We start from the raw sequence: 56,680 nt of genomic DNA on the forward strand, positions 1-56,680 counted from the left end.
CGCCAGGAGCGCGCGGGCCGCAGGGCGGCGCTGCGCCAGATGCCGCACCCCGGCCACCAGGTCCCGCGCCGTCCCGGCAAGCGCCTCGCCGAGCTGTGGCCGCATCAGCTCCGGGTCCGGACCGAGGAGTTCGCGCGCCATCCGCAGTGAGGCGAGCGCCGCGCACAGATACAGGGCCGCCCCGAGAAGCACCACCACCGCGTCGGAGTCGGAGCCCGCCAGGCGCACGACGAAGGCGAGGCCGCCGCCCACGGTGGCGGCCAGCGTCCCCGCGGTCGGTGACAGGGAGTTGGCGATCACCAGGCGCTCGGTGTCGACGACACGCGGCAGCGCCGCCGAGAGTCCGGCGAGGACGAAACGGTTGACGGCGGTGACGCAGAGCGCAGAGGCGAAGAAGAGCCAGTCGGGCACGCCGCTCAGCATCAGCACCGCGGTCACCGAGGCAAGCGCGGCCCGCAGCAGATTGCCGTACAGAAAAACCTGTCGGCGTGGCCAGCGGTCGAGGAGTACGCCGGCGAAGGGGCCGATCAGCGAGTACGGCAGGAGCAGCACCGCCATCGCGGAGGCGATCGCGGCCGGTGAGGTCTGCTTCTCCGGCGAGAAGACGACGTACGTGGCGAGAGCCACCTGATAGACGCCGTCCGCGCCCTGGGAGATCAGCCGCACGGCGAGCAGACGCCGGAAGTCCCGCAGGCGCAGCAGTACGCGCAGGTCACCGACGACAGCCATGGGGCACAGCCTCACATACGAGGAAGGTCCCCGGGCGTATTGCCCGGGGACCCTCAACAGCCGTTCAAGGGATGAGCTTTAGCGCTCGACCTCGCCCTTGATGAACTTCTCGACGTTCTCGTAGGCCTCGTCGTCGAAGTACTGCACCGGCGGGGACTTCATGAAGTACGAGGACGCGGAGAGGATCGGGCCGCCGATGCCGCGGTCCTTGGCGATCTTCGCGGCGCGCAGGGCGTCGATGATGACACCGGCTGAGTTCGGCGAGTCCCAGACCTCGAGCTTGTACTCGAGGTTCAGCGGGACGTCACCGAAGGCGCGGCCCTCGAGGCGGACGTACGCCCACTTGCGGTCGTCGAGCCACGCGACGTAGTCGGACGGGCCGATGTGGACGTTGTTCTCGCCCAGCTCGCGGTCGCGGATCTGCGAGGTGACGGCCTGCGTCTTCGAGATCTTCTTGGACTCGAGGCGGTCGCGCTCCAACATGTTCTTGAAGTCCATGTTGCCGCCGACGTTGAGCTGCATCGTGCGCTCGAGACGGACACCGCGGTCCTCGAACAGCTTCGCCATCACGCGGTGCGTGATGGTGGCGCCGACCTGGGACTTGATGTCGTCGCCGACGATCGGGACGCCCGCCTCGGTGAACTTGTCGGCCCACTCCTTGGTGCCGGCGATGAAGACCGGAAGGGCGTTGACGAAGGCGACCTTGGCGTCGATGGCGCACTGCGCGTAGAACTTCGCGGCGTCCTCGGAACCGACGGGCAGGTAGCAGACGAGGACGTCGACCTGCTTGTCCTTGAGGATCTGGACGACGTCGACCGGGGTCTCGTCGGACTCCTCGATGGTCTGGCGGTAGTACTTGCCCAGGCCGTCGAGGGTGTGGCCGCGCTGGACGGTGACGCCCTTGCTCGGCACGTCGCAGATCTTGATGGTGTTGTTCTCGCTGGCGCCGATGGCGTCCGTGAGGTCGAGGCCGACCTTCTTGGCGTCCACGTCGAAGGCGGCGACGAACTCGACATCACCGACGTGGTACTCGCCGAACTGGACGTGCATCAGGCCCGGGACCTTGGCGTCCGGGTCTGCGTCCTTGTAGTACTCGACGCCCTGGACCAGCGAGGCGGCGCAGTTGCCCACGCCGACGATGGCTACGCGAACCGAACCCATTCCGGTTGCTCCCTGTGTGATTCGTGTATTCCGGATGAGACCCTGCGGACCGCGGGGCCTCACTTGGCGGTGTCATCGGACGGATCCGGCGGCGGGTTGGTCTCCCGCCGCCGGGGCAGGCCGCCCGACTCCCCAGATGTGCTGTCGTGCTGAGCGGAGCTGTCCGGGGCGGACCGTTGCTGGTCCCGTCCCGCTCGCTCGCTCTCGATGAGCTCGTTCAGCCAGCGCACTTCGCGCTCCACGGACTCCATTCCGTGCCGCTGCAGCTCAAGCGTGTAGTCGTCCAGGCGCTCCCGGGTACGGGCCAGGGAGGCGCTCATCTTCTCCAGACGCTCCTCGAGGCGGCTGCGACGCCCCTCGAGCACCCGCATGCGTACGTCCCGCGATGTCTGGCCGAAAAAGGCGAAGCGGGCGGCGAAGTGTTCGTCCTCGTACGCGTCGGGGCCGGTCTGCGAGAGCAGGTCCTCGAAGTGCTCCTTACCTTCCGCCGTCAACCGATAGACGATCTTGGCGCGGCGCCCGGAGAGGGGGGCCGCGAGGGCCTCCTCGGGGGTGCCACCCGATTCCTCGATCAACCAGCCGCTCGCGACCAGCGTCTTGAGGCAGGGGTAGAGCGTCCCGTAGCTGAAGGCGCGGAACACTCCCAGCGATGTATTGAGCCGTTTACGCAGCTCATAGCCGTGCATCGGGGACTCGCGCAGCAGGCCGAGCACGGCGAACTCGAGGATGCCGGAGCGTCTGCTCATCTTCGCCTCCCGTCTGCCAGCGTCTGTCGACACGGTCTTTATGCCGAGCTGATGTATCGACTCGATACATCGAGACGATAGAACGGCCCACCAGCTGAGACAAGAGGGGAAACGGTGAACGGCGTCACATCACCGATTCGTAGGAAGCAACTTGCCTGATTTGGGGTGAACTTCTGCCCTAAGAGGGTTTTGACGGTGCGTAGTCTGTGCGCCATGCAGACCGCCGGGAACCAAGTGACACCTGAGGGCGTCGTTGACCCTGGTGTAGTGCGGATGAGCGCCGGGACGGGCGCATCCGTACTTCGGGGGGACCGGAAACCAGCCGCCGTTTCCAGGCGTGGATACCTGCGCCTGCCCGAGGAGTAATCGTTCGATGAGCGAGCACCGTCGCAAACCGCCGCAGCCGCAGGGCGGCGGACGCGCCGCGGCCAGACGCGGCGTCCCCGGCGCGTCGTCGGGCCGCCGCGCGGCACCGCGTGGCGCCACTGGATCGCCCACTTCCTCAACCGGCTCGCACGGGACAGGGGCCCCTGACGACGGGGACCGTTCCTATGGCGGCCGCGCCGAGGCCCGCCGTGCCGCGCAGCGCAGCGGCGCCGTCGGTGCCGGCGGAGGCCGACGCCGAGCGGCCGACGGATCCGGCTCCGGTCGCTCAGGCGCCGGTGGCGGAGGTCGGCGCGGTGGCGGAGGCCCGAACGGGCCGGGCCGCGGCCGCGGCCGTGGCGGTCATGAGCCCCGCAAGAAGCGTCTGATCGACTACCCGCGTGCGGAGAAGGACGGTCTGCGGCGCTGGGTTCCGTCCTGGCGTCTGGTCACCGGCCTCTTCGTCGGGTTCCTCGGCAGCCTGATGGCGGTAACGGGAATCGCGTACGCCTTGGTCCAGGTGCCGAAGGTCGACGAAGCGGCCACGGCGCAGAACAACGTCTATTACTGGGCCGACGGCAAGCAGATGGTCGCGACCGGCGGTGAGACGAACCGCCAGATCATCGACTACGACAAGATCCCCAAGGAGATGCGGACCGCCGTCATCTCGGCCGAGAACAAGACGTTCGAGGACGACAAGGGCGTCGACCCGATGGGCATCACCCGCGCTCTGGTCAACATGGCCAAGGGCGGCGAGACCCAGGGTGGCTCGACCATCACCCAGCAGTACGTGAAGAACGCGCGCCTCGGTGACCAGTCCCAGACGTTCACGCGTAAGTTCAAAGAGCTCTTCATCTCCATAAAGGTCGGCCGGACGGTCTCCAAGGAACAGATCATGGCGGGGTATCTCAACACCGCCTACTACGGCCGTGGGGCCTATGGCATCCAGGCCGCCGCCCGCGCCTACTTCGGCGAGGACGCCAGCGAGCTGGACCCCAGCGAGTGCGCGCTCCTGGCGACGGTGCTCAAGGGCGCCACGTACTACGACCCCGCGGGGTCCGCCGCGGTCGACCCCGCGGCCACGCAGCAGGCCAACACCGAGCGGGCCATGAAGCGCTGGGAGTGGATCCTCGACGAAGAGGTCAAGGACGGCCACCTGACCGCCGAGGTCCGGAACAAGTACAGGAAGTTCCCGAAGCTGGAGAACCCGCGCTCCAACGCTCTGCTGGGCGGGCAGGTCGGCTATCTGGTCGACCTGGCCAAGGCGTACGTGATCAACAACAGCGACGGCCAGATCACGGCCAACGACCTCCAGCAGGGTGGCTACGAGATCCACACGACCTTCGACAGAACGAAGGTCAAGGAACTCGAGAAGTCCGTGGAGAAGGTCCGCAAGGCGAAGATCAAACCCAAGCAGCGCCCGACCAAGGACACTCACGTCCAGTTCGGTGGCGCCTCCGTGAACCCGGAGGACGGCGCGATCGAGGCCATCTACGGCGGTGAGGACGCGACCAAGCACTTCACCAACAACGCGGACCAGACCGGTGCGCAGGTCGGCTCGACGTTCAAGCCCTTCGTGCTGGCAGCGGCCTTCAAGGACGGAACGCGCGACCCGGACGGGGTGGCGGAGCAGGGCGAGGAGCAGCGCACCATCGTCAACCCCAAGAGCTTGTACAGCGGCAAGAACAAGCTCAAGATCCAGAACTACGACGGCAGCGTCTGGACGGACAAGGAAGGCAAGGAGTGGCTGCAGACCAACGACGGTGACGCCTCCTACAACGCGCCGACCTACCAGATCGACCTCCGTGAGGCGATGCGGGAGTCCGTCAACTCGGCTTACGTACAGCTCGGCATGGATGTCGGCCTGGACAAGGTGAAGGCTGCGGCTGTCGACTCCGGTCTCAAGGCGAACAGCCTGGCCAGCGCCAATTACCCGTCCTTCTCACTCGGTACGTCCTCTCCGAGCGCGATCCGGATGGCTGGCGCCTACTCAACCTTCGCGTCCAGCGGCCAGCAGAATGACCCGTACTCGGTCAAGAAGGTCGAGCACAAGGGCAACACCGTCTTCCAGCACGATGTGCAGACCAAGCGGGCCTTCGACGAGTCGGTCGCCGACAACGTCACCGACGTGCTCAGGACCGTCGTCGAGAAGGGCACGGGCACCTCGGCCCAGCTCAGCGGCCGCCAGGTCGCGGGCAAGACCGGTACGACCGACGGCAACAAGTCGGCCTGGTTCGTCGGGTACACCCCGCAGCTCTCGACCGCGATCAGCATGTACCGGCTCGACGACAACGAAGGGAACAAGAAGCGCGAGTTCCTGGAGATGTTCGGCACGGGTGGCGAAGAGAAGATCCACGGTGCCTCGTTCCCCGCGCAGATCTGGAAGGACTACATGGAGCAGGCCCTCAAGGGTGCTCCTGTGAAGAACTTCCCGGTCCCGGAGCCGATCGGCCAGGTTGTCGGTGAAACGCCGCCGCCGTCCCCGACTCCGACCCCGTCGGAGACCGAGGAGCCGGAGAAGTCCCCCTCGCCGACCCCATCGGACACCGGGCCGTCCCCGACCCCCTCAGGAAGCCCCGATCCCGGTGAGACCTGTGCCGACTGGGACTTGGAGTGCAACAACAACGGCGGTACGTCGGACGGAGGAACCACCGACGGCAGCACCGGCGGGGAGTCGCCACCGGCCACGGAAGATCCAACAGGCGGTGGAGGCAACAACGGGAACGGCAACGGAGGCTGGTTCGGCGGACCAACAGGCTGACCGAGGTCCCCGTGCGTGTGTTTCACGTGAAACGCACGGTTTCACGTGAAACATGCGTCGCCAAGCGCTGACGAGGGCCGCCACACCGCATCGGTGTGGCGGCCCTCTCCGTGTTCTCAGGTGCGTACGGCAGGATGTGCGGCATGCCCAGTGCAGAGACGACGCGCACGAGCGTGCACAAGACCACTAGTGCACAACAGCCGGAGCCCGTACGGCCGACCAAGGAGGATGAGGTCGCCGCGGCCGGCAGCGAGCTGATCGGTGGACCCATCGGCCGCAGAGTGCTCTACGCGGCGACGTGGTGGACCCCCGTACGCGTCATTGCGCTCATCGCGATCGGGATGTTCGCGCTCGGCATGGTGCAGAAGATGCCGTGCTACGACGGCGCCTGGTTCCAGGGCGCGAGCTCGCAGTACACGCATGCCTGCTACTCCGACATCCCGCACCTCTACCAAGGGCGCGGCTTCGCCGACGGGCTCGTGCCCTACTTCGACAAGCTGCCCGGCGACATGGAGTACCTCGAATACCCGGTGCTGACCGGTGTGTTCATGGAGGTCGCCTCCTGGCTGACACCGGGCAGCGGCAGCATCCAGCACCAGGAGAAGTTCTACTGGATGGTCAACGCCGGGATGCTGATGGCCTGTACGGCGGTCATCGCCGTCTGTGTCGCCCGCACCCACCGGCGGCGCCCCTGGGACGGCCTGATGGTCGCCCTGGCGCCTGCCTTCGCGTTGACGGCCACCATCAACTGGGACCTGTTCGCGGTCGCTCTCACGGCCGCCGCGATGCTGATGTGGGCACGCGGGGGGACGCTCTCCGCGGGCATCCTGCTCGGCCTGGCGACCGCCGCGAAGCTCTACCCGGCGCTGCTCCTGGGCCCGCTGCTCATCCTGTGCTGGCGGGCGGGGCGCTGGCGGGCCTTCTGCATGACGGCCGGGGCCGCGGTGGGCGCCTGGCTCGTAGTGAACCTGCCCGTGATGATCACGCACGACGCGACGGGCTTCCACATCCGCGAGGGCTGGGCGAAGTTCTACACCTTCAGTCAGGAACGGGGCGTCGACTTCGGCTCGTTCTGGCTGATCCTCTCGCAGCGCATGGACGACCCGCTGTCCACGGACACGGTCAACACCCTGGCGACGGCACTGATGCTGCTTGCCTGCCTCGGGGTCGGCGCGCTGGGTCTGACCGCGCCGCGCCGCCCGCGCTTCGCACAGCTCGCCTTCCTGGTGGTCGCCGCGTTCATCCTCACCAACAAGGTCTACTCGCCGCAGTACGTACTGTGGCTCATCCCCCTCGCCGCGCTGGCCCGGCCGCGCTGGCGTGACTTCCTGATCTGGCAGGCGTGCGAGGTCGCGTACTTCCTGGGGATCTGGCTGTACCTCGCGTACACGACCAGCGGAGACGCCCACAAGGGTCTGCCGACCGAGGGCTATCAACTCGCCATCGTGGTCCATCTGCTGGGGACGCTGTACCTGTGCGCCGTGGTCGTACGCGACATCCTGATGCCGGAGAGAGACCCGGTCCGTCGGTCCGGCGACGACGACCCCTCCGGGGGTGTCCTGGACGGTGCGCAGGACGTCTTCGTCCTCGGGCAGGCGGCCCACCCACCGCGGCACGCGGCGCACTCCACCGAGGGGACCTACGTGCGGTGGGGATCGACGCCGACGGATATTTCACCCTGAGCGAACAGGCCGCCGAGATGGCCGGGAACGACTGAAGGGCCGGGAGCGACAACCGTCGCTCCCGGCCCTTCAGTCTCTGATCTGTCCCGCGGTGATCAGCGGTCGACGATGCGGTCGAACTGCGTGGTGGTGTGCCGCAGATGGGCCACCAGCTCCTCGCCCACCTTCGGCTCGGGCGCGTCCGAGGGTACGAAGAGGATGGAGACCTGCATGTGCGGCGGCTCCGCGAACCAGCGCTGCTTGCCGCCCCAGACGAACGGCGACAGGTTGCGGTTGACGGTCGCGAGCCCCGCGCGGGCCACGCCCTTCGCGCGCGGCACCATGCCGTGCAGCGCCTTCGGGGCCTCAAGGCCGACGCCGTGCGACGTGCCGCCCGCGACGACGACCAGCCAGCCGTCGGAGGCGACCTTCTGCTGGCGGTAGCCGAAGCGGTCGCCCTTGGCCACCTGCGTGACGTCCAGGACGGCGCCGCGGTACTCGGTGGCCTCGTGGTCACCCAGCCACAGATGCGTGCCGATGCGCGCGCGGAAGCGCGTCTGCGGGAACTGCTGCTGCAGGCGGGCGAGTTCGCCCGCCTTGAGGTGGCTGACGAACATCGTGTGGAGCGGAAGACGGGCGGCACGCAGCCGGTCCATCCAGCCGATGACCTCCTCGACGGCGTCCGAGCCGTCGGTGCGGTCCAGCGGCAGGTGGATCGCGAAGCCCTCGAGCCGTACGTCCTCGATGGCCGCGTGCAGCTGTGAGAGCTCCTGCTCGCTCACGCCGTGCCGCTTCATCGAGGACATGACCTCGATGACGACGCGGGCGCCCACGAGGCCGTGTACGCCGTCCAGGGACGACACGGAGCGGATGACGCGGTCGGGCAGCGGCACGGGCTCCTCGCCCCGCCGGAACGGGGTCAGGACCAGCAGATCGCCGCTGAACCAGTCCTTGATCCGGGCGGCTTCGTACGTGGTGCCGACGGCGAGGACGTCGGAGCCGAAGCGGGTCGCTTCTTCCGCGAGGCGCTCATGACCGAAGCCGTAGCCGTTGCCCTTGCAGACCGGGACGATGCCCGGGAACTGCTCCAGCACGTGCTTGTGGTGTGCCCGCCAGCGCGCGGTGTCGACATAGAGCGTGAGCGCCATGGCCGGATCCCGGAACCTTTCTCGTGGCTGCGGTGTATCAGAGGTATGAAGAGTATTTGTGGCTGTGTGAATTGTGCCGGGTCGGTGCGGTCAGCGGCGCGACATGTACATGTCGAGCGCCTTGTGGAGCAGCTTGTTGAGCGGGAAGTCCCACTCGCCGATGTACTCGACAGCCTCTCCACCCGTGCCCACCTTGAACTGAATCAGGCCGAACAGGTGGTCCGTCTCGTCCAGAGAGTCGGAGATTCCCCGCAAGTCATAGACGGTGGCGCCGAGCGCGTAGGCGTCCCGGAGCATCCGCCACTGCATCGCGTTCGAGGGCCTGACCTCGCGGCCGATGTTGTCCGAGGCGCCGTAGGAGTACCAGACGTGCCCGCCGACGACGAGCATCGTCGCCGCGGACAGGTTCACGCCGTTGTGCCGCGCGAAGTACAGCCGCATGCGGTTGGGGTCCTCGGAGTTGAGGGTCCGCCACATCTGCTGGAAGTAACCGAGCGGCCGCGGCCGGAACTTGTCGCGGATCGCCGTGATCTCGTAAAGACGCTGCCATTCGGCCAGGTCCTCGTAACCACCCTGGACGACCTCGACGCCGGCCTTCTCGGCCTTCTTGATGTTGCGTCGCCACAGCTGGTTGAAGCCCTTGAGGACCTCGTCCAAGGAGCGGTTGGCCAGCGGCACTTGGAAGACGTAGCGCGGCTGGACGTCACCGAAACCGGCGCCGCCGTCCTCGCCCTGCTGCCAGCCCATCTTGCGCAGCCGGTCGGAGACCTCGAAGGCACGCGGCTCGATGTGCGAGGCCTCGACGTCCCGCAGTCGCTTCACATCCGGGTTCTGGATGCCCGACTTGATCGCGGGAGCGTCCCAGCGCCGGATGACGACCGGCGGGCCCATCTTCACGGAGAAGGCGCCCTGCCGCTTCAGATGCGCGAGCATCGGCTGCAGCCAGTCGTCCAGGTTCGGGGCGTACCAGTTGATGACCGGGCCCTCGGGAAGGTAGGCGAGATAGCGCTTGACCTTCGGCAGTTGCCGGTAGAGCACCAGGCCCGCACCGACGAGTTCGCCGGTCCGGTCGTCGAACCAGCCCAGGTTCTCCGAACGCCATTCACTCTTCACATCCGCCCATGCCGGGACCTGGCAATGACTTGCCGACGGCAGACTCTGGATATATGCCAGATGCTGCTCGCGACTGATGGTCCTCAGGGTCAGACTCATGCGGGGCGCTCCTCGGCTGGTGTGTCCCCATGGGTACAGGGGCTCCGGCTCTCGCGCCGAAGCCTACTGTGCCCCGAGAGCGCCCCGTCTGGGCGTACGGAACTGTGGCCCCTGGCCTCTGCGCGGCAGGGGCGCCGAGGGACGGTGGCCAGGCGGCTACCAGAGCCCGCCGAAGAGGCCGCCATGTGCCATGCCCAGGAAGAATCCGACCGCCGAGGCACCGAGGCCGAGGATCAGACCGAAGCGTTCGCGGGTCGTCTCGGAGATGAACTGTCCCCACGCACCCGTGGCGATCCCCACCAGGCCGGCCCATGAGCTGAGCAGGTGGAGGTTGTGGAACATCGCCGTGACGAAGGCGATGGCCCCCAGGATCAGGGTCACGCCGAGCAGCGTGTCCTGCATGGGATGGGCCTTGCCGTCCGTGGCGAAGAGGGAGCCGGCGGTATTCGGTCGCAATGTCTGTGCCATGAGGCACCTCCTGCGTGAGGCGGCGCACTGTAGCGCCATACACACCCGATGTGTACAGATTCTGCCCGTCGGTCGCCGGATTTCAACCGGAAGCCCAGGTGCGGGTACTCTGTACCGTCTGCACCGGTGTCTGCCCATGCCATGGCAGGGACTCCCGATCGGCTCACTGATCGGGGAGCCCGATTGTCAGTGGCTGCCGATACCGTTGCGTACGCATCACGACCCTCCTGCCACGGAACGACCGTGGCCGCTGAGTCCAAAGGAGGTGGGTTCCACATGCGTCACTACGAAGTGATGGTCATCCTCGACCCCGATCTCGAGGAGCGCGCTGTCTCCCCGTTGATCGAGAACTTCCTCTCCGTCGTCCGTGAGGGCAACGGAAAGGTTGAGAAGGTCGACACCTGGGGCCGTCGTCGTCTCTCGTACGAGATCAAGAAGAAGCCCGAGGGCATCTACTCGGTCATCGACCTGCAGGCCGAGCCTGCGGTCGTCAAGGAGCTCGACCGCCAGATGAACCTGAACGAGTCGGTCCTCCGGACCAAGGTCCTCCGTCCCGAGACCCACTGAGCTTCCTAGCTCAGCGGTACTCGGGATCCGAGTAGCAGCAGCAAAAGCAGCCAGCAGCAAACCCGCCGAGAGGTTCCCCCATGGCAGGCGAGACCGTCATCACGGTCGTCGGCAATCTTGTCGACGACCCCGAGCTGCGCTTCACCCCGTCCGGTGCGGCGGTCGCGAAGTTCCGTGTCGCGTCCACTCCCCGCACCTTCGACCGTCAGACCAATGAGTGGAAGGACGGCGAAAGCCTCTTCCTCACCTGCTCGGTCTGGCGTCAGGCGGCGGAGAACGTCGCGGAGTCGCTTCAGCGTGGCATGCGCGTCGTCGTGCAGGGCCGGTTGAAGCAGCGGTCCTACGAGGACCGTGAGGGCGTCAAGCGCACGGTCTACGAGCTCGACGTCGAGGAAGTCGGCGCCAGCTTGAAGAACGCCACGGCCAAGGTCACCAAGACCACCGGTCGAGGCGGCCAGGGCGGCGGATTCGGCGGCGGTGGCGGCGGCCAGCAGGGCGGCGGCAACTGGGGCGGCGGCTCCGGTGGCGGTCAGCAGCAGGGCGGCGGCGGTGCTCCCGCCGACGACCCCTGGGCGACCGGTGCGCCGGCCGGCGGCGGCCAGCAGCAGGGCGGCGGCGGTGGCTGGGGCGGAAGCTCCGGCGGCTCCGGCGGCTCTGGCGGCGGCTACTCGGACGAGCCCCCCTTCTAGGCCTCAGGGCCAAGGGTGGGCCGTTCCCACACTTCTTGATCAAACAGGAGAGAACACATGGCGAAGCCGCCTGTGCGCAAGCCTAAGAAGAAGGTCTGCGCATTCTGCAAGGACAAGGTCACGTACGTGGACTACAAGGACACGAACATGCTGCGGAAGTTCATTTCCGACCGCGGCAAGATCCGTGCCCGCCGCGTGACCGGCAACTGCACGCAGCACCAGCGTGACGTCGCCACGGCCGTGAAGAACAGCCGTGAGATGGCGCTGCTGCCCTACACGTCCACCGCGCGATAAGGGAAGGGTGACCGACTAATGAAGATCATCCTCACCCACGAGGTCTCCGGCCTCGGTGCCGCCGGCGAGGTCGTAGACGTCAAGGACGGCTACGCCCGCAACTACCTGATCCCGCGGAACTTTGCGATCCGCTGGACCAAGGGTGGCGAAAAGGACGTCGAGCAGATCCGTCGTGCTCGCAAGATCCACGAGATCGCGACCATCGAGCAGGCCAACGAGGTCAAGGCCCAGCTCGAGGGCGTCAAGGTCCGTCTGGCCGTTCGCTCCGGCGACGCCGGTCGTCTCTTCGGTTCCGTCACTCCGGCTGACGTCGCTTCGGCGATCGAGGCCGCTGGTGGTCCGAAGATCGACAAGCGTCGTGTCGAGCTGGGCGCGCCGATCAAGACGCTGGGCGCCCACGCGACGTCCGTGCGTCTGCACCCCGAGGTTGCCGCCAAGGTCAACATCGAGGTCGTCTCCGCCTAAGCACTGCGCTTGGCAGAGCTGAAGCAACCGTTGGGCCGCACCCTCAGGGGCGCGGCCCAACGTGTTTCACGCACCCGTTGCCCTACGGGCGTGTTTCACGGGATGCGCTGTTTCACGTGAAACAGCGCATCGGCGATCAGCAGTCGTGATCCCTGGATCAGCGCGTGGCGCCGGTGACGATCCAGTGTCCGGAGCGCGTGCGCAGCCACAGGGTCACCATGCGAACCGTCATCATCAGCGTCATCGCTGCCCAGACGGCAGTCAGTCCGCCGCCGAAGACCGGTACGAGAAGCGCCACCGGAGCGAAGGCCGCCAGCGTGGCCAGCATCGCCCAGGCCAGATACGGGCCGTCCCCCGCTCCCATCAGTACGCCGTCGAGCACGTAGACGATGCCGCAGATCGGCTGGGAGACAGCCACCACCACGAGTGCGGGCAGGGCGGCGTCCTGGACGACGGAGTCGCTGGAGAAGAGCGGGATGAACAGTGGCCGGGCGAGGACGACAAGGCCGCCGAGCACGACTCCCGAGGCGATGCCCCACTGCACCATGCGGCGGCAGACGTCGCGTGCGCCCTGGGCATCGTTCGCCCCCAGATAGCGGCCGATGATGGCCTGCCCGGCGATGGCGATGGCGTCGAGCGCGAAGGACAGCAGGCTCCACAGGGACAGGATGATCTGGTGGGCGGCCACATCGGCGTCGCCGAGGCGGGCGGCCACCGCGGTCGCGATCATCAGGATCGCGCGCAGTGAGAGCGTACGGACGAGGAGCGGTGCGCCCGCCTGGGCGCAGGCCCTGATGCCGGCGGCGTCGGGGCGCAGGGAGGCTCCATGGCGTCTGGCTCCGCGTACGACGACGAAGAGGTACACGGCGGCCATCGCGCACTGGGCGATGACGGTGCCCCAGGCGGAGCCGGCGATGCCCAGGCCGGCGCCGTAGACGAGAGCCACGTTGAGGACGCCGTTGGCGATGAAGCCGCCGAGCGCCACGTACAGCGGGGTCTTTGTGTCCTGCAGTCCGCGCAGGACACCGGTGGAGGCGAGCACGACGAGCATGGCCGGGATGCCGAGCGAGGAGATGCGGAGATACGTGATCGCGTACGGAGCCGCGGTGTCCGATGCGCCGAAGAGTTCCACGAGCGCAGGTGCGGTGGGAAGCACGACGGCGATGACGGCGGTGCCGAGCAGGAGAGCGAGCCAGATGCCGTCCATGCCCTGGCGGATGGCGGACTGGAGATCTCCGGCGCCCACCCGGCGGGCGACGGCGGCCGTGGTCGCGTAGGCGAGGAAGACGAAGACACTCACTGCGGTGGTGAGGAGCGCCGAGGCGATGCCGAGGCCGGCCAGTTGCGCGGTGCCGAGGTGGCCCACGATGGCGCTGTCGGCCATCACGAAGAGGGGCTCGGCGACGAGTGCGCCGAAGGCGGGAACGGCGAGGGCGATGATCTCTCGGTCGTGCTGTCGCCGAACAGTCTTGGTCGCCACGGGAGCCTGTGTCATGGACACCAATCTAATCTTCCACAGGTAAGAGATGCAATGTGAGAATGACCCTTACCTGGTCACGAGTTGGATGCTCTTCGAAGCGCTGTTTGGCACGATCTTGGCCCGACTGGGGAAGTTTTTCTTCTGCACAGCCGGTGGACGGGAAAGCAGCAGCTCAGAGCTTGTTTGTCAGGAAGGCTGAGTGCTTGTTCACAGGCCTGTCCACCGAGCCGTGCACAGGTTTGGCGAGGTTCTCCACAGCAACGCGCCCGTCATCCACACCGCCTGTGGATAACCAGATTGGCTGACGGTGGCCACGGGCCTACCGTGGTGCGGCGCCCCCCTCGTGATCCGGCCTCGGAAAGCCCGAAAAACCGACGCGTCAGAACCGGAGTTGGGCCGCCCATTTGTCAGTGTCGTGCCGTAAGAAAGAAGGGCACGGCGAGGTCCGCGCGGCGGACGTGAGGGAGGTGGCCCGGTGAGTATTTCCGAGCCCTTGGACGACCCCTGGGCCGACAGCGGTCCCAGTGACCGTCTGCCCGCCTCCCGGCAGCGCCGTGACGGAGGCAGGGGCCGCGACGAGCAGCACGACCGAGGCCGCGAAGGCGGCGGCTGGGACGGCGGAGGCACCGCCTTCGAGCGCGTACCGCCGCAGGACCTGGACGCCGAGCAGTCCGTGCTCGGCGGCATGCTGCTCTCCAAGGACGCCATCGCCGATGTCGTCGAGGTGCTCAAGGGCCACGATTTCTACCGTCCCGCACACGAGACGATCTACACGGCGATCCTCGACCTGTACGCCAAGGGCGAGCCGGCCGACCCGATCACCGCGGCCGCCGAGCTCACCAAGCGCGGCGAGATCACCAAGGTCGGCGGGGCCTCGTATCTGCACACGCTGGTGCAGACGGTGCCGACGGCGGCGAACGCCGAGTACTACGCCGAGATCGTCCACGAGCGGGCGGTCCTGCGTCGCCTCGTCGAGGCGGGCACGCGCATCACGCAGATGGGATATGCGGCCGACGGGGACGTCGACGAGATCGTCAACAGCGCCCAGGCCGAGATCTACGCGGTCACCGAGCAGCGCACCAGCGAGGACTATCTGCCGCTCGGCGACATCATGGAAGGCGCGCTCGACGAGATCGAGGCGATCGGTTCGCGCAGCGGCGAGATGACGGGTGTGCCGACGGGCTTCACCGACTTCGACTCGCTGACGAACGGCCTGCACCCCGGCCAGATGATCGTCATCGCGGCCCGTCCCGCCATGGGTAAGTCCACGCTCGCGCTCGACTTCGCCCGCGCCGCGTCCATCAAGCACAACCTGCCCAGCGTCATCTTCTCCCTGGAAATGGGGCGCAACGAGATCGCGATGCGTCTGCTGTCCGCGGAGGCACGGGTGGCGCTGCACCATATGCGCTCGGGCACGATGACGGACGAGGACTGGACGCGGCTCGCGCGCCGGATGCCCGAGGTCTCGGCCGCTCCGCTCTACATCGACGACTCCCCGAACCTGTCGATGATGGAGATCCGCGCGAAGTGCCGCCGCCTCAAGCAGCGCGCGGACATCAAGATGGTGATCATCGACTATCTGCAGCTGATGCAGTCGGGTGGTTCCAAGCGTGCCGAGAGCCGCCAGCAGGAAGTCTCGGACATGTCGCGAAACCTGAAGCTGCTCGCCAAGGAGCTGGAGGTCCCGGTCATCGCGCTCTCGCAGCTGAACCGTGGCCCGGAGCAGCGCACGGACAAGAAGCCCCAGGTGTCCGACCTGCGTGAATCCGGCTCGATCGAGCAGGACGCCGACATGGTGATCCTGCTGCACCGCGAGGACGCGTACGAGAAGGAATCACCGCGCGCGGGCGAGGCGGACATCATCGTGGGCAAGCACCGTAACGGTCCGACGGCGACGATCACGGTCGCCTTCCAGGGCCACTACTCGCGCTTCGTGGACATGGCGCAGACGTAGCAGGGGGACGGCGGCACGTCAGGACAGGTGCCGCAAGGCATCGCCGAGCGTGGCCATGCCCTCGGCGATGCCGGTGGTGGTGGGGGCGGCGTAGCCGAGCACCAGGCCGGGGCGGTGCGGTCGTTGGCTGTGCCAGGACAGGGGATGCACCTTCACACCGCGGGCCAAGGCCTCCGCCGCGAGGTCGGTGTCGCGGAAGCCTGCGTCGAAGGTGATCGTCAGGTGCAGTCCCGCTGCTGCGCCGTGCACGACGGCGGTCGGCAGATGGGTTCCGACAGCGGCGATCATCGCGTCACGCCGGCGGCGGTGGCGTCCGCGCTGGAGGCGCAACTGGCGTTCCAGGGCGCCCGATTCCATCAGTTGGGCCAGGACCAGCTGCGGCAGTACGGCGTTGCCGAGGTCGGCGAAGCGCTTGGCGGCGACCAGGGCGTCCCGGTACTTCGGCGGCGCGAGGACCCAGCCGATGCGCAGTGCCGGAGCGAGCAGCTTGGACACGCTCCCGGCGTAGCAGACGTGTTCGGTGAGCAGGGAGCGCAGTGCGGGGACCGGGGCGCGGTCGTAGCGGTGCTCGGCGTCGTAGTCGTCCTCGATGATCAGCCCGTCGCGCTCGGCGGCCCAGCTCATCAGGTCACGCCGCCGTTCGCCGCCGAGCACCACTCCGGTCGGGAACTGGTGTGCCGGAGTCAGCAGGACCGCGGAGGCGTCCGTGGCACGCAGCTCGTCGACGCGGATGCCCTCGGCGTCCACCGGGACAGGCGGGGTGCCGAGGCCGCAGTTGCGCAGATGCTGGCGGGCGCCGAGCGAGCCGGGGTCCTCCACGGCCACCGCGCGGATGCCGTCGCCGTGCAGCACCTGGCCGAGCAGGCTGAGGGTCTGGGCGGTGCCCGCAGCGATGACGACGTGGCCGGGGTCGGCGCGGATGCCTCGGTTGCGGGCCAGCCAGTCGGTGACGGCCATGCGCAGTGCCGGGGCCCCGCGTGGGTCTCCGTATCCGAGGGCGGACGCCGAAAGCTCTCTGAGCACGGCGCGTTCGGCGCGCAGCCACGCGGTGCGGGGGAACGCGGCGAGATCGGGCACTCCGGGCGAGAGATCGATCCGGGCCGGGGCGGCCCGGATCGCGTCGAAGATGTCCGTGCCGGGCGGGGCGTCGAACAGGGCACTCGGGGTCGGCACAGGCGGGTCCGTAGGCACGGTGGGCGGGGCTTTCGCGGGTGCGGCGACCACCACGGTGCCGTTCCGGCCGCGCCCTGCGACATGCCCGTCCTCGCCAAGGCGCTGGTAGGCCTCGGTGACCACGCCACGGGATACGCGGAGTTCGCTGGCCAGGACCCGGGTCGCCGGGAGCCTGCTGCCCACCGGAAGGCGGCCGTCGGCTATCGCGAGGCGAAGGTGCCGGGCCAGCCAGTCGGCTCGTCCGCCCGCCGGGGCGTCGTCGATCTTCAGCTGGAGGAAGTCTGCGCCGGCCACGTCTGTACCGGCCACGCCTGCGCCGGTCACCTCTGCGCCGGCCGGTTCCGCGTACGTTCCGGAACTCGTCCCGTGTCCTGCCCCGTTCCTTGCCTCGCCCCCTGCGGCTCCCGTCCCGTGCGGCGTCGACCGTCCGGCGGCCAGGTCATTGGACTGGTCAGCGGCGCCGTCATTGGACCTGTTCACCAGGCCATAGTCGCAGCAGGGTGAAGCCATGGAGACAGCAGCAGCCACCACCGCCGACACCGCTCTTCCGACACCGGATCCCGCCGCCCGCCTGGCAGTTGACTACGTCCACGGATACTCGCACCGCGAGGCCCGCAGGCTGGGGGACCAGGCGGACACCCTCGCCGCGCTGTTGCACGACGGCACGGCGTATCCGGCGGGTAGCCGGGTCCTGGAGGTCGGCTGCGGGGTCGGCGCCCAGACCGTCCACCTGGTCGACTCCAGCCCCGGGGCGCACTTCGTGGCGGTCGACCGGTCGGCGGACTCACTGGCGAAGGCCCGCGCCCGTGTCACGGCTCACGCGCCCGACGCACACGTGCGGTGGTGCTGCGCCGATCTCTTCGCTCTCCCCTTCCCGGACGCCGAGTTCGACCACATCTTCGTGTGCTTCGTCCTGGAGCATCTGACGGCGGCCCAGCATGCGCTCGCCGGGCTGCGGAGGCTGCTGCGGCCCGGCGGGACCATCACCGTCATCGAGGGGGATCACGGGTCCGCGTTCTTCCACCCCGACAGCGCCTACGCCCGTGCGGCGATCGACTGCCTGGTTCGGCTCCAGGCCGATGGCGGTGGAAACGCCCTGGTCGGGAGGCAGTTGCAACCGCTCATCGCACAGGCGGGATACGAAGGCGTCAGGGTGCGGCCGCGCACCGTCTACGCGGACCGGACCCGGCCCGAGCTGGTAGAAGGCTTCACGCGCAGCACGTTCATCGCCATGATCGAGTCGGTCAGGGACGACGCGGTGGCCGCCGCGCTCATCACCGAGGCCGACTGGGACCGCGGGATCGCCGATCTGCGCAGGACCGCGGACGACGGCGGGACTTTCCACTACACGTTCTTCGAGGCCACGGGCACGCGCTCCGCATAGCGCGGTCAGCGGAATTCACTCGACGCACGGCTTCTCTGCGGGTGGACTAGGGCCATGACATCACCCCGTGAAGAGCTGTTGCCCACCACCCGTCGAGCCCTTGTGCACCGCGTCGCCACCGCCCAGGCGGAGGGACGGGCGCCCTCGCTCGTCGCCTCGGTGTTCAGGGACGGTGAGTTGGTGTGGACCGAGGGGCGTACCTGCGTCGAGGGGCACGCGCCGGACGAGAACGTTCAGTACCGCATCGGCTCGATCACCAAGTCCTTCACCGCAGTGCTCGTGATGCGGCTGCGCGACGAGGGTGCCCTTGACCTCTCCGACCCTCTGGAGAAGCATCTTCCGGGCACGGCCGCAGGCGACGTCACCATCGCGGAACTGCTCGCGCACACCAGTGGGTTGGCGGCCGAGACCCCCGGTGAGTGGTGGGAGCGTACGCCCGCGTCGCAGCGTCCCGAGCTTGAGGACGTACTTGGCGAGAAGCCCTTCAAGCACCCCACGGGTCGCCGGTTCCACTACTCGAACCCCGGCTACACGTTGCTCGGTTCGCTGATCGAGGCGCTGCGCGGCGACTCCTGGGAAGCCGTGCTGCGGCGCGAGATCCTGGAGCCGCTGGGCCTTGACCGCACGAGCGCGCAGCCGCAGGCACCGCACGCGGGTGGCTGGGCCGTCCATCCGTGGGCGGATGTGATGATGCCCGAACCGTCCGAGGACCTGGGCCTCATGGCCCCGGCCGGACAGCTGTGGTCCACGACGGCCGATCTGGCGCGCTTCGGCGCCTTCCTCCTGGAGGGCGACGACCGGGTCCTGTCCGCCGATTCGGTACGGGAGATGAGGGCGCCGGCGTCGCCCGCGCTGCCGGGGGACTGGAACGTGACGTACGGCCTGGGCACGCAGCTGATCGGCGGGGACGGGCACACCCTGGTCGGGCACGGGGGCTCGCTGCCTGGCTTCATGGCGGGGCTGTGGGCGAGCGAGGCGGACGGCCTGGTGGCGGTCACGCTGACCAACTGCACCTCAGGCCCTGCCGTGACCGCGCTGGCCGTTGACCTGCTGAGGATCGTGGCCGAGGCCGAGCCGCGCATTCCGGAGGCGTGGCGGCCGCTGCCCGAGCTGGACGAGGCTCTGCTGGAACTCGCGGGGCCTTGGTACTGGGGGACCAACACCTTCGTGCTGCGGCCGCAGGCCGGCGGAGCGGTCGACCTGTCGCCCCTCGCGGGCGGTGGCCGCGGCTCGCGGTTCCGTCCGAGCGGTGACGGCTCCTGGACCGGCCTGGACGGCTACTTCGCCGGGGAGGTTCTGCGGGCGGTGCGGCGGGCCGACGGGTCGGTGAGCCATCTTGACCTGGGGTCGTTCTTCTTCACGCGGGAGGCGTACGACGCGGGGACTCCCGTGCCGGGCGGGGTGGACCCGGAGGGTTGGCGCGGGCTTCCCCAGTAGAAGCTGGCGACCGCTAGTAGCTGGTGACCACTAGAAGTTGGTGACCAGGAGAAGTTGGAGAGAGGCCGGTGGGGGCGTCGTGTTTCACGTGAAACACGACGCCCCCACCGCTTGACGTCAACGGCAGCTCCCCACCGCGTCACGTCAACGGCAGCTTCAGAGCTCCAGCTTGAAGCCCACATGCGAGGCCGTGAACCCGAGCCGCTCGTAGAAGCGGCGGGCATCGGTACGGGTGGCATCCGAGGTCAGCTGCACCAACTGGCAGTTCTGGCGGCGGGATTCCTCGACGGCCCACTCGATGAATTGGGTGCCGAGGCCCCCGCCGCGCTCGTCGGCGTGGATGCGTACGCCCTCGATGATCGACCGTGTCGCACCCTTCCGGGACAGGCCCGGAACGATCGTGAGCTGGAGTGTGCCGACGACACGTTCCTCGCGCACGGCGACGACCACGTGCTGGTTCGGGTCTCCCGCGAGGCGTTCGTACGCCGCGAGGTACGGGGTCAGGTCGTCCGGCGACTCGCGCGTGCTGCCCAGGGGGTCGTCGGCGAGCATCTCCACGATGGCGGGGATGTCGTCGGCGACCGCCGGGCGTATCTCAAGATCTCCCATGAGGCGCAGCCTATGCAGCCACGCTGCCTCCGCGGCAGGCCGCTGCGCCTGCAGACGGCCTACGCCGGTACGCGCACCGCTTCCACGGCCCTGACCAGAGGCACGAGCTCCGGGTTCAATGCCGCCTCGTCGAGCGCCTCGCGCAGAGCGGCGTCGTTGGTGGGGCGTGCCTCGTCGAGGAGCGCGATGCCTGACTCGCTGACGTTCGTGTAGATGCCGCGCCGATCGGTGGGGCACAGGTAGCGCGAGAGCAACCCACGGTCCTCGAGCCGGGTGACCAGCCGCGTGGTGGCGCTCTGGCTGAGGACGACGGCGTCGGCGACCTGCTTCATCTGCAGATGGCCGCCCTCCCCGTCGTGCTGACGGCTGAGGACGTCGAGCAGGGAGTACTCGCGCACGCTCAGGCCGTGCTTGGCCTGCAGGGCGCGCTCGATATGGGTCTCGATCTTCCCGTGCAGCAGGGAGAGCGTGCACCAGCCCTGCGCAAGGGCGGTCAGTGCGGGGTCCGTCGCTGTCATGGCTCTTGTTCCTCCGTCCCGGAGCGGCTGAGGACCAGGATAGTCCACCACTGCAATATCCGGCGGTTGCAAATAACCCGCGTGTGCAATTATTGTGAACGCTAGCTAAGCGCACCTGCAACCGTCTGGAAGGTAGAACCATGCCTCTCGCGCTACTGGCCCTCGCGATCGGGGCCTTCGGAATCGGGACCACAGAGTTCGTGATCATGGGCCTGCTCCCTGAGGTCGCGGGTGACTTCGGCGTCTCCATCCCCACGGCCGGTCTCCTCGTGACCGGCTACGCACTCGGCGTCGTACTCGGCGCTCCCCTGATGACGGTTCTCGGCACCCGCATCTCGCGCAAGCGAATGCTGATGCTGCTCATGGGCCTGTTCATCGTGGGCAACCTGCTCTCCGCCGTGGCGCCGGTCTTCGGCGTCATGCTGGCGGGCCGTGTCGTCGCCTCGCTCGCCCACGGTGCCTTCTTCGGCATCGGCTCGGTCGTCGCGGCCGAACTGGTGGCACCCGAGAAGAAGGCCGGGGCCATCGCCATGATGTTCACGGGCCTGACCGTGGCCAACGTGGTCGGTGTGCCGCTCGGCACGCTCGTCGGGCAGACCCTCGGCTGGCGCATCACCTTCGCTGTCGTCGCGGGTCTCGGCGTCATCGGTCTGGCCGGTATCGCCAAGCTCGTGCCGGACCTGCCCAAGCCCGAAGGCGTACGGCTGCGCCACGAGCTGGCCGCGTTCCGCAACGTGCAGGTGCTGCTGGCCATGGCGATGACGATCCTCGGCTTCGGCGGTGTTTTCGCGGCCGTCACCTACCTCGCGCCGATGATGACGGACGTCGCCGGTTACGCGGACTCCTCCGTGACCTGGCTTCTCGTCCTCTTCGGCCTCGGCATGGTCGCGGGCAACCTGATCGGCGGCAAGTTCGCGGACCGCGCCCTGATGCCGCTGCTCTACACCTCGCTGAGCGCGCTGGCCGTCGTGCTCGCCCTCTTCACCCTCACCGCGCACAACAAGATCGCGGCAGCCGTGACCATCGCGCTGATCGGCGCCCTGGGCTTCGCCACCGTGCCGCCGCTGCAGAAGCGGGTGCTCGACCAGGCCTCCGGCGCGCCCACGCTCGCCTCGGCCATGAACATCGGCGCCTTCAACCTCGGCAACGCGCTCTCGGCCTGGCTCGGCGGCCTCGTGATCTCCGCGGGTCTCGGCTACACCGCCCCGAACTGGGTGGGCGCGGTCCTCGCGGGCTCCGCGCTCGTCCTGGCCGTCGTCTCGGCCGCCCTTGAGCGCCGCTCGGCCGCTCGCAGCCTGGTCGTCGCGGGCGTGGCTCCCGCCGAGCAGGCGACACCCGTCCACCACTGACCCCCCTTCCAGTCCCCCATCAGCACCAGCACCACCGCACAGGAGAAACCCCATGAGCACCACCACCCCCGCCGTCGCCCCGCTGACCACGCAGGACGCCGAAGCACTCATCACCGAGGCCCGCCGCGCCGCTGAGGCAGCCGATGTCACGGTCAGCGTCACCGTCCTCGACGCGGGCGGCCACCTGATCGCCTTCCGGCGCGACGACCGGGCCGTGCTGATCTCCGGTGAGACCAGCACCCGCAAGGCGTACACGGCGCTCCAGCTCAACGCCCCGACCGCCGACCTCGTCGACCTGGTCAAGCCCGACGGGCCCTTCCACACCCTGCCCACCGCCCTCGACCGGCCGCTGCTCTTCATCGCCGGCGGAGTCCCGGTCCACCGCGACGGCCGTCTGATCGGCGCCATCGGCGTCGGCGGCGGGGCACCCGAGCAGGACCACGGGTTCGCCACGGCGGCCGTGGAGGCCCTCGCGTAGTACGACACGGCTCGCGCTTGGTACGACACCGCTGGCACGAGACCGCTGGCTTGTACGACACCGCGTGAGGACATGACGAAGGCCCGCCTTCAAGTACCGGGAACCATCCGGTACTTGAAGGCGGGCCTTTGCGTCGTATGGTCAGCCGGCCGCCACAGTCAGCGGCGCGAAACGGCGGGTCCAGTCGCCGGGCAGCTCCGGGACGCCGTACGTCATCACGGTGTTGAAGGCGAGGGGCGCGAGGCCGCGCTCCTTCACCCAGGCGAGCAGCTCTTCATGGCGTACGTCGATGTCGGTGCGCAGCGGCCGGTCCGAGCCTGCGGCGAGTGAGGCGATCAGGGCCTTCGCCGTCTCGGTGTCCCGGGCGATCAGGGGGCCGATGACATGGGTCTCCATGTTCGGCCACGCACTCGCGTAGCCGGTGATCGTGCCGTCCGCCTCCGCGACCCGCAGTTGGTCGACGAAGGCGGGAAGCCGGGTGAGCACGTGCGTGCGGTCGAGGCCGAAGACCTCGGTGTCGAGACGGACGATCGCGGCCAGGTCCTCCGCGGTCGCCGGCCGGGTGGCGACATCCGGCAGTGGGCCGTCGGCGGTGAACCGGCCGCGGACCATCTCGGCGCGGCCGATGGTCTTGAATCCGAGCTGCTCGTAGAGGGGGCGGCCGTTCGGCGTCGCGTGGAGGGTGAGCGGGGTGGTGCCCGCGCCTTCGACGACGTATCGCATCAGGCGACGGCCGAGGCCCTTGCGGGCGTACCGCTCGGCGATGAGGACCATGCCGATCGCTCCGAGGCCGGGACGCTCCTGTGGTCCGTACTCGGTCACCACGCAGGCGGCGATCAGGCCGTCACCGTCGGGGTCGTCGATGCCGTATCCCGTGCCGGCGGAGAGCAGCAGCCCCCATTTGTGGTCCTCGCGTGGCCAGCCGCGGTCCTGCGACAGGTCGGCGCAGGCGGTGAGATCACGGAGGGTCAGCCGGCGGATGGGCAGTGCGGTGAGGGTAGGTGTCGACACGCGGCTCAGGCTGTCTGACGTACGTCCTTGGCGTCCACCGGTTTGTGGGCAGAAGCACGTCGGTTTTGGCCACGTTGCTTCCGGCCACGGCGGGTCAGGCCCCAGGGCTTGAGGACCGAGATGACCGTCATGAAGAGATAGGCGCTCAGGGAGACGATGGGACCGGCGATCAGGCCGGTCGGATCCGTCACGGGGGAGCCCGCGGACACGGTGGCGACCGTGTCGTTGATGCCCGGACGCAGCGCGAAGGCCGATGCGGCGGTGGTGGCCAGGGTCAGCCAGAACTTCGTGTAGACCCAGCGGTGCCTGGCGAGTCCCCAAGGAGTCCCGAGGGACAGCAGCAGGCCGCTCAGGAGCGTGAGCAGCGCGAGGGGGAGCACCAGCCAGTCCGCGAAGAGCTTCATGGAGCGCGCGGCGGCTTCGGTGACCGGGGCTGAATCCGTGGTGATGGCCGCGACAGCAAGCGCGAGCAGGCCGAGCGTGAGCCCGAGCCAGCCGGCGGCGGCGGTGACATGGACGACGAGGGTGGCCCGGCGAGCGGGGCGGCTTAGTTTCACGTGAAACACGGTGCCGGGAGCTGCGACCGATGGCGTCTTACAGCGGGAGTAACCGTGGGTACTAGCCTCGGCGTACATGGCACGCCTTCACCTCTTCGACCTGGACGGAACGCTGCTGCACGGCACGGCGGCGCCCGTGGAGATCTCGCGCCAGCTCGGCCTCGAAGCAGAGATCGCGGAGCTGGAACGGGACTTCGTGGCCCGGCGGATCGACTCGCCCCAGTACGCGGTGCGTGTGCACGCTCTGTGGGCCGAACTCACGGAAGCGCAGGTCACGGCCGCCTTCGAGGGAGCGCCGTGGCTGATGGGGATCCGGGAAACCTGGGCCGAGATCCGGGAGGGAGGCGACTACTGCGCGGTGATCTCGCTGTCGCCGTCGTTCTTCGTGGAGCGGCTGCTCGGCTGGGGCGCACATGCCGCGTATGGATCGGTTTTCCCCTCTGTGCCGTTCACCGAGCCGGTCAATCCGACGGGCGTTCTCAATGCCGCGGCCAAGGTGAAGATCGCGAACCGGCTCTGTGAAGAGTTCGGGGTGGGGCGATCCGATTGCGTCGCTTATGGCGACTCGTTCTCTGACGTGGACCTGTTCGGAGCGGTGCCTGTTTCGGTCGCTGTCAATGCGGATCAGCGGCTGGTCGGGCTCGCCACCCACTCTTATGTCGGGCGGGATCTGCGTAAGGCGTATGAATTGGTGCGTGCCGCCTGGTAATCGGAGCAATTGACGGGCGCGGGCCGCTGAATTTCCGGTGAAGTACGGCGGGACTTGTGCGCCGGGCGGCTGCCGGTATGGTCGAGTCCGGTTCGGGCCGGGTGCATCTCAGTGCACCCCTGGGGGGCACGGGCGGAGGTCAACGCAGCCTAACGGGGCGAAGAGATCGAATACCTGAACTTTCCGTTATGCGACCGGCGTGACGATGAGGGGTGGGACGCTGCGGTGAGATGACTGCGGGCAATGTCACATTTGCTGCCTACTTGTCCGTAGGGTCCGGCAATCCGAGGTTCAATGTGGCCACATTGGCTGCCGAGGCAGAGCGGGGAACGTACGTAAGCGGCTTCCTACAGGGAAGTGCACGGACCGACTGAGAGATGTTCGAGGCGAGGCACAGCATGGACGCTCCGACCACCACGTCGGCGGGCAACGGCACTTCCGGCGACAGCGGCGGTGGAGGCGGATGGTTCACCCCACGCAAGGCGCCGAAGCCGTCGGAGGGCGGCGAGCCGACACAGCCCGAGGGTGGTGAGCCCGAGGCGGCAGAGGGCCGCCGTGTGTCCGCCATACGCCCGCTGGGCAGGACCGGCACGGCTGCGTCCACGTCCGCTCCGGAGGCCGGGCCCGCGCCTGAATCCGAGCGCACTGCCGACGAGCGAATACCGCCAGCCCGGGACACGCCAGAACCGGCGTCCGCTCCGGCCGCGGCGCAGAGCGCTCCCCACCACGCCCCGGCATCACATCCCGAGCCGCGCCCCGAGCGCGTACCGGAACCACGTCAGCAGCCTCCTCAGGGACAGCCGGGCAGCCCGCATCGCCAAGCTGCCCCGCAGACGCAGACGCAGACGCAGACGCAGACGCAGACGCAGGCACACGCACAGGCGCGGCCCGAACCGAAGCCCGCTCCCCAGGGCTCCCCCGACGCGATCCGCGTCCAGCGCACGATGGCCGAAATAGGCCCCGTCGCCGACAAGGTGACCTCGTACTTCTACGCGCTGCTCTTCACCCGCCACCCCGACCTGCGCCCCCTGTTCCCCGCCGCGATGGACACCCAGCGCGACCGGCTGCTCAAGGCGCTGCTGACCGCGGCGGAGCACATCGACAACACCGACGTACTCACCGCGTACCTGAAGAACCTGGGCCGTGGACACCGCAAGTACGGCACCCGGCCCGAGCACTACCCGGCCGTCGGCGAGTGTCTGATCGGCTCGCTCAGCCGGTACGCGAGCGCGGTCTGGGACGAGGAGACCGAGGCCGCCTGGGTCCGGACGTACACGACGATCTCCCAGATCATGATCGACGCGGCCGCCGCGGATGAATTGCGTGCCCCCGCCTGGTGGTTCGCCGAGGTCGTCTCGCACGACCTCAGGACGCCTGACATCGCTGTCGTCACCGTCCGCCCCGACCAGCCCTATCCCTTCCTCGCAGGCCAGTACACGAGCCTGGAGACGCCCTGGTGGCCGCGGATCTGGCGGCACTACTCGTTCGCGTCGGCGCCGCGCTCCGACGGGCTGCTCTCGTTCCATGTGAAGGCCGTCCCCGCGGGCTGGGTCTCCAACGCACTGGTGCACCATGCGCGGCCGGGTGACGTCCTGCGTCTTGGCGCGCCCGCAGGCTCGATGACCGTCGACCACACCACCGACAGCGGCTTGCTCTGTCTGGGCGGCGGCACCGGTATCGCGCCCATCAAGGCGCTCGTCGAGGACGTCGCCGAGCACGGCGAACGGCGCCCGGTCGAGGTCTTCTACGGCGCCCGTACCGATCACGACCTGTACGACATCGACACGATGCTGCGCCTCCAGCAGACCCACCCGTGGCTCTCGGTCCGCCCGGTCGTCGATGATCACGCCCAGTTCCCGGACGCCGTGCGCGAGTACGGCCCCTGGAACGAGTACGACGCCTACCTCTCGGGCCCTCCCGGCATGATCCGCAGCGGCGTGGACGCGCTGCGGGACGTCGGCATCCCGGCCGGCCGGATCCGCCACGACTCCGTGGAAGAACTGGTCGCCGCGGGCGATTAGCCCAGATCAGGGGCGTGCATCGCGCGTACGCCCTCGATGTTGCCGTCCAGATAGTGCCGCAGCGACAGCGGAACGAGATGGACCGAGGCGATCCCGACCCGGGTGAAGGGCACGTGGACGATCTCGTACTCGCCGCACGGCTCCTCCATCTCGGGGCCGTGCCGCAGTGAGAGGTCCATGGACCCAAGGCGGCAGACGAAGAAGTGCTGGACTTTGACGCCGGTCGCGCCGCCGTCTTCGCCGATGTGCTCGACGGTGTCCACGAAGCAGGGTACGACGTCGGAGATCTTGGCGCCGAGCTCCTCGTGCACCTCACGATGGAGCGCGTCGACGACGGTCGCGTCCTCCGGCTCCACGCCGCCACCGGGGGTGAGCCAGTAGGGATCGACGCCGGGCTTGGTCCGCTTGATCAGGATCAGGTCGTCGCCATCGAGCAGGATGGCGCGTGCGGTGCGCTTGACCACGGGTCGGACGGTCATGGGAGGAATGTGGCCCGGACTGTTCCACGTGAAACATCGTGAACCAGTCGGAGTCCCGCTCAAGCCCAGTCGACGGCAGCACGCAGCAGCCACTCGTGCGCCCGCGCGATGTGCGGCATCGCGAGCGTGCCGGTGCGTACGGCGAGGAAATACGTACGCAGCGGGGGCACCGCAGGATCCAGCAGGGCCACGACCTCGCCACTCTTCAGAGCGGGCGCACAGAGATAGCGCGGCAGCACGGCGAGCCCGGCCCCGGTGGCGACGCAGGCGAGCACCGCCCGGAGGTCCGGCACAATGACGGCGCCCGATGCGGCCGGACGGGTGTCGAAGACGGCGGCCCAGTAACGGGCGACCAGCGGCAGAGACTCGTGCACCTCCACCACCGGCAGGTTCTCGAGCGCGGAGGCGCCCTTGCGGCGCAGCTTGCCGGGGCCGATGCGGGCGGCCAGGGACGGGCCCGCGACCAGGACGTGCTCCTCGTCGCACAGAGGCGTCGCGGTGACCAGCGGGCCGCGCGGCCGGGCCGTGGTGATGGCCAGGTCGTGGTGCCCGGCGGAGAGCCCTTCTACGACCTCCTCCGCGTTGCCGAACGAGGCACGCAGCGCGAAGCCCTGCCCGTCCTGCCCGGTCAGCGTGGTGAGAGCGGGTAACGCGCGGGCCGCGGTGAACTCCAAAGGCCCCGCGAGGTGGAGGGTGCGTACCGAGGAGTCCTCTTCGAGGCCCGTCTCGGCGATCTCCACCAGGGCGTCGAGATGCGGCGCGGCCTTGTGGGCGAGCTCGTCACCGATGGTCGTGGGGGTCACGCCGCGCGCCTGACGCAGGAACAGGGGGCGGCCCAGCTGCCGCTCAAGGGTGCGTATCTGCGACGTCACGGCGGGCTGCGAGAGGCCGAGCAGGGCGGCCGCGCGCGTGAAGGAGCCGGCCCGGTGCACGGTCACAAACGTGCGCAGCAGGGCCAGATCCACGGCGATGCCCTCCCCTCCCGGCCCTCGGGCCGCGCCCAACTATAAATATGTCGATAGGTCTCTGTCGCTACTGTGATTGGACACTGACACAGAGTCAACTAGCCTTGTGCGCGCGGTTCTTCGCGCGCAGAACCGGAACGGTCCGAGCCACGAGGGGGGAGGCTCGGACCGTTCGTTGTGCGTAGCCCGGTACTAGTTGTGCGTGGCCCGGCACTAGCCGGGAGCGGCCCACGCGCACTCGGGGACCGTCAGCCCGCGGACTCGTCCAGCGCGCGCAGCACGTCCGCGACCAGGTCATCGGGGTCCTCGGACCCGGCGGAGAGGCGGATGAAGCCCTCCGCGACGGCGTCCCCGCCCCAGCGCCCACGTCGCTCCGCGGTGGAACGCACGCCGCCGAAGCTCGTCGCGTCGTCCACGAGACGCAGTGCGTCGAGGAACCGGTCGGCACGCTCGCGTGAGGGCAGAGTGAAGGAGACCACGCACCCGAAGCGCCGCATCTGCTGCGAGGCGATCTTGTACGAGGGGTCATCCGGCAGCCCCGGGTAACGGAGCCCGGTCACTTCGTCGCGGCCGCGCAGCGCCTCGGCAAGGGCCAGGGCGTTGGCGTTCTGGCGGTCGGCGCGCAGCTGGAGCGTGGCGAGCGAGCGATGCGCCAGCCAGGCCTCCATCGGACCCGGGATGGCCCCGACGATCTTGCGCCAGCGCCGCACGGCAGCGGTCAACTCGGCATCACGGCAGGCGACGTACCCGAGGAGGATGTCGCCGTGGCCGGTGAGCATCTTGGTGCCGCTGGCCACGGAGAAGTCCGCGCCGAGTTCGAGGGGGCGCTGGCCGAGCGGCGTGGCCAGCGTGTTGTCGACCGCCACCAGGGCTCCACGCGCGTGTGCCGCGTCGGCGAGGCGCCGCACGTCGCACACGTCGAGGCCCGGGTTCGACGGGGTCTCGATCCACAGCAGCTTGGCGCCGTCCAGGACGTCGAGCTGGGCGTCGCCGCCGGTCGGGGCGGTGCGCACCTCGATGCCGTACGCGGTGAGCTGCTCCCTGACCAGGGGCAGCGCCTGATAGCCGTCGTCCGGCAGGACCACGGCGTCACCGGCGCGCAGCTGCGAGAAGAGCACCGCGGAGATGGCGGCCATCCCGGAGGCGAAGACCAGGGTCTCGACGTCGGTGCCGACGGCCCCGTCACTCCCCTTACCCGGGGCCTCACCCGGGGCCTCGACCGGCGCCTCGAGCTCGCCGATGGCCTGCTCGAGAAGGGTCCAGGTCGGGTTGTCGTCGCGTCCGTAGGTGTACGGCCCGGTCGGATCGCCCGGCAGGTGGAAGTGGGCGGCGAACACCGGGCCCGGGAGGGTCGGCTCGTGCTTCACGGGCTCGGGGAGGCCGGCCCGCACCGCTTTCGTGCCGTCGCCCATCCCGGTGCCCGCTCCCGCGCCGGTGCCTGCGCCGTTACCCGCGGATATCGCTGCGGAGTCCGTCATGCCGCCCGCCCTTCCCTTGCTTCGCGTACGGCGTCGAGCAAGCCGTCGCTCGCCGCCTCCACCATTCTCAGGCACGCCTCGAACCCGTCGTCGTCCCCGTAGTACGGATCGGGGACGTCCAGGTCGCTCAGGCCGGCGGCCACCGGGTCGTACGAGCGCAGCAGCCGCACCTTGTCCGCGTCGGCCGGTGTGGGCGCGAGGCGAAGCAGGGCCCGGTGGTGTCCGGAGTCCAGGGCGATCACCAGGTCGAGCCGGGAGAACCAGGAGGCCTGGAAGCGGCGCGCCACGTGGTCGCTCTCATAGCCGGCCGCCGCCAGGACGGAGACGGTGCGCGGATCGGCGCCGTCCCCCTCGTGCCAGCCGTCGGTGCCCGCACTGTCCACCACGACCAGGCCACCGAGTCCGGCCTCGTCGACCCGCGCGCGGAAGACGGACTCGGCCATGGGGGACCGGCAGATGTTGCCGGTGCAGACGAAGCACACGGAGAAGGTCATGGGGCGAGCTCAGTCCTTGTCTCAGTCCTTGTCGTCGGGCAGGACGACGTTCAGTGCCCAGGACACGATCGAGATGATCAGGCCGCCCAGGACGGCGGTCCAGAACCCCTCGACGTGGAAACTCAGGTCGAACTTGTCGGCCAGCCACGAGGTCAGCAGCAGCATCAGGGCGTTGACCACGAGCGTGATCAGGCCGAGCGTCAGGATGAACAGCGGGAAGGTGAGCACCTTCACGATCGGCTTGACCAGGAAGTTCACCAAGCCGAAGAGCAGTGCGACGACGATCAGCGTGAGCGTCTTCTTGCCCGTGCTGTCGCCGGTCAGGGTGATCTTGTCGAGGAGCCACACGGCGACGGCCAGGGCCGCCGCGTTGGCGATCGTCTTGACTACGAAATTCTTCATGTGTCTGATCGTTGCAGACGGACGGCCAGAGCGGTCGGCTCGCGACCTGGGGCAAGGGGCGTACGAGGACGATGAAGGCATTCCGGCTGGATGAACTGGAGACGGAGCGCGCCGCGAACGACGGCGCGTATCTGCAGTTTCTGCGCGAGCGGAACATGTCGGTCGGGCTGTACGCGCTCGATGCCGGGGAGTCGGACCCGCAGCAGCCGCATCAGCAGGACGAGGTGTACATGATCGTCAGCGGCCGGGCGTCGATCACGGTCGGGATGGAGACCACCCAAGTCGCGCGCGGCAGTGTCGTGTACGTGCCGGCCGGGGTCGCCCACAAGTTCCACCACATCAGCGAGGACCTGCGCGTGCTCGTCGTCTTCTCCCCGCCGGAGGGCTGAGGCCGCTACGCCGGAGGGCTGACTTCTCAGGGCTGCGACCTCGGGGTTCCCTAGGGGGCGGATCAGGGGAGGACAAGGGATGCGAGGCCCCCGTCGGGCCCTCCGCCGCCCTAGCATCGAATGCAAGAAGTAGGACGGATGCGGAGAGAGGTAAGGACGATGGCAGCGCAGGAGATCTTCTCGGGATTGCCGTGGTGGGTGAAGTGGATCGCGGTGCCGGTCATCGCCCTGGTCGTGTTCGGCGGTTTGATAGCGAGCGTCGTGGGATTCGTGGTCGGCCTGTTGTTCAAGGCACTGATTTTCGTCGCTCTGGTGGGTGGACTCATCTACGTCGTACGGAAGTTCATATCCGGCTCCACCTCTTCGCGCAGCGATTGGTGACTTCTCGCAACAGTTCGCTCGGGTGGGGGAAGTTTCCTGGTGCGGCGCCTTAGCCCGTCGGCCAACGGTTAGAGTCCGAAAACCGACGCGGGGCGAGCCCCGCGCGCGGGGCTCGCCCCGCGTTCCCACCCGTGTATCCCGGGCACGGGCGGAACCCCCACGCGTTTCGGGAGTGAACCTTGGCCACGGTTGACGCCACACCTGCCGACGTCTCGTCCAACGACCCCTCGTTCGGGGCATCACCCACCGTCACGGCGTCAACTGCCGCCGCGCCGACTCTCATTGGTTCGGTGCAGCGGGCGATGCGGTTGCTGGAAGCCGCCTCCGCACATCAGGAGGGCGCGCCCGCCAAGCAGTTGGCCCGGGAGGCCGGGCTCGCCCTGCCCACGGCGTATCACCTGCTGCGCACGCTGACACACGAGGGCTATCTGCGCCGGGACAAGGGTGTGTTCGTGCTCGGCGAGGCGGCTGAGCGGCTGAGCGCGAGCGGGGCGGAGCAGAATCGTCGCGGCATGATCGGTGAGGCCCTGGAGCACTGGCGTGATGCCATCGGGGTGCCGGTGTACTTCGCCGTCTACCGCGAGGGCGAGATCGAGGTCGTGGCCGTCGCGGACACGCCCGGGAATCCGGCGGTCGAGGAGTGGGCCGACTTCCGCGAGACGGGACACGCCCATGCGATCGGGCAGTGTCTGCTCGCCCAACTCGACGACGAACAGCGCCAGGACCATCTCTCCCGCTATCCGGTGCAGTCGATCACTCGGTACTCGGTCCGTGACGACCGGAGTTTCATGCGCCGCCTGGACGGGATGGGCCGGATGAAGCCCGTGGTGGAGCGGCAGGAGTACGCGTTGGGAACGGTCTGCGCCGCGATTCCGATCACCGCGGGCAACACGGCGGCCACGATGGCGATTTCCGTGCCCGCCTATCAAGCAGATCGGCTACTGCCTGCAGCTGAACGGTTGCAGAATGAACTCGGAAGGCTTCTGGGGACACTTGCCTTCTCTATCAGCATCTGAAAACTCACTCCTTGTGATCTGATGTGTACGTTAAGCAAGATGCCATGAGTGTCAGGGAGTTGGTTCCTGGCCAGTCGAGCTTTAGCGACGGGGTAGGCGGGCGATGCGCGAGTCGGTCCAGGCAGAGGTCATGATGAGCTTCCTCGTTTCCGAGGAGCTGTCGTTTCGCATCCCGGTGGAGCTGCGTTATGAGAGCGGCGATCCCTACGCCGTCCGGCTGACCTTCCACCTCCCCGGGGACGCCCCCGTGACCTGGGCATTCGGCCGTGAGTTGCTGGTCGACGGGGTGGGCGGCGCGTGCGGCGACGGGGATGTGCACATCGCGCCCACCGATCCCGAACTGCTCGACGAGGCGCTCATCAGGCTTCAGGTCGGTGGCGACCAGGCGCTGTTCCGGGTGGGGATCCCGCCGCTGCTCGCCTTCCTGGACCGTACGGACAAGCTGGTTCCACTGGGGCAGGAGCGGGCGCTCGCCGACCTCGAGACGCACCTGGACGAAGCGCTCGACCGGATCCTCGCCGAGGAGCAGAGCGCGGGTTGACCTCTCGTGAGCCGCTGAGCGAAGCCGTACGGCAGATTGGTGCATTTCGCGGCATCGGCGGCTCAGGCCTTGCGGGGGCAGCGGCTCAGGCCTTGCGGCGTCGGCCCTTTCCGCCACGGGTTCCGCCACGGGTCTGCTTGGCGACCGGGGTGGCACCAACACCGGCGCCGACACGAGCACCGGCGCCAGCACCCGTACCCGCGCCTGCACCCGCACTCGCGCCGGGACCCGCGGGGGTCGACCGGTCGGCCGAGACCACCAGGGCCGCGAGCGCGGTCGTCACCGGCACCGAGGCGACCAGGCCGATCGAGCCGACGAGGGTGCGCACGATCTCCTCTGCCACCAGCTCGCTGTTGGCCACCGTGCCCACGCTGCTCTGTGCGATCGAGAAGAGCAGGAGCAGGGGCAGCGCCGCGCCCGCGTAGGCCAGGACCAGGGTGTTGACGACCGAGGCGATGTGGTCGCGGCCGATGCGGATGGCCGCGCCGTACAGACCGCGCCAGCCCATCGTGGGGTTGGCCTGGTGCAGTTCCCAGACGGCGGACGTCTGGGTCACCGTCACGTCGTCGAGCACACCGAGCGAGCCGATGATGACGCCGGCCAGCAGCAGGCCGCTCATGTCGATGCCGGGGTAGAGCCCGTGGATCAGGCCGGTGTTGTCGTCCGTGTTGCCGGTCAGCGAGGCCCAGCCGATGAAGAGCGAGCCGAGCAGCCCGATGAGGAGCAGTGAGATCAGCGTGCCCAGGACGGCGACCGACGTACGCGCCGTGAGGCCGTGGCACAGATAGAGCGCGATCAGCATGATGGCGCTGGCCCCGATGACCGCCACGACCAGCGGATTCGAGCCCTGCAGGATCGCGGGCAGGATGAAGAACGTCAGGACGAGGAAGCTCAACGCCAGGGCGATCAGGGCCATGAGGCCGCGCAGTCGCCCCACCACGACGACGGCGAGCGCGAAGATCCCGGCGAGCAGCGCCATGGGGAACTTCCGGTTCACGTCGGTGACCGAGTACTGCAGCGCCTCGGGGGCCGTGGGCTCATAGGCGACCACCACCTGCTGGCCCTCGCGCAACTGCCGCGGTGAGTCCGGCTGGACGATCTCGGTGAAGGTGCGGCCCTTGTCCTTGCCGCTGGTCACCTCGATCGTCGCCTTCTTGCAGACGCCCTTCGCGCGGTCCTCGGCGGTCTGCCCCTCCGCGGTGGAGGTGTCGCCGTTGGGCGGTGTCTGCGAGGCGTTCACGTCCCTGCAGGGGAGCTTCTGCACCTTCGCCACGTCCGCCGACTGCGTCTGCCGGTCGAAGCCGACGCCCGTGCGCTCATGGGAGGGTGCGCCACCGGGCCAGAACACCGCGAGCCCCACGAGGACCGCCGTGGCGAACGGGATCAGCACGGCGGCGATGACCTTGCGCAGATGCTTGGAGACGGGCGCGGCCGGGCCGTGGCTGTGGGAGTGCCCATGCGGCTCCGGAGGCGCGTTCGGGACGGGCGGCTGGGACGGCGGCTCAGTGGTGGTCACTGCCCGATCATCGCAAGAACGGAGGGGGCCCTCTGTTCAGCGCGCCCGATATGACGCTAGCGTGGAGCCACCTTTGCAATCGCGGGAGCTCGGAGCACCGGGCTGAGAGGGCGCTGACCTCCGTACGAAGCGGCACGAAAAGTGCACAAGCCGTACGGAATTCGCTGCGTCGACCGCCGAACCTGTTACCGGGTAATGCCGGCGTAGGGAGTAGGTCTCATGACCACATCGGACGCACGCACGCCTGCCTCGACGCAGAACCAGAGCGACGAGGCCGGGAAGTCCATCGGCTGGCACAAGGCGTATGTCGAGGGCTCGCGCCCCGACCTGCGGGTGCCGGTCCGCCAGGTGCACCTCACCAACGGCAAGGCCGTGACCCTGTACGACACTTCGGGGCCGTACACCGACGAGTCCATCGACACCGACGTCCGCAGGGGCCTCGCGCCGCTGCGCGAGAACTGGATCATCGCCCGCGGCGACACCGAGGAGTACGTGGGCCGCCCGCCCCGCCCCGAGGACGACGGCATCAAGCACACCTCGCCGCGCGGAGGCCTGAAGAACCTCGACGCGGTCTTCCCCGGCCGCCCGCGCCAGCCGCGCCGGGGCCGCGGTGGCCAGGCGGTGACGCAGCTCGCGTACGCCCGCCGCGGCGAGATCACCCCCGAGATGGAGTTCATCGGGATCCGCGAGAACCTCGACCCCGAGGTCGTGCGCGCGGAGGTCGCCGCGGGCCGCGCGGTCATCCCCGCCAACGTCAACCACCCGGAGATCGAGCCGATGATCATCGGCAAGAAGTTCCTGGTGAAGGTCAACGCCAACATCGGGAACTCCGCGGTCACCTCCTCCATCGAGGAGGAGGTGGACAAGATGACCTGGGCGACCAAGTGGGGCGCCGACACGGTCATGGACCTGTCCACCGGGCGCAACATCCACACCACCCGCGAGTGGGTCCTGCGCAACTCCCCCGTCCCCATCGGGACCGTGCCGCTCTACCAGGCCTTGGAGAAGGTCGACGGCCAGGCCGAGGCGCTGACCTGGGAGATCTACAAGGACACGGTCATCGAGCAGGCCGAGCAGGGCGTGGACTACATGACGGTGCACGCGGGCGTGCGCCTTCCGTACGTCCCGCTGACCGCCAACCGCAAGACCGGCATCGTCTCGCGCGGCGGCTCGATCATGGCGGCCTGGTGTCTGGCGCACCACAAGGAGAGCTTCCTCTACGAGAACTTCGAGGAGCTCTGCGAGATCCTCGCGTCGTACGACGTGACGTACTCGCTCGGCGACGGTCTGCGCCCCGGTTCGATCGCGGACGCCAACGACGAGGCGCAGTTCGCCGAGTTGCGCACCCTGGGCGAGCTCAACACCATCGCCAAGCGGCACAACGTACAGACCATGATCGAGGGCCCGGGACACGTCCCGATGCACAAGATCAAGGAGAACATCGACCTTCAGCAGGAGATCTGCGAGGAGGCGCCGTTCTACACGCTCGGCCCGCTGACCACGGACATCGCGCCCGCGTACGACCACATCACCTCCGGCATCGGCGCCGCGATGATCGGCTGGTGGGGCACGGCGATGCTCTGCTACGTCACGCCCAAGGAGCACCTGGGCCTGCCCAACCGCGACGACGTGAAGACCGGCGTCATCACGTACAAGATCGCGGCCCACGCGGCGGACCTCGCCAAGGGGCACCCGGGCGCGCAGGACTGGGACGACGCGCTCTCGGACGCACGCTTCGAGTTCCGCTGGGAGGACCAGTTCAACCTGGCCCTCGACCCGGTCACGGCACGGGAGTTCCACGACGAGACCCTGCCGGCGGAGCCCGCGAAGACGGCGCACTTCTGCTCGATGTGCGGGCCGAAGTTCTGCTCCATGAAGATCTCGCACGACATCCGGCGTGAGCACGGCGGCACGCAGGACGAGATCGAGGCGGGCATGGACCAGAAGTCCAAGGAGTTCGCGGCAGCCGGAAACCGCGTGTACCTGCCCATCGCCGACTGACCGGCGTTCCGGCGCGGGGCAGCGTTACGGCATGGCTCTTCGGGCGGGCGGTCGCCGCCGTCCGCCCGAAGCCGCGCCGCGCCGTTCCGTGCCCGCTACTCCGGCTTGTGGTCGGGACCGCCGAAGTCCGGGCTCGAGAAGTCCGGGCTTGAGAAGCTCGGGCGCGGTCCCGCCGCCGGGCCGCCTTCCGGGCTGCTGAATCCCGGCCTGTGATAGCCGAGTTGAGGCATGCGGCTGCTCGGGTCCGCCGACGGCGTACGCGCCGCGTGTGCCGTCCCTGGATCCGCGAGCGCCTCCCGCAGGAACGGAAGGAGGCCGCGCTCCAGGAGTGCCTCGCCCCAGGCTTCCCTGGCGCGGACCACCTCCTCGTTCTGATCGCCGTACGAACCGGCGAGGAGCGAGGTGGAGCCGTTGCGCAGGGCCGTCAGGAGCAGGCCGATCGCGGCGATCAGGATGCCCCCTGCGGTGAGCGCGCCGAACAGCCATCCCGCGGTGAGCAGGGTGTCCGCGAAGGCGGGCTCGGGGTTGAGCATCTTCAGGATGTAGCCGACGAGCAGGAAGATCGCGGCGGCCGCCCCGGCGAGGACGGGTGCGAGCACCGCGACGACGGCGATGGCCCCGGCCCCAGAAGCCTGGGCGGTGACCTCCCCCATCGTGGTGGCGAGACCGAGGCCGCCGGAGCCGGCTTCCGCCGGACCCTCGGGACTCCGCTCCCGGATCGATGGTGCGGCAGATCCGCTTTCGCGCAGTTCTTCGCGGACCTTCACATAGTGCGTGTACTCGGTCGTGGCGGCGGCAGTGATCAGCGCAGTGGCGTTCAGTGCCATGGTGCGCAGCTGTTCGGGATTGAGCCGTTCGCCCACTGCGGCGAGATCAGGACGATTCGGTGCGGTGCGCAGCGCCTCATCGAGGATCCGCTCGTACTCGGGGCGGTCCTCATTGAGCAGGTGTGGAGCGCTGTTCATGTGCATCCCCCGATGCTCCGTAGGGCTTGGGGCTCGCATGGCTACGAGCCGTCGGGCAGAAACGGAGGGGAGCCTGCTACGGATAAGCCGATGGTAGAGCCGTGACGGCACGCGGTGACAGGGGGTTTCCAGAAAAAGGCCCCTTGGCCAGCGTGATCGTGTAGGGGTGCACCTGCCCCAGGAACGCTCAGTTATCCAGGGGCAGTTGGCAGACCAGCAGTTTTCCGGCCATGGTCACGCCGCCGTCCATGGCGATGGCCAGTCCGCCTGCGTAGATGTGCGGTCCCTCGATGACGGGTCCGCCTCCGTCCGAGTCATCCTCGGAGCCGACATCGCCGAGCAGATACGGGATGGGGCTGTGGCCATGCACGATGCGGTGGCCGCCGTACATGTCGAGGAGTTCGCGTACGGCAGCCGGGCCCGACTCGTCGCGGAACGCGAAGCGCTTGGTGAACTTCCGGAAGAGGTCCCAGCACTCGTCCGCGTCGTTGCGCGTGAGGGTCTCGCGGACCGTGTCGTTCACGGCTTCGATCGAGTCGCCGTAATCCAGATAGGCGGTCGTGTCCGAGTGCATCAGGAGATGCCCGTCCTCCGACTCGATCGCGTCGAGGCGGGCCATCCACTGCAGATGGTGGTCCTCCAGGCGCTCCATGTCGGTCTTCTGGCCGCCGTTCAGGAGCCAGGCGGCCTGGAACGTGGCCGTGCCCGCGCCCGAGTTGACCGGGGTGTCGCCGAACCGCTTCGCGCCGAGCAGGAGCAGCTCGTGGTTGCCCATCAGGGCCTTGCAGTAGCCGCCCGCGGCCGCCGCCTGCGCGGACAGGCGCATCACGAGGTCGATGACGCCGATGCCGTCCGGGCCGCGGTCGGTGAAGTCGCCGAGGAACCACAGGCGCGCGTTGCCCGCGGACCAGTCGCCTTCGGCGTCGATGAGGCCCTGCTCCTGGAGCGCCCCGAGCAGCTCGTCCAGATAGCCGTGCACATCGCCCACGACGAACAGCGGGCCGTGCTCTTCGGACGCCGGTGCCTGCGGAGGCTCGGGCATGACCTGCACCTCCACTTGCACGGTGTCGCCGCGGTTGATGATGGGCAGGTCGCGCTGGGTGGGGGTGTAGCCCTCGTCCAGCTCCCCGGGGATCACCCCTGGCTCCCCGGGGATCACCCCTGGGGCGCCCGGAGCCGCCACGCCCGCCGGGTCACCCTGGACCGGACCGGTCTCATGGACGTACGCCGGAACGCGGAAGTCGCGCAACGTCGCCGTCCGCACATCGGGTCCCTGACCGGCCCCCTGAGTCATCGACCCCTCCACCACCATTGCGCCGCATTGCACCGAGATCGGACTGCCTGGTCGCAGCGGCCCGCGGTGTCGTCCGCCCATCATAGGAATGCGGCTCGCGCTGTGTGGTGCACCAGGGGTGGTGAATCAGTGCTGAACCCCAGTTCACCGAGGTTTTCTCCCGAATTGGGTAGGGGTTTCCCCACAGATCACGGCCGGGCCGTTCCGGGCAGTGCCGGTTGACGGGGGTTCTCCCCGCCGAGCGGCCCGCTCAACCGGGCTCGGGTGAGCGGGGTGGGCTGACCGTCGTACGCGGTGGACGTCGCTGGGACGAGGTGCGCACGATCAGCTCCGTCGGTATCACCTGCTCGACGGGCCGGCCCGAGTCCAGGCCTTCGATGGCGTCGATCAGGAGCTGGACGACGGCCGTGCCGATGCGCCGCGGTTTGAGCGAGAGCGTGGTGATGGGCGGCTCGGTGGTGGCGTAGACGGTGGACTCGCTGCAGCACACGAGCAGCAGGTCGTCCGGGACGCGCAGTCCGTACCGGCGGGCGGCCGCGAGGAGATCGGTGCCGTTCGGGTCGAAGAGGCCGTACACGGCATCGGGCCGGTCCGGTCTGGCGAGCAGCCGGTCGGCCGCGACCGCGCCGGCACACGGGTCGTGGGCCGGGTAGGACTCATAGACGGGGTCCTGGCCGACGCGCTCGCACCAGCGCAGGTAGGCGGTCGTGGACAGGTGGGTGTACGTGTCCGTGGTGGTCCCGGTGAGCAGCCCGATCCGGCGGGCTCCGGCCGCCGCGAGGTGGTCGAGGATCTCCAGGACCGCCGCCTCGTGGTCGTTGTCGACCCAGGCGGTGACCGGCAGCGACCCGGCAGGACGGCCGTCGGACACCACGGGCAGGCCCTGGCGCACCAGTTCGCTGACGACGGGGTCGTGGTCGGACGGATCGACGACGACGGTGCCGTCGAGCGCGACGTTCGACCACACGTCGACCGGGCTGCGCCGGGAGGTGGCGGGCAGGATGACGAGGGCGTAGCCGCGGGCCAGCGCGGCCGAGGTCGCGGCTCTGGCCATCTCCGCGAAGTACGCGAATTCGGTGAAGGTGAAAGGTTCATCCCCGTACGTCGTCACGGTCAGGCCGATCAGGCCCGACTTGCCGGTACGGAGCGTTCGGGCCGCTGCGGAGGGGCGATAGCCCAGCCGTTCTGCGACCTCGCGGACATGGCGTCGGGTGGCGTCCGGGAGCCGGCCCTTGCCGTTAAGAGCGTCGGAGACAGTCGTGATGGAGACACCGGCGGCGGCGGCGACGTCTCTGATGCCCGCTCGGCTCTGCCGGTTGCCCCGGCGGGCGGTCTCCGCTCGGCTCACCTGGTGGTTCCCTGCTGCTGTCATGGCGAGCCGATAGTAGGGCTCATGGGGGTGGGTAGTGCGGACGCATATTCACTCGTTGACAGGCACGTTTCTGCATGGCCAAAACCGGTCAACGACCTTGGATTGCAAGGGAGTTGGCGGGTATAGGGGTGGACGGTCCCTTGTCGTCGCGCACGGGCCTGCCAAATGAGCGATGTCTCGAAGAGGTCTCAACTCACCTTCACGGGTGATGCGCGCCACGGAGTGAGCCACCGGCGCGCGCCAGGGCGGGGAGCGCTCCCCCCTCCTCGCGCGCCTGCCGGGGGTCTGTCGGGCGTCTGCCGGGGGCCGGCGGGAGCGGGATACCCCCGGCCCGGCGGGAGCGGGATACCTCTGACCCATTCGCAGCGGCGCTGAATCCTCATAAGGTGAGGAGCATTGAAGTCAGGGTGTTCAGGTGTTGCAGGTGTTCAAGAGGAGGACTGCGGTGAGCGAGACGAGCCCGAGGCTGCGTGCCGAGCTGGAGGGTATCCCCACCTACAAGCCGGGGAAGCCCGCCGCGGCCGCCGGCCCGGTGGCCTACAAACTGTCCTCGAACGAGAACCCCTACCCGCCGCTGCCGGGCGTCATGGAGAGCGCGCTCGCCGCCGCGGGTACGTTCAACCGCTACCCGGACATGGCATGCACCGGCCTGATGAGCGAGCTCGCCGACCGCTTCGGGGTGCCGGTGTCGCACGTGGCGACGGGCACCGGTTCCGTCGGTGTCGCGCAGCAGCTGCTCCAGGCCACGTCGGGCCCTGGTGACGAGGTCATCTACGCCTGGCGGTCCTTCGAGGCGTACCCGATCATCACGCAGGTGAGCGGTGCCACATCGGTGAAGGTGCCGCTGACGCCAGGGGACGTGCACGACCTGGACGCGATGGCCGACGCCATCACGGACCGGACGCGGCTGATCTTCGTCTGCAACCCGAACAACCCGACCGGCACGGTGGTGCGCAGGGCCGAGCTGGAACGATTCCTCGACCGGGTGCCGAGCGATGTCCTCGTCGTCCTCGACGAGGCCTACCGCGAGTTCATCCGTGACGCCGAGGTGCCGGACGGCGTCGAGCTCTACCGCGACCGTCCCAATGTCGCCGTGCTGCGCACGTTCTCCAAGGCGTACGGCCTCGCGGGTCTGCGCGTCGGCTTCGCGATCGCCCATGAGCCGGTGGCGGCCGCCCTGCGCAAGACGGCGGTGCCCTTCGGGGTGAGCCAGCTCGCGCAGGACGCGGCGGTGGCGTCGCTGCGGGCCGAGGACGAACTGATGGGCCGCGTCGGCTCGTTGGTCGCCGAGCGCACGCGGGTGGTCGAGACGCTGCGCGGGCAGGGCTGGACGGTGCCGGAGACGCAGGCGAACTTCGTGTGGCTGCGGCTCGGGGAGCGTACGGCCGACTTCGCGGCGGCGTGCGAGAAGGCCGGCGTGGTCGTGCGGCCGTTCGCGGGCGAGGGGATGCGGGCCACGATCGGTGAGACCGAGGCCAACGACATCTTCCTGCAGGCGGCGGAGGCGTTCCGCAAGGAGCTGTAGCCGGGGGGCGGCGGTGTGACGAGGGGCCGGGGACGCTGTCCTCGGCCCCTTCGCTGTGTCCGTGTGACGTTCCCTTCAGTAAGGGGGACCCCCTGTCAACGTCCGGAACCGGTACGACATAATGCTTGTGAATGTGAACGCGTTCACAAGCGTGTCCCGATTGGTCCCAAGGTAAGTGGGATTAAAGGGGCAAACTGCCGATGTGATCACGGCCGTAAGGAGAAGTCGACGTGGATCTGGCTCTAGCGCCTGAGACCTTGGCGCGATGGCAGTTCGGCATCACCACCGTCTACCACTTCCTGTTCGTCCCTCTGACGATCTCGCTGGCCGCCCTCACGGCGATCCTGGAGACCGCTTGGGTACGCACGGGCAAGGAGCACTACCTCAGGGCGACCAAGTTCTGGGGAAAGCTGTTCCTGATCAACATCGCGATGGGTGTCGTCACCGGCATCGTCCAGGAGTTCCAGTTCGGCATGAACTGGTCCGACTACTCGCGCTTCGTCGGTGACATCTTCGGGGCGCCACTCGCCTTCGAGGCGCTCATCGCGTTCTTCTTCGAGTCGACCTTCATCGGCCTGTGGATCTTCGGCTGGGACAAGCTCCCGAAGAAGCTGCACTGCGCCACGATCTGGATCGTCTCCGCCGGAACGATCGCGTCGGCGTACTTCATCATCGCGGCCAACGCCTTTATGCAGCACCCGGTCGGCTACAAGATCGTGGAGCGGGACGGCACCAAGCGCGCGGAGCTCACCGACTTCTCGAAGGTGCTCTTCCAGGAGACGACGCTCGTCAACTTCGCCCATGTCATCTCGGCGGCCGTCCTGGTCGGCGGCGCCTTCATGACCGGCATCGCGATCTTCCACCTGCGCAAGAAGCAGCACATCCGCACCATGCGGATGTCGATGCGGCTCGGCCTCGTCACCGCGTTCGTCGGCACCCTGCTCACCGTGGTCAGCGCCGACACCCTCGGCAAGGTCATGTACGAGCAGCAGCCGATGAAGATGTCGGCCGCCGAGGCCCTGTGGGAGTCGGAGAAGCCCGCGCCGTTCTCGCTCTTCGCGTACGGAGATGTGTCCAAGGGGCACAACGACGTGGCCATCGAGATCCCCGGAATACTGTCCTTCCTCGCCAAGAACAACTTCAGCGCAGAGATCCCCGGCATCAACGACCTCAACAAGGAGGCGCAGGAGAAGTTCGGGCCCGGCGACTACCGGCCCAACATCCCCACCGCCTACTGGTCCTACCGCTGGATGATCGGCTTCGGCGGGGTCTCGATGGCCCTGTGCACCGCCGGACTCTGGCTCACGCGGAAGAAGTTCTGGCTCGCGCCGGAGCACCGCACGGGCGAGGACGACGTGCCGAAGCTCATGTTCACCAAGAACAAGGAGCTGACGCCGAAGCTCGGCAACTGGTGGTGGCGGCTCTCCCAGTGGACGCTGATCTTCCCTCTCATCGGCACCGCCTGGGGCTGGATCTTCACCGAGACCGGGCGTCAGCCCTGGGTGGTCTACGGCGTCCTGAAGACGAGGGACGCGGTCTCGCCGGGGGTTTCGCAGGGTGAGGTGATCACCTCACTGGTCGTGTTCACCGCGATCTACGCCATCCTCGCCGTGATCGAGGTGAAGCTGCTGCTCAAGTACATCAAGCAGGGGCCGCCCGAGCTCACCGAGGCCGACCTCAACCCGCCCACCAAGATCGGCGGTCCGGGAGCGGGATCGGGCTCGGACAGTGACGAAGACGCCGACCGGCCCATGGCCTTCTCGTACTGAGGGAGTTGATCGATATGGAACTTCACGACGTCTGGTTCGTGCTGATCGCCGTCCTGTGGATCGGCTACTTCTTCCTGGAGGGCTTCGACTTCGGGATCGGCATCCTCACCAAGCTGCTCGCCCGTGACCGGGTCGAGAAGCGGGTCCTCATCAACACCATCGGTCCCGTCTGGGACGGCAACGAGGTGTGGCTGCTCACGGCGGGCGGCGCGACCTTCGCTGCCTTCCCCGAGTGGTACGCGACGCTCTTCTCCGGCTTCTATCTGCCGCTTCTGATCATCCTGCTCTGCCTGATCGTGCGTGGTGTCGCCTTCGAGTACCGGGCGAAGCGGCCTGAGGAGAAGTGGCAGCGCAACTGGGAGCAGGCCATCTTCTGGACCTCGCTGATCCCGGCGGTGATGTGGGGCGTGGCCTTCGCCAACATCGTGCGCGGCGTGAAGATCGACGCCCACAAGGAGTTCGTGGGCGACTTCTGGGACCTGCTCAACCCGTACGCGATCCTGGGCGGCCTGGTCACCCTGACGTTGTTCACCTTCCACGGCGCGGTGTTCGCCTCGCTCAAGACGGTGGGGGACATCCGGGTGCGGGCGCGGAAGCTGGCGCTCGGGCTCGGTCTGGTGACCGCTGTCCTGGCGCTCGGGTTCCTGATCTGGACGCAGGCGGACAACGGCGACGGCAAGAGCCTGGTCGCGATGATCGTGGCCGTGGTCGCGCTGGTCGGTGCCATCGGGGCGATCAAGGTGGGGCGCGAGGGCTGGTCGTTCGCCCTCTCGGGCATCACGATCGCGGCCGCCGTCGCGATGCTCTTCCTGACGCTCTTCCCGAACGTCATGCCGTCGTCGCTGAACGAGGAGTGGAACCTCACGGTCACCAACGCCTCGTCGAGTCCCTACACCCTGAAGATCATGACCTGGTGTGCGGGCATCGCGACGCCGATCGTGCTGCTCTACCAGTCGTGGACCTACTGGGTGTTCCGCAAGCGGATCGGGACGCAGCACATTGCGGATTCAGCGCACTGAGTTCGTCCGCTCCTGTTGGTAGGTCCCCGAGTCTTCTTCCGGTCCCTCGGAGGGTGTGTTTCACGTGAAACCAATCGACCCGCGTCTGCTCCGGTACGCCCGTGCCACTCGGTTCTTCCTGATCGCGGTGGTGGTTCTCGGCGTCGCCGGGGCGGGCCTTGTCGTGGCCCAGGCGATGCTCATCGCCGAGATCGTGGTCGGGGCCTTCCAGAAGGGGCTCGCCCTCGGTGACTTGGGGACGCCGTTCGTCCTGCTCGCGGTGGTCGCGGCGGGGAGAGCCCTGGTCGCCTGGCTGACCGAGCTCGCCGCACACCGGGCGAGCGCGGCGGTGAAGTCGGAGCTGCGGGGGCGGCTTCTCGACCGTGCGGGGCAGTTGGGGCCGGGCTGGTTGACCGGCCAGCGGACGGGTTCGCTGGTCTCGCTGGCCACGCGGGGCGTGGACGCGCTCGACGACTACTTCTCGCGCTATCTGCCGCAGTTGGGGCTCGCGGTCGTGGTGCCGGTGGCGGTGCTCGCGCGGATCGTCACCGAGGACTGGGTGTCGGCGGCGATCATCGTCGTGACGCTGCCGCTGATCCCGGTCTTCATGATCCTGATCGGCATGGCGACCCAGAACCGGATGGACCGTCAGTGGCGGCTTCTCTCCCGCCTGTCGGGGCACTTCCTGGACGTGGTGGCGGGGCTGCCGACCCTGAAGGTGTTCGGGCGCGCCAAGGCGCAGGCCGAGTCGATCCGGCAGATCACGGGCGAGTACCGGCAGGCGACGATGCGTACGTTGCGCATCGCCTTCCTGTCGTCGTTCGCGCTCGAACTCCTCGCGACGCTGTCCGTGGCGCTGGTCGCGGTGACGATCGGGATGCGGCTCGTCCACGGCGACATGGATCTGTACGTGGGTCTGGTGATCCTGATCCTCGCGCCCGAGGCCTATCTGCCGCTGCGTCAGGTCGGTGCGCAGTACCACGCGGCGGCGGAGGGGCTCTCCGCCGCCGAGGAGATCTTCGAGGTCCTCGAGGCTCCGGTGCGGGCCGCCGGGGAGGCGGCGGCGCCTTCGGGGACGTTGAGCGTGGAGGGCGTGACGGTCCGGTATCCGGGGCGCGCGTCGGACGCGGTCTCCGAGGTGTCGTTCGCGGTGGAGTCCGGTGAGACCGTGGCGTTGGTCGGGCCCAGCGGGGTGGGCAAGTCGACGCTCCTGGACGTGATCCTCGGGTTCGTCGAGCCTGCCGAGGGCCGGGTGTGCGTCGGGGGCGTCGACCTGGCCGAGGTCGCGCCGGAGCGGTGGCGCGAGCGGATCGCCTGGGTTCCGCAGCGGCCGCACCTGTACGCGGGTTCCATCGCGGAGAACGTACGGCTCGCGCGGCCGGACGCGGACGACGCCTCCGTGCGGGACGCGTTGAGGGCGGCGGGCGCCTGGGAGTTCGTCTCCGCGCTGCCGGGTGGTGTGGAGACGCTGCTCGGCGAGGACGGGGCCGGGCTCTCCGCCGGGCAGCGGCAGCGGCTCGCGCTGGCTCGGGCGTTTCTGGCCGACCGGCCCGTGGTCCTCCTTGACGAGCCGACCGCGGCTCTGGACGGGGAGACCGAGGCGGGGGTCGTCGAGGCGGTTCGGCGGCTGGCCGTGGGGCGGACCGTGCTGCTGGTCGTGCACCGGCCCGCGTTGTTGGGGGTTGCGGATCGGGTCGTGCGGCTGGATGCCGTGGGCGGTCAGCCGTGCCACCGGCTGGATGCCGTGGGCGGCCTGCAGCCGGGGCCTGGCCTGTCGGTTCCGGTGTCCGCAGAGCTTGCGCGCGACGGGAGCGTTCAGGCTCCTTCCGGGGCGGGGAGCGTCCCGGCTCCCTCCGGGGCGGCGGATGAACCCTTCGGGGTGGCGGACGAACTCCTCGGGGCGACGGACGAGCGGTTCGGAGCGGCGGACGAAGTCTTCCGCGACGCCGTGGTTCCGGGTGCTCCGGTGGGCGGGTGGGAGAGGAACCACCCGAAGGGCGGGGTCTTTGCCCGGCTGCGGGGAATGGCCCAGCAGCGCAAGGGCAAGCTCGCTCTCGCTCTCCTGCTTGGGTCCCTCGCCATCGGCAGCTCCGTGGGGCTGATGGCCACCTCCGGGTGGCTGATCAGCCGGGCGTCCGAGCAGCCTCCGGTGATGTACCTGATGATCGCCGTGACGGCGACCCGCGCCTTCGGCATGGGCCGCGCCGTCTTCCGCTACGCGGAGCGCCTCGTCTCGCACGAAGCCGTCCTGCGGATGCTGGCCGACACCCGCGTGGCCGTCTACCGGCGCCTGGAGCGCCTCGCCCCGGCCGGGCTGGGGAAGACCCGCCGCGGCGACCTGCTCTCCCGCCTTGTCGCCGACGTGGACGCCCTGCAGGACTACTGGCTGCGCTGGCTCCTGCCCGCGTCGGCCGCCGCAGCCGTGGGCGCCGGAGCCGTGGGCTTCACCGCCTGGCTGCTGCCCGAGGCGGGCGCGGCGCTCGCCGTCGGTCTGCTCATCGCCGGAGTGGGCGTACCGCTGCTCTCCGGAGCCGTCGCCCGCCGCGCCGAGCGGAAGCTGGCCCCCGCGCGCGGGGTGCTCGCGACCCGCGTGGCCGATCTCCTCACCGGCACCGCCGAGTTGACGGTCGCCGGCGCGCTGGACCGGCGTACGGCCAAGGCGAAGGAAGCCGACGCCGAGCTGACCCGGATCGCGTCGCGCACCGCCACGGCCACCGCGCTCGGCGACGGGCTCGGCGCGCTCGCCACCGGTCTCACCGTGGCCGCCGCCGCTCTCGTCGGCGTACCGGCGGTGCACGACGGGCGGCTCAGCGGCGTCGCGCTCGCCGTCGTCGTCCTGACCCCGCTCGCCGCCTTCGAGGCGGTCCTGGGTCTTCCGCTCGCCGTGCAGTACCGCCAGCGGGTCAGGAAGAGCGCCGAGCGCGTCTACGAGGTCCTCGACGCCCCGGAGCCGGTACCCGAGCCCGCCGTCCCCGCACAGCGCCCGCAGACGCCCTTCCCGCTCCGTGTCGAGGGTCTGCACGCCCGGTACGAGGGGCAGGACCGGGACGCGCTCGCCGGCGTCGGCCTGACGCTGGAGCGCGGACGGCGCATCGCGGTGGTCGGCCCATCGGGTTCCGGCAAGACGACGCTCGCCCAGGTGCTGCTGCGCTTCCTGGGGACGAGCGAGGGAACGTACAGCCTGGGCGGCACGGACGCGGCCACGCTGGACGGCGACACCGTGCGTGAACTCGTCGGGCTCTGCGCGCAGGACGCGCACATCTTCGACAGCTCCGTACGCGAGAACCTGCTCATCGCGCGCAAGGGCGCAAGCGACGACGAACTGCGCGGCGCCCTCGCGCGGGCCCGGCTGAGGGAGTGGACGGACTCGCTGCCCGACGGGCTCGACACCCTGGTCGGCGAGCACGGGGCCCGTCTCTCCGGCGGCCAGCGGCAGCGCATCGCGCTGGCCCGCGCGCTGCTGGCCGACTTCCCCGTCCTCGTCCTGGACGAGCCGGCCGAACACCTCGACCTGCCGACCGCCGACGCCCTCACCGAAGATCTCCTCGCCGCCACCGCGGGGCGTACGACCCTGCTCATCACGCACCGGCTCGCCGGGCTCGACGCGGTGGACGAAGTGATCGTCCTGGACGCGGGTCACGTGGTGCAGCGCGGTGCCTACGCGGACCTCGTGCTGGAGGAGGGGCCGCTGCGGCGCATGCTGGAGCGGGAGCGGGCCGCGGACCTGCTGGTGACGGCCACCGGGTAGTGGCCGCTGGGTAGCGGCCACTAGGTAGGCGTGCGGGGTCGCGGGGCGGCCGGGCATCGGCCCCGACTTTCCTCGCCAAATAGGACTAACTACTCTCAAAGGCATGTCAGCCCCCTCGGCCTCCGCCGCCTCTCCGCAACCCGACGGCACATCGGACCCGATCGAGGCGGCGAAGCAGGCGACCCGCGGCCTCCAGGGGCTCTCCCCCGAGCTGACCGCGCGCGTGCCACAGCTGCTCGAAGCGATGCGCTCCGTCGGCGCAGGGCTCGAACTGCACACCACGCTGGACCGCATCTGCGAGACGGCCGCCGAGCTCGCGGACGCCCACTACGCGGCGATCGGCGTCGTCTCCGAAGACGGCAAGGGCCTCTCCGACTTCGTCTACTTCGGCATCGACGAACAGACCGCCGAGCGGATCGGGCGTCTGCCCGACGGACACAAGGGGCTGCTCGGCGCGCTCATCCACCAGCCGGAGACCCTGCGCCTCGCGGACCTGTCCACCGACCCGCGCTCGTGCGGTTTCCCCGCCCATCACCCGCCGATGCGGACCTTCCTCGGCGTCCCCATCCGCGTCCAGGGCGAGATCTTCGGCAACCTCTATCTGACGGAGAAGCGGGGCGGCGACGACTTCAACGAGTACGACGTGCACATGGTCCGCGTGCTCGCGACGGAGGCGGGCATCGCCATCGGCAACGCCCGCCTCTATGAAGCCGCCATGCAGCGCGAACGCTGGATCGACGGCTCCGTGGCGGTCACCACGGCGCTGCTCTCGGGCAGCGACGCGGAGGAGGCGCTCGCCGTCGTCGCCGAACAGGCCCGCCATCTCGCCGATTCGGCCGCCGGGATCGTGCTCCTGCCCGACGACGAGGGCGGCATGGAGATCGTCGCCGTCTCCTCGGACGAACCCTCCGGGATGCTCGGCGTGGTCGTTCCCCCGGAGTCCCGGATCATCACCGATCTGCTCGCCGGGGACTCCGTGTTCCTCGACGACGCGGCCACGGATCCGCGCGTCATGACCGAATTCGCCCGCGACTACGGCCCCGTCATGATGCTGCCGCTCCAGAGCGACGGCCGCGTCATGGGGACGCTCGTCACGCCACGCGCGCGTGGCGCGCGGCAGTTCAGCGAGACCGAGCGGACCCTCGCCACCCAGTTCGCCTCGCAGGCCGCGCTCGCGCTGATGATGGCCGAGGCACAGCGCGACCGCGAACGGCTCGCGGTGTACGAGGACCGCGACCGGATCGCGCGGGACCTGCACGACCTGGTCATCCAGCGCCTGTTCGCCACCGGGATGATGCTGGAGAGCGCCCAGCGCAGGTCCGTCGTGCCCGAGGTGCAGACGGGCGTGGGCAAGGCCGTCGACGAGCTCGACGTGACGATCCAGGAGATCCGTACGGCGATCTTCGCCTTGCAGCAGGGTCCGGCCGAGGCTCCCTCCGGGCTGCGTACGCGTGTCCTGCGCGAGATCAACATGGCCGCGGTGCCGCTCGGCTTCAAGCCCTCGCACCACTTCGTGGGACCCGTCGACACGGTGGTCGGCGAGCTCACCGGCAAGAACCTCATCGCGGCGCTGCGCGAGGCGCTGTCCAACGCGTTCCGGCACGCGGGCGCCGACCGCATCGATGTCGTCGTCGACGGGACGGTGACCCTCCCCGACGGGCAGCAGGGCGTACGCCTGACGGTGTCGGACGACGGGGTGGGCATCGCGCAGGGCGGCCGGCGCAGCGGCCTGAAGAACCTCAAGAGGCGGGCGGAGTCGCTCGGCGGGGACAGTTGGTACGGGAGCGGCATCGGGGAGGACGGCGGCGGCACGACGGTGGTGTGGCAGGCGCCGTTCTGACAGCCCCGCGAACAGGGCGCCTGCGGGCCCCTGTTCGGCCGTACGGCAGTGGTCCGTTCGGGGCACCGGGTGCCCCGGGTGTACGAGTTGAGCAGGACCCCGCGACGGGGGCAGGGCAACGATCCCTGACATGCGCTTGAGCCACCGCGGTACCCACCACCCGCTCCTCACCGTGTCGGTGCTGCTGTGCGCGCTCCTGTGCCCCACGCCCGCCGACGCCTCCGAAGGGCCGGGCACGAGCGCCGAGGTGGCGCGCCTCTACGAAGAGGCATCCGCGGCGACCGTGCGCTACGAAGCGGGGCAGCGTGCCGCCGAGGCGCAGCACAAGAAGGTCCGGAAACTGGACCGGCTCCTCACGAAGGAACAGCACGCGGTCGATGTGCTGCACGGAGACCTCGGCCGGATGGCCAGCGCCCAGTACCGCAGCGGCGGTGACCTCCCCCAGACCGCCCAACTCCTGCTCGCCGACAGCCCCGAAGAGCTGATGCGCGGTCAGCGGCTGCTGTGGCAGGCGGATCTCGCCGTCACCAACGCCGTCACCAAGACCCAGCGGGCCGCCACCAGGCTCGCGGACGCCAAGCGCACGGCGGACCGGGCCAGACGCACACTGGACCGGCGCAACGCGAGCCTCGCGAAGCTGAAGCGCGGGATCGAGAGCAAGCTGGAGTCGGCGCAGTGGACGCTGCAGGGGGTGAGGCCGACCGGTCGGTCGCCGCCGGGCAGTGCAGGGGCGCCGTACGCCTGGATCAGCCGGAATCGTCCTCCACGCGCGCGTGGGTTCCGCCCGTGGAGATGTACGAACTGTCGGCGGGCTTCGACAGTGCGGGTGCGCGCTGGTCGCATCGGCACACCGGGCAGGACTTCGCGGTCGGCATCGGGGCGCCGGTCCGTGCGGTCGGCGAGGGCCGGGTGGAGTCCGTGTCGTGCGGGGGAGGCTTCGGCATCGAGGTCGTGGTGGCGCACGAGGGCGGCTACTACACGCAGTACGCGCACCTGGCCGCCGTCACCGTCGACCAGGGGGAACGGGTGAGCCCCGGCCAGTGGCTCGGGCAGGCGGGCACGACCGGCAACTCGACGGGACCGCACCTGCACTTCGAGGTGCGGGTGACGCCGGATCTGGGGTCCGGGGTGGATCCGGTGAAGTGGCTGGACGAGCGGGGAGTGCGGCTCTGACCGGCACTTCACCGGATCCACTCCGGCCGCCGTCTACTAGCTCCTACTGCTCCTGTTGCTCGCTCAGGATCCGCTCGATGACGACCGCGACGCCGTCCTCGTTGTTGGCGACCGTGCGGCCCGAAGCTGCGGCGAGCACGTCCGGGTGCGCGTTGCCCATCGCGTACGAGGTGTGCGCCCAGGTGAGCATCTCGATGTCGTTCGGCATGTCCCCGAAGGCAACGACCTCCGCCGGCGTGATGCCGCGCTCGGCGCAGCACAGCTCCAGGGTGCTGGCCTTGGAGACGCCGGGGCCGCTGATCTCCAGCAGGGCACTCGGGCTCGAACGGGTGATCTCGACCTGGCCGCGCACGGCCGCGCGGGCCATGACGAGGAAGTCGTCGGGCGCGATCTCGGGGTGGAAGGCGAGGACCTTCAGGATGGGCTGGGTCGCGTTGTCGGAGTCCTCGGCGAGGAGCTTCTCCGCGGGGGCGATGCTCTCGCCGGGCTCCAGATGCAGGGGCGGGTACGTCGGTTCGTGGTGCAGTCCGCCGGTCCGCTCGACCGCGAAGGACGTGCCGGGGGCCGCCGCGCGCAGGAGTCGGACGACGTCGAGCGCGTCCTCGCGCCGCAGCTCGCGCACCTTCACGAAGCGATGGCCGCCCGAGCCGTCGTGCAGGTCGACCACGGCGGCGCCGTTCCCGCAGATGGCGAGGCCGTGGCCGTGGACGTGAGAGCTGACGACGTCCATCCAGCGGGCCGGCCGGCCGGTGACGAAGAAGACCTCGATCCCGGCCTGCTCGGCGGCGGCGAGTGCGGCGACGGTGCGGTCGGACACGGACTTGTCGTCACGCAGCAGGGTGCCGTCCAGGTCCGTGGCGATCAGCCGGGCCTTGGGCCGGTGGGGGACGGAGGCGGCCGGGGTCCTGGGCCGTGGGGTAGCTGAGGTCACGCCATCGATTGTCCCGCATATACGTGCACGGGCGTGCGCTGGGGCGCACATTTGAGTGCCATTACGCCCCTGCTGTGCTGCCTCCCAGCTGGACCAGGGCCTCCGTGGCGATCCGCTCGAAGACCTTCTCGTCGGCCGCGAAATCCGTCCCCGGCAGCGGCCAGTGCAGAACGATTTCGTTGAACCCCAGCTCAGCGTGGTTGCCGGCGAAGTCCACGAACGCGTCGAAGGAGTCGAGAGGGCGGTCCGGGGTGAAGCCGGTGAGCAGGATCTTGTCGAGCTCGGCGACATCGCGGCCGATCGCGTCGCAGGCCGTGGCCAGCTTCTCGCCCTGGCCGCGGATGGCTTGAAGTGACTGCTCGGGGGTGCCGTTCTCGAAGAGCTTCGGGTCGCCCGTGGTCACCCACGCCTGCCCGTGGCGCGCGGCGAGCTTCAGGCCGCGCGGTCCGGTGGCGGCCACCGCGAAGGGGAGCCGGGGGCGCTGGACGCAGCCCGGGATGTTCCGCACCTCGGATGCCGAGTAGTACTCGCCCTCGTACGAGACGACGTCTTCGGTGAGAAGACGGTCGAGCAGGGGCAGGAACTCGCCGAAGTGGTCGGCGCGCTCGCGCGGGGTCCAGGGCTCCTCGCCCGACCTGAGCAGTGCGGTGGCGTCGAAGCCGTTGCCGCCCGCGCCGATGCCGAGGGTGATCCGGCCGTCGGACACGTCGTCCAGCGTGATCAGGTCCTTGGCGAGGGTCACCGGGTGCCGGAAGTTCGGCGAGGTGACCAGGGTGCCGAGGCGCAGCCGGTCGGTGGCGGCCGCGGCGGCGGTCAGGGTCGGCACCGCGCCGAACCAGGGCCCGTCGCGGAAGGTCCGCCAGGAGAGGTGGTCGTAGGTGTACGCGGTGTGGAAGCCCAGCTCCTCGGCCCGCTGCCAACGCTCTTTGCCGCCCTCGTGCCAGCGGCGGACAGGCAGGATCACGGTGCTCAGACGCAAACTCATGTATCAGAGCGTATGCCCCGCGGGCCGGTCCGGCTTTCAGCGGAACCTGCTGCTCAGCCGCGGTACCTGCTGCTCAGCCAGGGGGTGAGGACGACCATCGGGATGTACTCCCTGTGCGTCTCGTCGCCCGGCAGCGGCACGATCAGGTGGTAGTCGGGAGGGAAGCGCCGTCCTTTCACGTGGGCGAGGCCGCCGAGGACCGATCGCAGGAACGGGGGCACGTGGTCGCGCGGGATGTCGGCGCATTCGACGCCCTCGACGGTGATCAGCGCGTCGTCGTCGGGGTAGAGCCGGACCGAGAGACGGGGCGAGCCGCCGAATTCCACGAAGGCCTCGTGGGGCAGTGATCCGTCGGGGTCGGTGGTCACACCGATGCCCACCGAGCTGCGGCGCGAGGTCTGGTCGGCGCCGATGTCGTGCGAGATCTCCATCTCCCGCTCGTACTCCTGGGCGATCTCACGGAGTGCGGCGAGCGCGGCCTCGGTGCTGTGCAGATGCTCCATGCCCGTCGATCCTGCCCGATCCCGCCCGGTCCTTCCTGGTCGGCGCTGGCTCGGTGCCTGGCCGGTGCCTGGCCGGTGCTTGGTCGGGTGCTTGGGCGGGTGCTTGGTCAGTGCTTGTCCGGGAAGCGGAGAAAGCCAGGGGGCACGGCGCTGGTGAGCCAGACTCCATTGGCGCTGACCTGGAACACATGTCCGTCGCGGTGCATCGCGCCCGCGTCGACGGAGAGCACGACGGGGCGCCCGCGGCGTGCGCCGACGCGGGTCGCGGTCTCGCGGTCGGGCGAGAGATGCACGGCATGGCGGTTCATGGGCCGCAGGCCTTCGGCGCGGATGGCGGCGATATTGCGGGCCACCGTGCCGTGGAAGAGATACGCGGGCGGGGTCGCCGGAGGCAGATTGAGGTCGACGTCGACGGAGTGGCCCTGACTGGCGCGGATCCGGTCGCCTTCCACGGCGAAGCGCTTCTTGTCGTTCACGGCCACCACGTGCTCCAGCTCGGCACGGGTGAAGCAGAAACCGTGCGCCGCCGCGGCGGCGATGAGGGCGTCGATCTCCGCCCAGCCGCTCTCGTCGAGAGTGAGTCCGATTCTCCCGGGCTCGTGACGCAGATGCTTTGACAGGTACTTCGACACCTTCACGGTGCGCCGGTCGGTGGCCGCTTTGTCGGAGGGGAAGCCGGAGGGGAAGTCGGAGGGGAAGTCGGAGGGCGCGTCCGAAGGCGAGTCCAAAGGCGCGTCCGAGGGGGGTTCTCTATTCATCCGTTCAGCCTCGCTCCGAACCGTTCTCCCCGCACTTGATTTTCGTCCACGGACTTTTCATCCATCACTTTTCGTCCACAGGTTTGATCCACAGCCAAGTCCAGTTATCCACAGGGGAATTGGCGATTCTGTGGACAACGACCATGCGATTCAGGCCTTTTGGCCAACAGATCCACTATTTCTATGACTTGCGGCAAGTGAGTCCAATGTCCTGGCCTGTACTTCCCGTTCAGTGGCCGCGGAGATGAACGCGGCAGCGTTCTCACGCCCAACAAGCCCCTCGACGGCCTGCATTGTCGAAGCGGGAAGAGCCACCGGAAGCGGCTCATTCGTGCGCTGGGCGGGCTGCCCCGACGTGAGGTGGTGCTGGAGGTGGCGGGTGGCGAAGAGACGCATCGCACGGGCCAGTTCGGCATCGACCGACTGCTGGGCGAGCGGCCTCAGGCGCCGCACGAGAGCGGCCGCCTCCGCCGCCTCCGCCTCGCTCGGCGGGTGAGGCCCGAGATAGCGCGCGAAGACATGCTCGGTCGTGAACTCCAGGAAACGGGCCGCTATGTGCTCGACCTGTCCTCTCAACTCCCTGAGATGGCCGGATATTGCGGACAGGGGAACACCGGCCGCGTGCAACTCCACGGCAACCGCCAGCTCTTGAGGACTCGGCACCAGGAATTCGTCGTCGCGGCCCGGCATGGGCTCGAGCACGCCGAGCGCGATCGCGTCGGCCACCGCTGCCTCGTCCGGATCGCCGCCGAACGCCGCGTCCAGCTCCGCCCGGGTCATCCGGTCGGCCTTCTCGTCCGTCCACGGGCCCTCGACCTCGGCGGCGAGCCCCAGGACACCGCTGAGCCCCCGGCCCGCGTCCCAGGCTTCGAGCAGCTCCTTGATGGAGGCCAGGGTGTAGCCCCTGTCGAGCAGATCGGCGATCTGTCTCAACCGGGCCAGATGCGCGTCGCCGTACACATTGGCCCGGCCGCGCCGCTCGGGCCGGGGGAGCAGGCCGCGGTCCTGGTAGGCGCGGATCGTACGGACCGTGGCGCCGCTGTGGTGCGCCAGGTCCTCGATGCGGTACTCCACCGGCCTGGGCTCGGTGTCGTGGTGCTCCACCGGCCTGTGGTCCGTGCCGTGGTGCTCCACCGGCATCTGTCCCGCCATCCGTTCCGCGCCCGACTGCTCGTCCACGCTCCCCGCCTCCGTAAACCCTCGTGCTAGGCGATGGCCGCGCGGCCGACCGCAGCGGCCGCGGCCCGCGCCGCGGGTGACTCCGCCAGATATTCGACGGCCTTGCGCAGCGAGCCTTCCTGCGAGGGATGGTACGACCGCCGCAGATAGCGGGGTATGGCTGTGCCGAGCTCCCGCCATGTGGGAAGCAGGCCCTTCCGGACCGCCTTGTTGTGCTCACCCAGGGAGTAGCGAAGACGGCCCGCGAGCTGAGGGTCCCGGCGCATCAGATAGGCGGTGCCCCAGACCCACAGGTACAGCATCACGGGCGCGGTGACCGTCATGCCGGCGATGCGGCGCGCATAGCGGGACAGTCCTTCGCCGCCGCAGTGCTGGTACATGTCGAAGGCGACCGAGCGGTGCTCGACCTCCTCCGCGCCGTGCCAGCGCAGCAGATCGAGCATGACCTCGTCGGCATCCGCCTGGTCCAGGCCCTCGGCGTGCAGCACCCAGTTCCCCAGGACCGCCGTGAACTGCTCGATCGCCGCGACGACCGCGAGGCGGAAGCGCAGCCACTCCTGCGTCGGTATCGGCGCGCCCAACGGCGGGTTCTCGCCGAGGAGTTTCTCGAAGAGGAAGTCGACGTACTTGGTGAAGGCGGCGGTGTCGAGCCGCTGCGCCGCCAGGTGGTCGAGCACATGCGCGTGCTGCACGCTGTGCGTGGCCTCCTGGCCCATGAACCCCTTGACGTCCTTGAGCAGCACCGCATCGGTGACCAGGGGAAGGCCTTCCTTGAAGACCTTCACGAACCACCTCTCCCCCGCCGGGAGAAGCAGATGCAGCACATTGATGACGTGGGTGGCGGTGGGCTCGTCCGGTATCCAGTGCAGCGGGGTCCGCTCCCAGTCGAACGAGACCCGGCGCGGAACGATCGTGTAGTGCTCCTCGGTGTTCGTGTCGGTGCTCTTCTCCGTGCTCACAGCGGCGGCTCCAATCGGGCGATCGCACGCAGGGCCTTGGGTGTGAAGCGGGACATGAGGTGGGCGCCGCGGGCC

The 56,680-nt window shown here is 69.1% G+C and carries 51 protein-coding genes and 1 pseudogene (2 of these 52 cut by a window edge); 24 read left to right on the plus strand and 28 right to left on the minus strand.

The window, feature by feature from the left end:
- The 3 genes from AC07AG_RS24590 to AC07AG_RS24600 form a co-directional block, all read right to left on the minus strand.
- Positions 1-729, minus strand: partial view of an MFS transporter gene (locus AC07AG_RS24590; protein ID WP_478757665.1) — the 5' portion only. The gene continues 528 nt to the left of window position 1, outside the view; only the first 729 of its 1,257 coding nucleotides appear in the window; it begins with the start codon at positions 727-729; the stop codon falls past the left edge of the window.
- A 78-nt stretch (positions 730-807) separates the two neighbouring features.
- Positions 808-1,890, minus strand: a complete 1,083-nt coding sequence (locus AC07AG_RS24595) for an inositol-3-phosphate synthase (RefSeq protein WP_478757666.1) — start codon at positions 1,888-1,890, stop codon at positions 808-810.
- 59 nt (positions 1,891-1,949) lie between these two features.
- Positions 1,950-2,636, minus strand: coding sequence for a PadR family transcriptional regulator (locus AC07AG_RS24600; RefSeq protein WP_478757670.1), 687 nt, complete (start codon positions 2,634-2,636; stop codon positions 1,950-1,952).
- Positions 2,637-3,009: 373 nt separating this feature from the next.
- On the opposite strand from AC07AG_RS24600, the gene AC07AG_RS24605 reads away from it, so the two are divergent.
- Both AC07AG_RS24605 and AC07AG_RS24610 read left to right on the plus strand, forming a co-directional pair.
- Positions 3,010-5,760, plus strand: a complete 2,751-nt coding sequence (locus AC07AG_RS24605) for a transglycosylase domain-containing protein (RefSeq protein WP_478757672.1) — start codon at positions 3,010-3,012, stop codon at positions 5,758-5,760.
- 134 nt (positions 5,761-5,894) lie between these two features.
- Positions 5,895-7,442, plus strand: a complete 1,548-nt coding sequence (locus AC07AG_RS24610) for a glycosyltransferase family 87 protein (RefSeq protein WP_478757674.1) — start codon at positions 5,895-5,897, stop codon at positions 7,440-7,442.
- A 95-nt stretch (positions 7,443-7,537) separates the two neighbouring features.
- On the opposite strand, the gene AC07AG_RS24615 is transcribed toward AC07AG_RS24610, so the two are convergent.
- From AC07AG_RS24615 to AC07AG_RS24625, 3 genes are all read right to left on the minus strand, one after another.
- Positions 7,538-8,569 carry an alanine racemase gene (locus AC07AG_RS24615; protein WP_478757675.1) on the minus strand — a complete coding sequence of 344 codons (1,032 nt, stop codon included), beginning with the start codon at positions 8,567-8,569 and terminating at the stop codon, positions 7,538-7,540.
- Positions 8,570-8,659: 90 nt separating this feature from the next.
- Positions 8,660-9,781, minus strand: coding sequence for a lipid II:glycine glycyltransferase FemX (locus tag AC07AG_RS24620; protein ID WP_478757677.1), 1,122 nt, complete (start codon positions 9,779-9,781; stop codon positions 8,660-8,662).
- A 156-nt stretch (positions 9,782-9,937) separates the two neighbouring features.
- Positions 9,938-10,249 carry a hypothetical protein gene (locus AC07AG_RS24625; protein WP_399395643.1) on the minus strand — a complete coding sequence of 104 codons (312 nt, stop codon included), beginning with the start codon at positions 10,247-10,249 and terminating at the stop codon, positions 9,938-9,940.
- Between the two features lie 276 nt (positions 10,250-10,525).
- Between AC07AG_RS24625 and rpsF the strand changes: the two genes are divergently transcribed.
- The 4 genes from rpsF to rplI all read left to right on the plus strand — a co-directional run bounded on the left by rpsF (position 10,526) and on the right by rplI (position 12,264).
- Entirely contained in the window at positions 10,526-10,816 is a 291-nt protein-coding gene (gene rpsF / locus AC07AG_RS24630; RefSeq protein WP_006604399.1) for a 30S ribosomal protein S6, read from the plus strand.
- A gap of 80 nt (positions 10,817-10,896) precedes the next feature.
- Positions 10,897-11,505 (plus strand): single-stranded DNA-binding protein, encoded by a 609-nt coding sequence (locus AC07AG_RS24635; RefSeq protein WP_478757679.1) that lies wholly within the window; start codon positions 10,897-10,899, stop codon positions 11,503-11,505.
- Positions 11,506-11,562: 57 nt separating this feature from the next.
- The gene (gene rpsR / locus AC07AG_RS24640; RefSeq protein WP_003949403.1) at positions 11,563-11,799 is read left to right on the plus strand and encodes a 30S ribosomal protein S18; all 237 of its coding nucleotides are present in this window, start codon (positions 11,563-11,565) and stop codon (positions 11,797-11,799) included.
- Between the two features lie 18 nt (positions 11,800-11,817).
- Positions 11,818-12,264, plus strand: coding sequence for a 50S ribosomal protein L9 (gene rplI / locus AC07AG_RS24645; RefSeq protein WP_249588914.1), 447 nt, complete (start codon positions 11,818-11,820; stop codon positions 12,262-12,264).
- 157 nt (positions 12,265-12,421) lie between these two features.
- Here the strand turns inward: rplI and AC07AG_RS24650 are convergent, their stop codons facing one another.
- A complete protein-coding gene (locus AC07AG_RS24650; protein ID WP_478757684.1) occupies positions 12,422-13,759 on the minus strand; it encodes an MATE family efflux transporter in 1,338 nt (445 codons plus the stop codon).
- Between the two features lie 460 nt (positions 13,760-14,219).
- On the opposite strand from AC07AG_RS24650, the gene dnaB reads away from it, so the two are divergent.
- Complete coding sequence (gene dnaB / locus AC07AG_RS24655; protein WP_344525039.1) at positions 14,220-15,698, plus strand: replicative DNA helicase; 1,479 nt, start codon at positions 14,220-14,222, stop codon at positions 15,696-15,698.
- Between the two features lie 18 nt (positions 15,699-15,716).
- Here the strand turns inward: dnaB and pdxR are convergent, their stop codons facing one another.
- Complete coding sequence (pdxR, locus tag AC07AG_RS24660) at positions 15,717-17,180, minus strand: MocR-like pyridoxine biosynthesis transcription factor PdxR (protein ID WP_478757686.1); 1,464 nt, start codon at positions 17,178-17,180, stop codon at positions 15,717-15,719.
- A gap of 199 nt (positions 17,181-17,379) precedes the next feature.
- Between pdxR and AC07AG_RS24665 the strand changes: the two genes are divergently transcribed.
- Positions 17,380-18,255 carry an L-histidine N(alpha)-methyltransferase gene (locus AC07AG_RS24665; RefSeq protein ID WP_478757688.1) on the plus strand — a complete coding sequence of 292 codons (876 nt, stop codon included), beginning with the start codon at positions 17,380-17,382 and terminating at the stop codon, positions 18,253-18,255.
- A 54-nt stretch (positions 18,256-18,309) separates the two neighbouring features.
- Positions 18,310-19,692 carry a serine hydrolase domain-containing protein gene (locus AC07AG_RS24670; RefSeq protein WP_478757690.1) on the plus strand — a complete coding sequence of 461 codons (1,383 nt, stop codon included), beginning with the start codon at positions 18,310-18,312 and terminating at the stop codon, positions 19,690-19,692.
- Between the two features lie 156 nt (positions 19,693-19,848).
- On the opposite strand, the gene AC07AG_RS24675 is transcribed toward AC07AG_RS24670, so the two are convergent.
- Both AC07AG_RS24675 and AC07AG_RS24680 read right to left on the minus strand, forming a co-directional pair.
- Positions 19,849-20,301: an N-acetyltransferase family protein gene (locus AC07AG_RS24675; RefSeq protein WP_478757692.1), complete on the minus strand. Its 453-nt coding sequence runs from the start codon at positions 20,299-20,301 to the stop codon at positions 19,849-19,851.
- 59 nt (positions 20,302-20,360) lie between these two features.
- A complete protein-coding gene (locus AC07AG_RS24680) occupies positions 20,361-20,819 on the minus strand; it encodes a MarR family winged helix-turn-helix transcriptional regulator (protein ID WP_478757694.1) in 459 nt (152 codons plus the stop codon).
- Between the two features lie 140 nt (positions 20,820-20,959).
- On the opposite strand from AC07AG_RS24680, the gene AC07AG_RS24685 reads away from it, so the two are divergent.
- Positions 20,960-22,168 carry an MFS transporter gene (locus AC07AG_RS24685; RefSeq protein WP_478757696.1) on the plus strand — a complete coding sequence of 403 codons (1,209 nt, stop codon included), beginning with the start codon at positions 20,960-20,962 and terminating at the stop codon, positions 22,166-22,168.
- A 52-nt stretch (positions 22,169-22,220) separates the two neighbouring features.
- On the plus strand, positions 22,221-22,646 hold the full coding sequence (locus AC07AG_RS24690; RefSeq protein WP_478757698.1) for a GlcG/HbpS family heme-binding protein: 426 nt from the start codon (positions 22,221-22,223) through the stop codon (positions 22,644-22,646).
- 141 nt (positions 22,647-22,787) lie between these two features.
- Here the strand turns inward: AC07AG_RS24690 and AC07AG_RS24695 are convergent, their stop codons facing one another.
- Positions 22,788-23,657, minus strand: a complete 870-nt coding sequence (locus AC07AG_RS24695) for a GNAT family N-acetyltransferase (protein ID WP_478757700.1) — start codon at positions 23,655-23,657, stop codon at positions 22,788-22,790.
- Between the two features lie 5 nt (positions 23,658-23,662).
- Positions 23,663-24,214: a DUF2269 domain-containing protein gene (locus AC07AG_RS24700; protein WP_478757701.1), complete on the minus strand. Its 552-nt coding sequence runs from the start codon at positions 24,212-24,214 to the stop codon at positions 23,663-23,665.
- Positions 24,215-24,290: 76 nt separating this feature from the next.
- On the opposite strand from AC07AG_RS24700, the gene AC07AG_RS24705 reads away from it, so the two are divergent.
- Both AC07AG_RS24705 and AC07AG_RS24710 read left to right on the plus strand, forming a co-directional pair.
- Positions 24,291-24,923, plus strand: coding sequence for an HAD family hydrolase (locus tag AC07AG_RS24705; protein ID WP_478757703.1), 633 nt, complete (start codon positions 24,291-24,293; stop codon positions 24,921-24,923).
- A gap of 398 nt (positions 24,924-25,321) precedes the next feature.
- The gene (locus AC07AG_RS24710; protein ID WP_478757704.1) at positions 25,322-26,944 is read left to right on the plus strand and encodes a globin domain-containing protein; all 1,623 of its coding nucleotides are present in this window, start codon (positions 25,322-25,324) and stop codon (positions 26,942-26,944) included.
- On the opposite strand, the gene AC07AG_RS24715 is transcribed toward AC07AG_RS24710, so the two are convergent.
- The 5 genes from AC07AG_RS24715 to AC07AG_RS24735 all read right to left on the minus strand — a co-directional run bounded on the left by AC07AG_RS24715 (position 26,941) and on the right by AC07AG_RS24735 (position 30,762).
- Entirely contained in the window at positions 26,941-27,423 is a 483-nt protein-coding gene (locus AC07AG_RS24715; protein ID WP_478757706.1) for an NUDIX domain-containing protein, read from the minus strand. The two genes, AC07AG_RS24710 and AC07AG_RS24715, sit on opposite strands and share 4 nt — an antisense overlap.
- A 59-nt stretch (positions 27,424-27,482) precedes the next feature.
- Entirely contained in the window at positions 27,483-28,388 is a 906-nt protein-coding gene (locus AC07AG_RS24720) for a LysR family transcriptional regulator (protein WP_478757708.1), read from the minus strand.
- 248 nt (positions 28,389-28,636) lie between these two features.
- Complete coding sequence (locus AC07AG_RS24725; RefSeq protein WP_478757710.1) at positions 28,637-29,866, minus strand: cystathionine gamma-lyase; 1,230 nt, start codon at positions 29,864-29,866, stop codon at positions 28,637-28,639.
- A complete protein-coding gene (locus AC07AG_RS24730) occupies positions 29,863-30,360 on the minus strand; it encodes a low molecular weight protein-tyrosine-phosphatase (RefSeq protein WP_478757712.1) in 498 nt (165 codons plus the stop codon). The genes AC07AG_RS24725 and AC07AG_RS24730 overlap by 4 nt, the downstream gene beginning before the upstream one ends.
- Before the next feature lie 21 nt (positions 30,361-30,381).
- On the minus strand, positions 30,382-30,762 hold the full coding sequence (locus AC07AG_RS24735; RefSeq protein WP_478757714.1) for a phage holin family protein: 381 nt from the start codon (positions 30,760-30,762) through the stop codon (positions 30,382-30,384).
- Positions 30,763-30,833: 71 nt separating this feature from the next.
- Between AC07AG_RS24735 and AC07AG_RS24740 the strand changes: the two genes are divergently transcribed.
- The 4 genes from AC07AG_RS24740 (at position 30,834) to AC07AG_RS24755 (ending at position 33,089) form a co-directional block, all read left to right on the plus strand.
- Positions 30,834-31,151, plus strand: a complete 318-nt coding sequence (locus AC07AG_RS24740) for a cupin domain-containing protein (RefSeq protein WP_160506069.1) — start codon at positions 30,834-30,836, stop codon at positions 31,149-31,151.
- Between the two features lie 159 nt (positions 31,152-31,310).
- Positions 31,311-31,532 (plus strand): DUF5326 family protein, encoded by a 222-nt coding sequence (locus tag AC07AG_RS24745; protein ID WP_249588932.1) that lies wholly within the window; start codon positions 31,311-31,313, stop codon positions 31,530-31,532.
- A gap of 290 nt (positions 31,533-31,822) precedes the next feature.
- The gene (locus AC07AG_RS24750) at positions 31,823-32,548 is read left to right on the plus strand and encodes an IclR family transcriptional regulator (protein WP_478757923.1); all 726 of its coding nucleotides are present in this window, start codon (positions 31,823-31,825) and stop codon (positions 32,546-32,548) included.
- Between the two features lie 103 nt (positions 32,549-32,651).
- A complete protein-coding gene (locus AC07AG_RS24755) occupies positions 32,652-33,089 on the plus strand; it encodes an SsgA family sporulation/cell division regulator (protein WP_249588933.1) in 438 nt (145 codons plus the stop codon).
- Positions 33,090-33,174: 85 nt separating this feature from the next.
- On the opposite strand, the gene AC07AG_RS24760 is transcribed toward AC07AG_RS24755, so the two are convergent.
- Positions 33,175-34,605, minus strand: a complete 1,431-nt coding sequence (locus AC07AG_RS24760; RefSeq protein WP_478757717.1) for a YibE/F family protein — start codon at positions 34,603-34,605, stop codon at positions 33,175-33,177.
- 219 nt (positions 34,606-34,824) lie between these two features.
- Between AC07AG_RS24760 and thiC the strand changes: the two genes are divergently transcribed.
- Positions 34,825-36,606, plus strand: coding sequence for a phosphomethylpyrimidine synthase ThiC (gene thiC, locus AC07AG_RS24765; protein ID WP_478757718.1), 1,782 nt, complete (start codon positions 34,825-34,827; stop codon positions 36,604-36,606).
- Positions 36,607-36,701: 95 nt separating this feature from the next.
- Here thiC and AC07AG_RS24770 read toward each other — a convergent pair whose 3' ends face one another.
- From AC07AG_RS24770 to AC07AG_RS24780, 3 genes are all read right to left on the minus strand, one after another.
- Positions 36,702-37,577: a hypothetical protein gene (locus AC07AG_RS24770; RefSeq protein ID WP_478757720.1), complete on the minus strand. Its 876-nt coding sequence runs from the start codon at positions 37,575-37,577 to the stop codon at positions 36,702-36,704.
- A 181-nt stretch (positions 37,578-37,758) separates the two neighbouring features.
- A complete protein-coding gene (locus AC07AG_RS24775; RefSeq protein ID WP_478757721.1) occupies positions 37,759-38,865 on the minus strand; it encodes a metallophosphoesterase in 1,107 nt (368 codons plus the stop codon).
- 250 nt (positions 38,866-39,115) lie between these two features.
- Complete coding sequence (locus AC07AG_RS24780; RefSeq protein WP_478757723.1) at positions 39,116-40,237, minus strand: LacI family DNA-binding transcriptional regulator; 1,122 nt, start codon at positions 40,235-40,237, stop codon at positions 39,116-39,118.
- Positions 40,238-40,682: 445 nt separating this feature from the next.
- Here AC07AG_RS24780 and hisC point away from each other — a divergent pair, with 445 nt between their 5' ends.
- The 6 genes and pseudogenes from hisC (at position 40,683) to AC07AG_RS24810 (ending at position 51,290) form a co-directional block, all read left to right on the plus strand.
- On the plus strand, positions 40,683-41,762 hold the full coding sequence (hisC, locus tag AC07AG_RS24785) for a histidinol-phosphate transaminase (RefSeq protein ID WP_478757725.1): 1,080 nt from the start codon (positions 40,683-40,685) through the stop codon (positions 41,760-41,762).
- 230 nt (positions 41,763-41,992) lie between these two features.
- Positions 41,993-43,531 (plus strand): cytochrome ubiquinol oxidase subunit I, encoded by a 1,539-nt coding sequence (locus AC07AG_RS24790; protein WP_478757727.1) that lies wholly within the window; start codon positions 41,993-41,995, stop codon positions 43,529-43,531.
- A gap of 14 nt (positions 43,532-43,545) precedes the next feature.
- Positions 43,546-44,550, plus strand: coding sequence for a cytochrome d ubiquinol oxidase subunit II (gene cydB, locus AC07AG_RS24795; RefSeq protein WP_478757728.1), 1,005 nt, complete (start codon positions 43,546-43,548; stop codon positions 44,548-44,550).
- A 64-nt stretch (positions 44,551-44,614) separates the two neighbouring features.
- Positions 44,615-48,277: a thiol reductant ABC exporter subunit CydD gene (cydD, locus tag AC07AG_RS24800; protein WP_478757730.1), complete on the plus strand. Its 3,663-nt coding sequence runs from the start codon at positions 44,615-44,617 to the stop codon at positions 48,275-48,277.
- Positions 48,278-48,380: 103 nt separating this feature from the next.
- Positions 48,381-50,117 carry a GAF domain-containing sensor histidine kinase gene (locus AC07AG_RS24805; protein ID WP_478757732.1) on the plus strand — a complete coding sequence of 579 codons (1,737 nt, stop codon included), beginning with the start codon at positions 48,381-48,383 and terminating at the stop codon, positions 50,115-50,117.
- 130 nt (positions 50,118-50,247) lie between these two features.
- Positions 50,248-51,290 (plus strand): annotated as a pseudogene (locus tag AC07AG_RS24810) (M23 family metallopeptidase).
- Between the two features lie 43 nt (positions 51,291-51,333).
- On the opposite strand, the gene AC07AG_RS24815 reads toward AC07AG_RS24810, so the two are convergent.
- The 7 genes from AC07AG_RS24815 to AC07AG_RS24845 all read right to left on the minus strand — a co-directional run.
- A complete protein-coding gene (locus AC07AG_RS24815) occupies positions 51,334-52,221 on the minus strand; it encodes a Cof-type HAD-IIB family hydrolase (protein ID WP_478757734.1) in 888 nt (295 codons plus the stop codon).
- A gap of 61 nt (positions 52,222-52,282) precedes the next feature.
- On the minus strand, positions 52,283-53,206 hold the full coding sequence (locus tag AC07AG_RS24820) for an LLM class flavin-dependent oxidoreductase (RefSeq protein ID WP_478757736.1): 924 nt from the start codon (positions 53,204-53,206) through the stop codon (positions 52,283-52,285).
- Positions 53,207-53,259: 53 nt separating this feature from the next.
- The gene (locus tag AC07AG_RS24825; protein ID WP_478757738.1) at positions 53,260-53,709 is read right to left on the minus strand and encodes a hypothetical protein; all 450 of its coding nucleotides are present in this window, start codon (positions 53,707-53,709) and stop codon (positions 53,260-53,262) included.
- A gap of 107 nt (positions 53,710-53,816) precedes the next feature.
- Positions 53,817-54,467: an RNA 2'-phosphotransferase gene (locus tag AC07AG_RS24830; protein WP_478757739.1), complete on the minus strand. Its 651-nt coding sequence runs from the start codon at positions 54,465-54,467 to the stop codon at positions 53,817-53,819.
- A 150-nt stretch (positions 54,468-54,617) separates the two neighbouring features.
- Complete coding sequence (locus AC07AG_RS24835) at positions 54,618-55,607, minus strand: MerR family transcriptional regulator (protein WP_478757924.1); 990 nt, start codon at positions 55,605-55,607, stop codon at positions 54,618-54,620.
- 65 nt (positions 55,608-55,672) lie between these two features.
- Positions 55,673-56,605, minus strand: a complete 933-nt coding sequence (locus AC07AG_RS24840; RefSeq protein WP_478757740.1) for a metal-dependent hydrolase — start codon at positions 56,603-56,605, stop codon at positions 55,673-55,675.
- Positions 56,602-56,680, minus strand: the final stretch of a protein-coding gene (locus AC07AG_RS24845; RefSeq protein WP_478757742.1) for an SDR family oxidoreductase. It continues 1,703 nt past the right edge of the window; only the last 79 of its 1,782 coding nucleotides appear in the window; its start codon lies off the right edge, out of view — the gene reads right to left on this strand; the stop codon is at positions 56,602-56,604. Before AC07AG_RS24845 ends, AC07AG_RS24840 begins: the two co-directional genes overlap by 4 nt.

The sequence above is a fragment of the Streptomyces sp. NPDC044044 genome (assembly GCF_056434405.1).

Excerpts from the sequence above, each read along its gene's own strand:
- AC07AG_RS24620 (WP_478757677.1), bottom strand. The coding sequence starts at position 9,781 with ATGAGTCTGACCCTGAGGACCATCAGTCGCGAGCAGCATCTGGCATAT.
- AC07AG_RS24635 (WP_478757679.1), top strand. The coding sequence starts at position 10,897 with ATGGCAGGCGAGACCGTCATCACGGTCGTCGGCAATCTTGTCGACGAC.
- AC07AG_RS24685 (WP_478757696.1), top strand. The coding sequence starts at position 20,960 with ATGCCTCTCGCGCTACTGGCCCTCGCGATCGGGGCCTTCGGAATCGGG.
- AC07AG_RS24745 (WP_249588932.1), top strand. The coding sequence starts at position 31,311 with ATGGCAGCGCAGGAGATCTTCTCGGGATTGCCGTGGTGGGTGAAGTGG.
- AC07AG_RS24820 (WP_478757736.1), bottom strand. The coding sequence starts at position 53,206 with ATGAGTTTGCGTCTGAGCACCGTGATCCTGCCTGTCCGCCGCTGGCAC.
- AC07AG_RS24730 (WP_478757712.1), bottom strand. The coding sequence starts at position 30,360 with ATGACCTTCTCCGTGTGCTTCGTCTGCACCGGCAACATCTGCCGGTCC.
- AC07AG_RS24705 (WP_478757703.1), top strand. The coding sequence starts at position 24,291 with ATGGCACGCCTTCACCTCTTCGACCTGGACGGAACGCTGCTGCACGGC.
- AC07AG_RS24670 (WP_478757690.1), top strand. The coding sequence starts at position 18,310 with ATGACATCACCCCGTGAAGAGCTGTTGCCCACCACCCGTCGAGCCCTT.
- rplI (WP_249588914.1), top strand. The coding sequence starts at position 11,818 with ATGAAGATCATCCTCACCCACGAGGTCTCCGGCCTCGGTGCCGCCGGC.
- AC07AG_RS24605 (WP_478757672.1), top strand. The coding sequence starts at position 3,010 with ATGAGCGAGCACCGTCGCAAACCGCCGCAGCCGCAGGGCGGCGGACGC.
- AC07AG_RS24735 (WP_478757714.1), bottom strand. The coding sequence starts at position 30,762 with ATGAAGAATTTCGTAGTCAAGACGATCGCCAACGCGGCGGCCCTGGCC.
- AC07AG_RS24725 (WP_478757710.1), bottom strand. The coding sequence starts at position 29,866 with ATGACGGACTCCGCAGCGATATCCGCGGGTAACGGCGCAGGCACCGGC.
- AC07AG_RS24650 (WP_478757684.1), bottom strand. The coding sequence starts at position 13,759 with ATGACACAGGCTCCCGTGGCGACCAAGACTGTTCGGCGACAGCACGAC.
- AC07AG_RS24680 (WP_478757694.1), bottom strand. The coding sequence starts at position 20,819 with ATGACAGCGACGGACCCCGCACTGACCGCCCTTGCGCAGGGCTGGTGC.
- AC07AG_RS24625 (WP_399395643.1), bottom strand. The coding sequence starts at position 10,249 with ATGGCACAGACATTGCGACCGAATACCGCCGGCTCCCTCTTCGCCACG.
- AC07AG_RS24665 (WP_478757688.1), top strand. The coding sequence starts at position 17,380 with ATGGAGACAGCAGCAGCCACCACCGCCGACACCGCTCTTCCGACACCG.
- AC07AG_RS24755 (WP_249588933.1), top strand. The coding sequence starts at position 32,652 with ATGCGCGAGTCGGTCCAGGCAGAGGTCATGATGAGCTTCCTCGTTTCC.
- AC07AG_RS24780 (WP_478757723.1), bottom strand. The coding sequence starts at position 40,237 with ATGACAGCAGCAGGGAACCACCAGGTGAGCCGAGCGGAGACCGCCCGC.
- cydB (WP_478757728.1), top strand. The coding sequence starts at position 43,546 with ATGGAACTTCACGACGTCTGGTTCGTGCTGATCGCCGTCCTGTGGATC.
- AC07AG_RS24775 (WP_478757721.1), bottom strand. The coding sequence starts at position 38,865 with ATGACTCAGGGGGCCGGTCAGGGACCCGATGTGCGGACGGCGACGTTG.
- AC07AG_RS24690 (WP_478757698.1), top strand. The coding sequence starts at position 22,221 with ATGAGCACCACCACCCCCGCCGTCGCCCCGCTGACCACGCAGGACGCC.
- AC07AG_RS24595 (WP_478757666.1), bottom strand. The coding sequence starts at position 1,890 with ATGGGTTCGGTTCGCGTAGCCATCGTCGGCGTGGGCAACTGCGCCGCC.
- thiC (WP_478757718.1), top strand. The coding sequence starts at position 34,825 with ATGACCACATCGGACGCACGCACGCCTGCCTCGACGCAGAACCAGAGC.
- rpsF (WP_006604399.1), top strand. The coding sequence starts at position 10,526 with ATGCGTCACTACGAAGTGATGGTCATCCTCGACCCCGATCTCGAGGAG.
- AC07AG_RS24805 (WP_478757732.1), top strand. The coding sequence starts at position 48,381 with ATGTCAGCCCCCTCGGCCTCCGCCGCCTCTCCGCAACCCGACGGCACA.
- rpsR (WP_003949403.1), top strand. The coding sequence starts at position 11,563 with ATGGCGAAGCCGCCTGTGCGCAAGCCTAAGAAGAAGGTCTGCGCATTC.
- AC07AG_RS24830 (WP_478757739.1), bottom strand. The coding sequence starts at position 54,467 with ATGAATAGAGAACCCCCCTCGGACGCGCCTTTGGACTCGCCTTCGGAC.
- AC07AG_RS24675 (WP_478757692.1), bottom strand. The coding sequence starts at position 20,301 with ATGGGAGATCTTGAGATACGCCCGGCGGTCGCCGACGACATCCCCGCC.
- AC07AG_RS24600 (WP_478757670.1), bottom strand. The coding sequence starts at position 2,636 with ATGAGCAGACGCTCCGGCATCCTCGAGTTCGCCGTGCTCGGCCTGCTG.
- AC07AG_RS24740 (WP_160506069.1), top strand. The coding sequence starts at position 30,834 with ATGAAGGCATTCCGGCTGGATGAACTGGAGACGGAGCGCGCCGCGAAC.
- AC07AG_RS24835 (WP_478757924.1), bottom strand. The coding sequence starts at position 55,607 with ATGCCGGTGGAGCACCACGGCACGGACCACAGGCCGGTGGAGCACCAC.
- AC07AG_RS24825 (WP_478757738.1), bottom strand. The coding sequence starts at position 53,709 with ATGGAGCATCTGCACAGCACCGAGGCCGCGCTCGCCGCACTCCGTGAG.
- AC07AG_RS24710 (WP_478757704.1), top strand. The coding sequence starts at position 25,322 with ATGGACGCTCCGACCACCACGTCGGCGGGCAACGGCACTTCCGGCGAC.
- AC07AG_RS24610 (WP_478757674.1), top strand. The coding sequence starts at position 5,895 with ATGTGCGGCATGCCCAGTGCAGAGACGACGCGCACGAGCGTGCACAAG.
- AC07AG_RS24715 (WP_478757706.1), bottom strand. The coding sequence starts at position 27,423 with ATGACCGTCCGACCCGTGGTCAAGCGCACCGCACGCGCCATCCTGCTC.
- AC07AG_RS24615 (WP_478757675.1), bottom strand. The coding sequence starts at position 8,569 with ATGGCGCTCACGCTCTATGTCGACACCGCGCGCTGGCGGGCACACCAC.
- AC07AG_RS24770 (WP_478757720.1), bottom strand. The coding sequence starts at position 37,577 with ATGCACATGAACAGCGCTCCACACCTGCTCAATGAGGACCGCCCCGAG.